This window comes from Neobacillus drentensis, assembly GCF_036965245.1.
GTDB lineage: Bacteria > Bacillota > Bacilli > Bacillales > Cytobacillaceae > Neobacillus > Neobacillus drentensis_G.
This window is the reverse complement of the sequence record NZ_JBALPG010000021.1, coordinates 57,672-103,061: the sequence shown is the minus strand read 5'-3', so window position 1 is coordinate 103,061 and position 45,390 is coordinate 57,672. Positions and strand designations below refer to the sequence as shown.

Annotated in this window: 40 protein-coding genes and 1 pseudogene (1 of these 41 cut by a window edge); all 41 read right to left on the bottom strand. The window is 39.1% G+C overall.

Annotated elements, in window-relative coordinates; all coding sequences use genetic code 11:
- Positions 1-189, bottom strand: a pseudogene (locus V7150_RS06015) (GTP-sensing pleiotropic transcriptional regulator CodY); the annotation flags it as partial.
- A gap of 125 nt (positions 190-314) precedes the next feature.
- A complete protein-coding gene (gene hslU, locus V7150_RS06010; protein WP_283922632.1) occupies positions 315-1,718 on the bottom strand; it encodes an HslU--HslV peptidase ATPase subunit in 1,404 nt (467 codons plus the stop codon).
- Between the two features lie 20 nt (positions 1,719-1,738).
- Positions 1,739-2,281 (bottom strand): ATP-dependent protease subunit HslV, encoded by a 543-nt coding sequence (gene hslV, locus V7150_RS06005; protein WP_149869589.1) that lies wholly within the window; start codon positions 2,279-2,281, stop codon positions 1,739-1,741.
- A gap of 284 nt (positions 2,282-2,565) precedes the next feature.
- Positions 2,566-3,873 (bottom strand): FADH(2)-oxidizing methylenetetrahydrofolate--tRNA-(uracil(54)-C(5))-methyltransferase TrmFO, encoded by a 1,308-nt coding sequence (gene trmFO, locus V7150_RS06000; protein ID WP_335514856.1) that lies wholly within the window; start codon positions 3,871-3,873, stop codon positions 2,566-2,568.
- A 182-nt stretch (positions 3,874-4,055) separates the two neighbouring features.
- The gene (topA, locus tag V7150_RS05995) at positions 4,056-6,134 is read right to left on the bottom strand and encodes a type I DNA topoisomerase (RefSeq protein ID WP_335514853.1); all 2,079 of its coding nucleotides are present in this window, start codon (positions 6,132-6,134) and stop codon (positions 4,056-4,058) included.
- Positions 6,135-6,465: 331 nt separating this feature from the next.
- Positions 6,466-7,365 (bottom strand): DNA-processing protein DprA, encoded by a 900-nt coding sequence (gene dprA, locus V7150_RS05990; protein WP_335514850.1) that lies wholly within the window; start codon positions 7,363-7,365, stop codon positions 6,466-6,468.
- Between the two features lie 80 nt (positions 7,366-7,445).
- Positions 7,446-8,348, bottom strand: a complete 903-nt coding sequence (gene sucD, locus V7150_RS05985; RefSeq protein ID WP_335514847.1) for a succinate--CoA ligase subunit alpha — start codon at positions 8,346-8,348, stop codon at positions 7,446-7,448.
- Positions 8,349-8,372: 24 nt separating this feature from the next.
- Positions 8,373-9,533, bottom strand: a complete 1,161-nt coding sequence (gene sucC, locus V7150_RS05980; RefSeq protein WP_335514844.1) for an ADP-forming succinate--CoA ligase subunit beta — start codon at positions 9,531-9,533, stop codon at positions 8,373-8,375.
- A 314-nt stretch (positions 9,534-9,847) separates the two neighbouring features.
- Entirely contained in the window at positions 9,848-10,621 is a 774-nt protein-coding gene (locus tag V7150_RS05975; RefSeq protein WP_335514841.1) for a ribonuclease HII, read from the bottom strand.
- A 108-nt stretch (positions 10,622-10,729) separates the two neighbouring features.
- Complete coding sequence (gene sdaAA, locus V7150_RS05970; protein WP_335514838.1) at positions 10,730-11,635, bottom strand: L-serine ammonia-lyase, iron-sulfur-dependent, subunit alpha; 906 nt, start codon at positions 11,633-11,635, stop codon at positions 10,730-10,732.
- 30 nt (positions 11,636-11,665) lie between these two features.
- Positions 11,666-12,328 (bottom strand): L-serine ammonia-lyase, iron-sulfur-dependent subunit beta, encoded by a 663-nt coding sequence (gene sdaAB, locus V7150_RS05965; RefSeq protein ID WP_335514835.1) that lies wholly within the window; start codon positions 12,326-12,328, stop codon positions 11,666-11,668.
- Between the two features lie 279 nt (positions 12,329-12,607).
- Positions 12,608-13,477, bottom strand: coding sequence for a ribosome biogenesis GTPase YlqF (gene ylqF, locus V7150_RS05960; RefSeq protein WP_335514833.1), 870 nt, complete (start codon positions 13,475-13,477; stop codon positions 12,608-12,610).
- An 18-nt stretch (positions 13,478-13,495) separates the two neighbouring features.
- The gene (lepB, locus tag V7150_RS05955) at positions 13,496-14,053 is read right to left on the bottom strand and encodes a signal peptidase I (protein ID WP_335514830.1); all 558 of its coding nucleotides are present in this window, start codon (positions 14,051-14,053) and stop codon (positions 13,496-13,498) included.
- Between the two features lie 220 nt (positions 14,054-14,273).
- Positions 14,274-14,618, bottom strand: a complete 345-nt coding sequence (gene rplS, locus V7150_RS05950; RefSeq protein ID WP_335382540.1) for a 50S ribosomal protein L19 — start codon at positions 14,616-14,618, stop codon at positions 14,274-14,276.
- A 145-nt stretch (positions 14,619-14,763) separates the two neighbouring features.
- Positions 14,764-15,507 (bottom strand): tRNA (guanosine(37)-N1)-methyltransferase TrmD, encoded by a 744-nt coding sequence (gene trmD / locus V7150_RS05945; RefSeq protein ID WP_335514828.1) that lies wholly within the window; start codon positions 15,505-15,507, stop codon positions 14,764-14,766.
- Positions 15,504-16,022 carry a ribosome maturation factor RimM gene (rimM, locus tag V7150_RS05940; RefSeq protein WP_335514825.1) on the bottom strand — a complete coding sequence of 173 codons (519 nt, stop codon included), beginning with the start codon at positions 16,020-16,022 and terminating at the stop codon, positions 15,504-15,506. Before rimM ends, trmD begins: the two co-directional genes overlap by 4 nt.
- A 15-nt stretch (positions 16,023-16,037) precedes the next feature.
- Positions 16,038-16,424 carry a YlqD family protein gene (locus V7150_RS05935; RefSeq protein ID WP_335514822.1) on the bottom strand — a complete coding sequence of 129 codons (387 nt, stop codon included), beginning with the start codon at positions 16,422-16,424 and terminating at the stop codon, positions 16,038-16,040.
- 78 nt (positions 16,425-16,502) lie between these two features.
- Positions 16,503-16,733, bottom strand: coding sequence for a KH domain-containing protein (locus V7150_RS05930; protein ID WP_335514819.1), 231 nt, complete (start codon positions 16,731-16,733; stop codon positions 16,503-16,505).
- A gap of 12 nt (positions 16,734-16,745) precedes the next feature.
- Complete coding sequence (gene rpsP / locus V7150_RS05925; RefSeq protein ID WP_283922616.1) at positions 16,746-17,018, bottom strand: 30S ribosomal protein S16; 273 nt, start codon at positions 17,016-17,018, stop codon at positions 16,746-16,748.
- A 198-nt stretch (positions 17,019-17,216) separates the two neighbouring features.
- On the bottom strand, positions 17,217-18,569 hold the full coding sequence (gene ffh, locus V7150_RS05920; RefSeq protein ID WP_335514813.1) for a signal recognition particle protein: 1,353 nt from the start codon (positions 18,567-18,569) through the stop codon (positions 17,217-17,219).
- Between the two features lie 12 nt (positions 18,570-18,581).
- Positions 18,582-18,914, bottom strand: coding sequence for a putative DNA-binding protein (locus V7150_RS05915; RefSeq protein ID WP_335514956.1), 333 nt, complete (start codon positions 18,912-18,914; stop codon positions 18,582-18,584).
- Between the two features lie 118 nt (positions 18,915-19,032).
- Positions 19,033-21,834, bottom strand: coding sequence for a VWA domain-containing protein (locus V7150_RS05910; RefSeq protein ID WP_335514810.1), 2,802 nt, complete (start codon positions 21,832-21,834; stop codon positions 19,033-19,035).
- Positions 21,818-23,599, bottom strand: coding sequence for a vWA domain-containing protein (locus V7150_RS05905; RefSeq protein WP_335514807.1), 1,782 nt, complete (start codon positions 23,597-23,599; stop codon positions 21,818-21,820). Before V7150_RS05905 ends, V7150_RS05910 begins: the two co-directional genes overlap by 17 nt.
- 16 nt (positions 23,600-23,615) lie before the next feature.
- On the bottom strand, positions 23,616-24,485 hold the full coding sequence (locus tag V7150_RS05900; RefSeq protein ID WP_335514805.1) for a DUF58 domain-containing protein: 870 nt from the start codon (positions 24,483-24,485) through the stop codon (positions 23,616-23,618).
- Positions 24,482-25,489, bottom strand: coding sequence for an AAA family ATPase (locus tag V7150_RS05895; RefSeq protein WP_335514802.1), 1,008 nt, complete (start codon positions 25,487-25,489; stop codon positions 24,482-24,484). Before V7150_RS05895 ends, V7150_RS05900 begins: the two co-directional genes overlap by 4 nt.
- A gap of 5 nt (positions 25,490-25,494) precedes the next feature.
- Complete coding sequence (locus V7150_RS05890; RefSeq protein ID WP_335514800.1) at positions 25,495-27,072, bottom strand: hypothetical protein; 1,578 nt, start codon at positions 27,070-27,072, stop codon at positions 25,495-25,497.
- Between the two features lie 11 nt (positions 27,073-27,083).
- Complete coding sequence (locus V7150_RS05885; protein WP_335514797.1) at positions 27,084-27,932, bottom strand: ABC transporter permease; 849 nt, start codon at positions 27,930-27,932, stop codon at positions 27,084-27,086.
- Complete coding sequence (locus V7150_RS05880) at positions 27,929-28,864, bottom strand: ABC transporter ATP-binding protein (RefSeq protein WP_335514794.1); 936 nt, start codon at positions 28,862-28,864, stop codon at positions 27,929-27,931. The genes V7150_RS05885 and V7150_RS05880 overlap by 4 nt, the downstream gene beginning before the upstream one ends.
- Positions 28,861-31,230: a hypothetical protein gene (locus V7150_RS05875; RefSeq protein ID WP_335514791.1), complete on the bottom strand. Its 2,370-nt coding sequence runs from the start codon at positions 31,228-31,230 to the stop codon at positions 28,861-28,863. Before V7150_RS05875 ends, V7150_RS05880 begins: the two co-directional genes overlap by 4 nt.
- 210 nt (positions 31,231-31,440) lie before the next feature.
- Positions 31,441-32,427 (bottom strand): signal recognition particle-docking protein FtsY, encoded by a 987-nt coding sequence (ftsY, locus tag V7150_RS05870; protein WP_335514788.1) that lies wholly within the window; start codon positions 32,425-32,427, stop codon positions 31,441-31,443.
- Between the two features lie 19 nt (positions 32,428-32,446).
- Entirely contained in the window at positions 32,447-36,013 is a 3,567-nt protein-coding gene (smc, locus tag V7150_RS05865) for a chromosome segregation protein SMC (RefSeq protein ID WP_335514786.1), read from the bottom strand.
- 54 nt (positions 36,014-36,067) lie between these two features.
- A complete protein-coding gene (rnc, locus tag V7150_RS05860) occupies positions 36,068-36,808 on the bottom strand; it encodes a ribonuclease III (RefSeq protein ID WP_335514783.1) in 741 nt (246 codons plus the stop codon).
- Between the two features lie 164 nt (positions 36,809-36,972).
- Complete coding sequence (gene acpP / locus V7150_RS05855; RefSeq protein ID WP_098528750.1) at positions 36,973-37,206, bottom strand: acyl carrier protein; 234 nt, start codon at positions 37,204-37,206, stop codon at positions 36,973-36,975.
- 149 nt (positions 37,207-37,355) lie between these two features.
- A complete protein-coding gene (gene fabG, locus V7150_RS05850) occupies positions 37,356-38,099 on the bottom strand; it encodes a 3-oxoacyl-[acyl-carrier-protein] reductase (protein WP_335514779.1) in 744 nt (247 codons plus the stop codon).
- Positions 38,096-39,043 (bottom strand): ACP S-malonyltransferase, encoded by a 948-nt coding sequence (gene fabD, locus V7150_RS05845; RefSeq protein ID WP_335514777.1) that lies wholly within the window; start codon positions 39,041-39,043, stop codon positions 38,096-38,098. The genes fabG and fabD overlap by 4 nt, the downstream gene beginning before the upstream one ends.
- Before the next feature lie 13 nt (positions 39,044-39,056).
- Positions 39,057-40,061 (bottom strand): phosphate acyltransferase PlsX, encoded by a 1,005-nt coding sequence (gene plsX / locus V7150_RS05840; RefSeq protein ID WP_335514953.1) that lies wholly within the window; start codon positions 40,059-40,061, stop codon positions 39,057-39,059.
- A gap of 12 nt (positions 40,062-40,073) precedes the next feature.
- Entirely contained in the window at positions 40,074-40,640 is a 567-nt protein-coding gene (gene fapR, locus V7150_RS05835; protein ID WP_335514774.1) for a transcription factor FapR, read from the bottom strand.
- Positions 40,641-40,793: 153 nt separating this feature from the next.
- Positions 40,794-42,842, bottom strand: coding sequence for an ATP-dependent DNA helicase RecG (gene recG / locus V7150_RS05830; RefSeq protein WP_335514771.1), 2,049 nt, complete (start codon positions 42,840-42,842; stop codon positions 40,794-40,796).
- Complete coding sequence (sdaAA, locus tag V7150_RS05825) at positions 42,839-43,723, bottom strand: L-serine ammonia-lyase, iron-sulfur-dependent, subunit alpha (protein WP_335514768.1); 885 nt, start codon at positions 43,721-43,723, stop codon at positions 42,839-42,841. The genes recG and sdaAA (V7150_RS05825) overlap by 4 nt, the downstream gene beginning before the upstream one ends.
- Before the next feature lie 27 nt (positions 43,724-43,750).
- Positions 43,751-44,413 (bottom strand): L-serine ammonia-lyase, iron-sulfur-dependent subunit beta, encoded by a 663-nt coding sequence (gene sdaAB / locus V7150_RS05820; protein ID WP_335514765.1) that lies wholly within the window; start codon positions 44,411-44,413, stop codon positions 43,751-43,753.
- Positions 44,414-44,539: 126 nt separating this feature from the next.
- A protein-coding gene (locus V7150_RS05815) for a DAK2 domain-containing protein (protein ID WP_335514763.1) crosses the window boundary here: on the bottom strand, positions 44,540-45,390 show its 3' portion. The gene runs 832 nt beyond the window's last position; only the last 851 of its 1,683 coding nucleotides appear in the window; the start codon falls outside the window, past its right edge — the gene reads right to left on this strand; its stop codon occupies positions 44,540-44,542.

The window sequence follows — 45,390 nt, the reverse complement described above, 5'->3', positions numbered from 1 at the left end:
TTTCATTCTTTCGTTTTCAATTTGTTGATAAATTGAAAAACCTAGAAGTTTTCCGCGGCGGCTGACAATGTAAACATTTGCTTCAATTGTTTCACTTAATGTTTCTGACATTTCTTTGAAGTTTACTGGCTTTCCTGCAGCTTTTTGCAATAATACATTAATTTTTCTTGTTTTTGTAAGTAAATCCATCGTGTTTCTTCCTCCTAATTAACTACAAACATTATTAAATTTAAAAAGCTATTACAATCATTTTCGACGTATTAGGTCATTTAAGGAACGATGTTTCCAAAAAATTTAAGATTAAACAACTGTTCCTAAAGAATAAACTGGGATAAATCTTTATTTTTTGATATAGCACCAAGTTTATCATCGACATACTGCGGTGTAATCGTGATTTTCTCCATTGAAATATCCGGTGCTTCAAAAGATAAGTCCTCTAAAAGCTTTTCTAATATCGTATGGAGTCGTCTGGCACCAATATTGTCTGTATTTTGATTTACTTCGAATGCTATTTCAGCAATTCTACGAATAGCATCGTCAGAAAATTCAATTTGTATACCTTCTGTTTCCAATAATGCTTGATATTGCTTTATTAAAGCATTATCCGGCTCGATTAAGATTCTGAAAAAGTCTTCCACAGTCAATTTCGTTAGTTCCACCCGAATCGGGAATCGGCCTTGAAGTTCAGGTATTAAATCAGATGGTTTAGCCATATGAAACGCCCCAGCAGCGATAAATAAAATATGATCGGTTTTAATCGAACCATATTTCGTAACTACTGTCGAACCTTCAACAACCGGTAAAATATCCCTTTGAACACCTTCTCTCGAAACATCTGCTGAAGAGCCTCCAGAATTCTTGCTTGCAATTTTATCGATTTCATCAATAAAGATAATCCCATTTTGTTCCGCGCGATAAACGGCTTCTGATGTAACTTCATCCATGTCAATCAGTTTTGCAGCTTCTTCATTTGTTAACACTTTCCTTGCTTCATGAACGGTTAATTTTCTTTTCTTCCGCTTTTTCGGCATAAAGCTGCTCAGAGCATCCTGCATGTTCATACCCATTTGTTCAATACCAGAACCTTGGAGCATATCAAACATAGAAGGCGTTTGCTCCTCAACCTCTACGGTAACAATTTCATCCTCTAACTGACCAAGAGCAAGTTTCTCTTTAATAATCTTTCGTTTTTCTTGAATAGAGTAATCTTCCTGCTGCGTCTCAGGTTCAGCATTAGAATTTCCTCCTCCAAACAACATTTCGAGTGGGTTTTTATAGTTCGTCGATTTTTTTGCAGATGGAACAAGTAAATCTACAAGCCTTCCATTTGCATTTTCCTCGGCCCGCTCCTTTACACTTTGCATCCGGTCCTCTTTCACTAATCGAACAGAGGTTTCGGCTAAATCTCTAACCATTGATTCAACATCACGGCCAACATAGCCTACTTCTGTAAATTTAGTCGCCTCAACCTTAATAAACGGTGCACCAACAAGCTTTGCAATCCTTCTGGCAATTTCCGTTTTACCAACCCCGGTCGGTCCTATCATCAAAATATTTTTAGGAATAATTTCTTCCCGGAGTTTGTCATTCAATAAACCCCTTCTGTAACGGTTCCTTAAGGCAACAGCGACCGCTTTCTTTGCATCCTTTTGTCCAATAATATATTGATCAAGTCTTTCGACAATTTGGCGGGGGGTTAAATTGGTTGTTCTACCCATATTTTTCAGTCTCCTTCCCGTTATAGCTCTTCAACGATAATGTTGTGGTTCGTGTATACACATATTTCCGCAGCTATTTCTAAAGAAGCTTTCGCGATTTCTTTCGCAGATAGGTGTTCCCCGGAATATTTCTTCAGTGAACGACCTGCTGCCAATGCGTAATTCCCACCAGAGCCAATCGCGAGAATCCCATCATCGGGTTCAATGACTTCCCCAGTACCGGAAACAAGAAGCAAACTTTCACGATTCATTACAATTAACATCGCTTCCAACTTGCGGAGCATTTTATCGTTTCTCCATTCTTTTGCAAGCTCAACAGCTGCTCTTTGGAGATTCCCATTATACTCCTCTAATTTCCCTTCAAACAGTTCAAAAAGAGTAAATGCATCAGCAACAGAACCGGCAAAACCAGCCAATACTTTACCATTAAATATCTTTCTTACCTTTTTTGCAGTGTGCTTCATCACTACTGCATTACCAAATGTTACTTGGCCATCACCAGACATAGAACACTCGCCATTATGATGAATTGCAAATATTGTTGTTGCATGAAATTGATTCACACAAATCTTCCTCCTTCTGGAGTAATTTCCGTTTATAAACACAAATGGTATGTAAATAATTGGATCAAGTAGAATCTGGTTCTTCATCAATTACTTGTTATAGATTTGGATAAAACGAAATCAATGAAATCAAGTTGACAATGTTCAATTGTATATTTTGCGTAATTCCTCTTAATTTGTAAACAGAAGATACATAAATTTAATAAAACATTCACATTTATCATACTATTCATTGACAAGGGCTACTAAATCGTAACATACTTCCATTGTCCTTGCAATAAATTTTACAAAACTTTCACAAAGTTCTGAATTGTTTCTAACGCTCGATTTGCATGCTGTAAATTCCTTTCCTGCTTTCCTTTAATTTTAACTGGCAGCTCAGGAAACAATCCAAAATTAGCATTCATCGGCTGAAAGTTATCCGGATTTGCTGTAGTAATATAACGTGCCATACTGCCAATAGCTGTTTCCGACGGAAACTCTACTGTATCCATTCCTTTAACTAATCGTGCTGCATTGATTCCAGCCATTAAACCACTTGCAGCTGATTCTACATATCCCTCAACACCAGTCATTTGACCGGCAAAAAATAAATCTTCACGATTTTGGAATTGATATGTGGCCTTAAGTACCTTCGGTGAATTAATAAAGGTATTACGGTGCATCACACCATATCGAATGATTTCTGCATTTTCAAGACCAGGAATCAACTGAATAACTTCCTTTTGAGCTCCCCACTTTAAATGTGTCTGAAAACCGACAATATTAAACAGGGTCCCAGCTGCATCATCTTGACGAAGCTGCACAACTGCAAATGGTCTTTTTCCTGTTTTCGGATCCTCTAAACCAACCGGTTTTAACGGTCCAAAAAGCATCGTTTTCTTTCCTCTTGCCGCCATTACTTCAATTGGCATACAGCCTTCAAAAAAGACCTCTTTTTCAAATTCCTTCAATGGTACCGTCTCAGCGGAAATGAGTGCTTCATAAAAACGATTAAACTCTTCCTCTGACATCGGACAATTTAAATAGGCAGCTTCTCCTTTATCATAGCGGGACTTCAAATAAACTTTTTCCATGTTGATGCTTTCTTTTTCTAGAATTGGTGCCGCTGCATCATAAAAATATAGATAATCTTCCCCGGTTAAGTTTTTAAGCTGTGCTGAGAGATCTGGGCTGGTTAGCGGTCCTGTAGCAATAACGGTTGGCCCATCAGGAATTTTGGTGACCTCTTCATTTACAACCGTAACATTTTTATGATTTTTGACCATCTCAGTTACTTTGGCGGCAAATTCATGCCGATCAACCGCCAAAGCTCCACCTGCTGGAACGGAACAGGCATCAGCCGCCGCGATAATCACAGAATCAAGCTTTCTCATTTCTTCTTTTAATACCCCAACAGCATTTGTTAACGTATTTGCCCGCAATGAATTACTGCATACCAATTCTGCAAATTTATCTGTATGGTGTGCTGGAGTTTGCTTTACTGGGCGCATCTCATAAAGACGTACTTTTATGCCACGTTTAGCAATCTGCCATGCTGCTTCACTTCCTGCTAAACCAGCACCAACTACATTTATTGTTATGTCTTTCATTTTGGAACCTCCTGAAATTCTTCCTGGAACTTGGGTTCAATACCATTTTGGTTAAAAAAGCATTATAAATATAGCTTTCCCACAATTAAGTCCATCTTGCATTGTACTATACGTATGAAAAAGAAAAAAGTTTTAATTACTTATTTATTTACAAAAATAAAAAGAGTGGAACTTTCCCACTCTTAACTTTGCGGTTCTTCCTTGTAATCACAAGTAACACATTGAACTTGAATGCCTTTTTTTAATTTCTTTTCGACTAGCAAGCCTTCACATTTAGGGCAGGCTCTCGGTAACGGTTTATCCCAAGAAATGAATTCACACTCTGGATATCGAGTACAGCCGTAAAACAATCTTTTTTTCTTACTCTTTCGCTCAATAATCTGTCCTTCCTTACATGAAGGACAAGTTACACCGATTTCTTTTACAATCGGCTTGGTATTCCGACAATCCGGGAAATTACTACAAGCCATGAATTTTCCGTATCTGCCCATTTTAAAAACCATTGGGTTTCCACAGTTTTCACAATCCTCACCAGCTGGCTCATCTTTAATTTCTACTGACTGCATTTCTTTTTCAGCCTTTTCTACATGCGTTTCAAAATCTTGGTAAAATTCATCAATAATTTGAACCCATGGTACTTTTCCGTCTTCGATATTATCCAACCCTTGTTCCATTTTTACTGTGAACTCCACGTCAATAATGTCAGGGAAAAATTCAAGAATCAACTCATGGACAATTTCACCCAGCTCGGTGGGTACAAATCGTTTATTATCAAGCGCAACATAGCCCCGTTTTTGAATTGTATCCAAGGTAGGTGCATATGTAGAAGGGCGACCAATTCCAAGCTCCTCCAGTGTTTTGACAAGTCTTGCTTCTGTGTATCGTGGTGGAGGCTGTGTGAAGTGCTGCTTTTGATCAATATCCTTTTTAAACACTTCATCTCCTTCTTTGAGATCTGGAAGCATTTTTTCAGGTCCATCTACTTGGTCATCTGACCCTTCAACATATAGCTTCATAAAGCCTGGAAACTTTATTTTAGAGCCGGTAGCACGGAACAGTACATTTCCATTCTGCAAATCCACACTCATCGTATCCATAATTGCCTGTGCCATTTGACTTGCTAAAAAACGCTCCCAAATTAATTTGTATAGACGGAGCTGATCACGTGAAAGAAATTCTTTTAAGCTGCTAGGATCTCTTAATGGACTTGTAGGACGAATTCCTTCATGGGCATCCTGTGCATTCGTTTGCTTTTTTTCTTTTCTTTGTTCATTCTTTAAAAAGTTTTCACCATATTCCGCTTTTATATAGTTAGCGGCCTCTGCCTGCGCAACTTCTGAAATTCGAGTGGAATCAGTTCTCATATACGTAATGAGACCAATTGTTCCTTCTTTTCCAAGTTCAATTCCTTCGTATAACTGCTGTGCAAGCATCATCGTTTTTTTAGCCCGGAAGTTCAGCTTTCTGGCTGCTTCCTGCTGTAAGGAGGATGTGATAAAAGGCAGCGCAGGGTTTCTACGACGCTCTTTTTTCGTCACAGAAATCACTTTGAACTTATCTTCTGTCAATTGCCCTAAAATAGCCTGAACGTCTTGTTCTGACTTAAGCTCTTTTTTATCATGGCCAACCAAAGAATAGAAATTGCCACTGAATTGATCTTTTCCCTTTAAAAATTCGCCTTCAATCGTCCAATATTCTTCAGGTGTAAACGCTTTTATCTCTTTTTCCCTATCAATAATCAAACGAGCTGCAACGGATTGAACACGTCCTGCGCTTAAGCCTTTTTTCACCTTCTTCCAAAGAATCGGGCTGATATTATAGCCTACAAGCCGGTCTAAAATCCTGCGTGCCTGCTGAGCATCAACAAGATCCATATTAATTGGACGAGGATGCTTGAATGATTCTTTTATTGCATCCTTTGTGATTTCATTAAATACAACACGGCAATCTGAGTTAATGTCAACATCTAAACTGTGCGCTAAATGCCAGGCAATTGCTTCCCCTTCACGATCCGGGTCGGCCGCGAGATAAACTTTTTTTGCCTTTTTGGCCGCTGTTTTTAATTCCTTTAAAACAGGGCCTTTCCCGCGGATTGTAATATATTTTGGTTCAAAGTTATTTTCTTTATATACACCCATCTGACTCCGTGGCAAATCACGAACATGCCCCATCGAAGCTTTTACTTTATATTTATTTCCTAAGTATCGTTCAATTGTTTTCGCTTTTGCTGGCGATTCAACGATTACAAGAAATTCTGCCATTCAAATATCCTCCTTAAGAGGGAAAGTGTGAAAGCGCCTCGAATGCGGCAAAAGCCTATTTCTAAGATGCTTACCATTTGAGAAGTTTTCCTAAATTCCAGTTTTAACAATTTTAACTGGAGAAAATACTTTACAAAACTGCCTTATCCCAAAAATTTTAATTATATGTTTATTACAATAGTATTTATTCATTTTTGATATATTCTTTTTTTCGAACATCTGTTGGAAAATGTATAACATAATAGAAATTTTTGCAACCTTTTTTAGCTAATTTCTCCATTTAATCGAAAAAACCTGCAAAAATAACAATTTTTATTCTAGGTTTTTAATTTTACATAGAGTTTAATCTTATTTCTTCCAAAATATCCTCAGCCCTTGTAACAAGCTTTGCCCCTTGCTGAATTAAATCATTTGCTCCGATGGAAAATGGATTAAAAATACTTCCAGGTAACGAAAATACATCACGTCCTTCATTGACGGCATAATTGGCCGTGATGAGCGAACCGCTTTTTCGCTTTGCTTCTATAATAAACGTTCCGGCCGCTAAACCGCTAATGATTCGATTTCGTGCGGGAAAATGCCATCTAAGCGGCTTGGTATCTGGGGGATATTCGGATACGACAAGCTGTGTTTTCATTAATTCAAGTGCAAGATTCATATTTTCTTTTGGGTAGATATGATATAAACCGCCTGCAATAACAGCGATTGTTTTACCGCCATTTTTTATCGCATTTTCATGTGCCAGGGTATCTATTCCCTTTGCTAAACCGCTCACAATGAGAACACCATTATCTATTAACTCAGGAAAAATTAACCTAATCGCATTTCTTCCGTATTGAGTAGCTTGACGAGAGCCAACAACTGCAAGTTTCGGCTCTTTTTCAAGAAGCGATAAATCACCCTTCACAAATAAAGCCCATGGCGGCTGGTAGATTTCTTTTAAGTACTTTGGATATTCATTATCGAAAATAGTAATCACAGTAATATCATTGGTTTCGTATTGACGGATTTGTTCGTGAATAAGGTCAGGATGTAGAGGAATGATAGAAGATTTATCCAAAGCATCATCGTGGTTTACTTGTGGAAATAAGGAAATCTGATGAGGTGATTGGGGTTGGGTCCGGTACAAGGACTGAAGTGTTGGATCCTTTTTTAGGATTTGATACACAGTATTCCATGTGATATTTGGGTAATGAAGCAAATGAATCAGTTTTTCTTTAAAGTCATCCATTATTCATTCTCCTTTTTTTATAGTACGAGAAATAGCCCCTCAACTATGAGGGACTATCTGTAACCATCATGATGTGTATATTAGTGAGTCTTACACTTTTCATATAGACCTTGCTCTTTCAAAACTTCAATTAGTGTTTCACCCATTACAGATGGGGTATCCGCTACTTTAATGCCGCATTCATTCATGATACGGATTTTTTCGTCTGCAGTACCCTTTCCGCCAGAGATAATGGCACCAGCGTGGCCCATACGTTTTCCTGGAGGTGCTGTACGTCCGCCGATAAAACCAACAACAGGTTTTGTCATGTTTGCTTTAACCCATTCAGCTGCTTCTTCTTCAGCAGTACCGCCAATTTCCCCAATCATAATCACTGCGTATGTTTCAGGATCTTCATTAAAAGCCTTTAGAACATCAATGAAGTTAGTACCATTAACTGGGTCACCGCCAATACCAACTGCAGTTGTTTGACCAAGTCCTGCTTGTGTTAGTTGGTGTACAGCTTCATATGTTAATGTTCCAGAGCGGGAAACTACCCCAACATGTCCTTTTGTATGGATGTAGCCTGGCATAATACCAATTTTACATTCATCAGCAGTAATAACACCAGGACAGTTTGGACCTACAAGGCGGGTCTTTTTGCCTTCCATGTAACGTTTTACTTTCACCATATCTAATACAGGAATATGCTCTGTAATACAAATAACAAGATCTAATTCCGCATCAACAGCTTCGATAATAGAATCTGCTGCAAATGGTGCCGGGACATAAATAACAGATGCATTTGCACCAGTTGCTTCAACGGCTTCCTTTACCGTATTGAAAACTGGTACACCTTCAACTTCCTGACCTTTTTTCCCAGGAGAGGTACCACCAACAATTTTGGTGCCATATTCAAGCATTTGTTTTGTATGAAAACGGGCTGTTCCGCCTGTTATCCCTTGAACAATAACCTTTGTATCTTTATTAATAAAAACGCTCACGTTAATTCCCCTTTCTTGTCAATCCTATTTCACTAATGAAACGATTTTTTGTGCGCCGTCAGCCATGGATTCTGCAGCAATAATTTCAACGCTTGACTCTGCTAGGATTTTCTTACCTAAGTCAACGTTTGTTCCCTCTAAGCGAACAACAAGTGGAACACTTAGTCCAACCTGCTTAGCTGCTTCGACAACACCCTCAGCAATGACATCACACTTCATGATTCCGCCAAAGATATTGACAAAAATACCTTTTACGTTTGGATCAGAAAGGATAATTTTAAAAGCTTCTGTAACCTTTTCAGCTGTCGCACTGCCCCCGACATCTAAAAAGTTTGCAGGATCGCCGCCGTAATGTTTAATGATATCCATCGTTGACATGGCAAGGCCGGCACCATTAACCATACAGCCAATATTGCCATCTAAAGCTACATAGCTTAAATCATATTTAGACGCTTCAATTTCCTTTACATCTTCTTCTTCAAGATCACGGTACACTAATACATCTTTTTGACGATACAATGCATTTGAGTCGAAGTTTAATTTTGCATCAAGCGCCATTACTTTTCCGTCTCCTGTAACTACAAGCGGGTTAATTTCGGCAATTGAACAGTCCTTTTCGATATAAGCATTATATAAGCCCATCATAAACTTAACAGCTTGATTAATAAGTTCATTTGGAATATTGATATTAAAAGCAATACGGCGTGCTTGGAATGCCTGTAAGCCAATTGCCGGATCGATTTCTTCTTTAAAAATTTTCTCAGGAGTTTTTGCAGCTACTTCTTCAATTTCTGTACCGCCTTCTTCAGATGCCATTAAAACAACACGTGAAGTGGCACGGTCTAATACTAAGCCAACATAGTATTCTTTTTTGATGTCACAGCCTTCTTCGATAAGTAAACGTTTCACTTCTTTACCTTCAGGACCTGTTTGGTGTGTGACCAATGTTTTTCCTAGGATTTCATTAGCATATGTACGAACCTCTTCAAGGTTTTTAGCAACTTTAACACCGCCGGCTTTCCCCCGTCCACCAGCATGGATTTGTGCTTTTACAACACAAACCTGTGTGCCTAGTTCTTTCGCCGCCTCAACTGCTTCTTCAACAGTGAATGCCACTTTTCCGTTAGGAACCGCAACCCCGTAATTTCTGAGGATCTCTTTCCCTTGATACTCATGGATATTCATTTCCCATCCTCCTATCAAACTCTTTTAGTAAAACTTAGCGTTAGCCAAGTCTTTTTTTGGCGAATGCCGTAGTTTTTCTTATGCACAGAAAGAAAGTATAAAATTTTGAAAAGTTTATACTTTCTTATCAGCCAAAAAATTGACTCCGTTTTCATTTTATATAATGACACATACCTTGTCTACCATTAAGCAAAAAAATTATATCCATCTTTAAAAAATTCAGAATAATATATTACTAAAATTCGTTTTACAAAGGGTTTTGATAACTGATTTTATTTTTTACAATAATAAAAAACAGGCTCAAAACCTGTTTTTTATTGGAAAATATAATCTTTGACTGGCGCGAAGCTTTTTCGATGGTAGGAAGTAATCCCATGCTGTTTTATTGCTTCTATATGTTCCTTCGTGCCGTACCCCATATTTTGCTGAAAACCGTAGGCTGGATAGCTTAACGAAAGCTCTTTCATCAGTTGATCTCTTGCTACCTTTGCAACGATCGAAGCTGCCGCGATAGAGATGCTTATTGCATCCCCTTTAATAATAGATTCAGTTGGATAAGGGGTATCGAGCTTCATTGCGTCAATGAGCAACAAATCCGGCTTTGGATTTAGTGAGGCGATAGCCGCTTTCATTGCCTTTTTTGTCGCTTCATAAATATTAATCTCATCAATTTCATTGGCATGAATCATCGAAACGCTAAAAGCCAGCGCTTCCCTTCTAATGATTTCATCGAATTCCTGACGTTTTTTTTCTGAAAGCTTTTTCGAATCATCCAGACCTGCTAAGAAAAAATCCTCTGGTAAAATAACAGCCGCTGCTACAACAGGACCTGCAAGCGGACCTCTTCCGACTTCATCGACACCGGCAATCAATTCAAATCCTTGAGATCGCCATTTCTTTTCATAGGCGCACATATCATTGAATTTTTCCTTTAATCGTCTGTTCTCTGCCATTTTCTTACGCCATTTATGTACCAACTGTTGAACACCCTTGCGCTCATCTTGAAGGATATGTAACAAAAATGGATCATTTTCTGACATAATATTTTCTAATTGTTGTTCAATTTCTGCTATAGTTTGTACCTTCATTTATTTCACCCGTAGTAATAATACCCTGGTATCAAAGTAAATTCAATACACAAAAAATAGCACACAAAATCCATTTCGAATTTGTGTGCTGGTTCTATCGAGTTATTATTAAGAAACAATTAGGTCTTTCAGTTTAACTGTGCTGCTACTTCCAAAAATTTCTTGTTCCAGTCTTCTGCCAGTCGGAGTTGCGGCAAGGCCGCCTTCTGCGGTTTCCCTCAATGAAGATGGCATTGCTTGGCCAATTAAGAACATGGCATTAATGACTTCATCACAAGGGATTCTGCTTGAAATTCCAGCAAGTGCCATATCTGCTGCAGTAATAGCATTAGAGGCACCCATTGCATTCCGTTTTACACAAGGAACTTCAACTAATCCTGCAACAGGATCACATACTAATCCCAGCATATTCTTCAAGGTGATGGCCATCGCCTCTGATGCCTGCTGTGGTGAGCCGCCAGCCATTTCTACAATCGCAGCTGCTGCCATACCACTTGCAGAGCCTACTTCAGCCTGACATCCACCTGCAGCACCGGAAATAGAGGCATTATTGGCGACTACAAAACCAAATGCAGCTGCGGTAAACAAGAATTCAATCATTTCCTCGCGAGTTGGGTTCAATTTTTCTTTTACAGCAAATAATGTTCCTGGTACCACACCTGCAGAACCTGCAGTTGGTGTTGCACAAATAACGCCCATTGCGGCATTCACTTCATTAGTGGCCACTGCTTTACTGACAGCATCTAGTAAAATCGTACCTCCAAGAGCTTTACCGCTTTTAATATAGTTTTGGAGCAACACTGCGTCTCCACCCGTTAGTCCGGTATGTGAATGGACACCATTGAGACCTCTTTCAACCGCTTGTTCCATCACAGTTAAATTAGTGTCCATTTTCGCAATTACTTCTTCTCTAGTAAGACCTGATACTTCTATTTCCTGTCGGATCATGATCTCCGCTATTTTTACTTGATTAGTTTCTGCAAGATAAACCAGTTCTGATACATTTCGAAACATGATCACACCCCCTGATGTTTGTTAATCTATTTATTCAACCATGCGAATGATTTGTGATACATTTGAAAGATTTTTTAATTCGTCAATCACAATTTCTTCAATTTTCTGATCGACTTCAATAACCATTAAAGCCATTTCACCTTTTTCTAACCGTGATACTTCCATATGACCAATGTTTATTTCATATTTTGATAATACACTTGTAACAGCAGAAATGATGCCAAATCGATCCTGATGAACAACCAGAATTGCAGGGTGTTCTCCTGAAAGCTTTAATGGAAAGGAATTTAATTCAGTGATTTCAATGGTACCACCACCTATTGAAATCCCTACCATTTCAAGTTCGTTTTCCTCATCAAATAAATTAATCTTGACGGTATTTGGATGCTCCGTTACAGCCTCTTCAGTACGAAAAACTACATTTAAACCCGCTTCTTTTGCTATCTCTAAAGACCTTGGCATTCTTTCATCAAATGTATCCAAATTCAAAAGTCCGGCCACAATGGCGAAATCTGTTCCGTGTCCCATATACGTTTTGGCAAATGAACCGTATAATGAGATGATTGCTTTCTTCGGCAGTCTTCCGAATAAGGTCCTTGCGACCCTGCCAATACGTGCTGCACCTGCTGTATGAGAGCTTGATGGCCCGATCATAACTGGACCAATAATATCAAATGCTGATCGATATTTCATTCAAATACTCCTTTTATCTAGTGAGTTATTTTTTTTTTGCGTATAATCTTATCAATTTATTTTACGAGAATTACATCAAAGTGACCATAAATAATTGCTGGTAAATGTCCTTGTCCTTCTTTTTTTTAACAAATATGAAAACGATTACAACATCTCGACCATAAAAATATATCAAATATTTACTAGATTTAAAATAACATTTTCAAAACAGGGAATACTTTTTCAATTAATTACTGTTGTATATAAAAGAAGCTCCCCATTGTGGAGAGCTTTGGTTGGTCATTCTTCTTTTTCGATCATAATGTCAGCTGGCCGTTCAAATGTAAGGCGGCCAAATTTTTCCGACCTTATTTCCCTTACGACCAATTCAGACACCTTGTCATAATCGACGATTCCACCTGCCATTAAGCAGCCGCGAAGTACTCCTATTTGATCGAACATTTCAACAACATTTTCCGGTAGGGAATCAAGTTGATAACGTTCTTTCAAACGCTCAGGATATTCACGTTCCAAAAATCTTAGAGAGTAAACAGTTAGGTCTTGCAGGTTTAACAATGTATCTTTAATTGCCCCTGTAATCGCCAGTTTCATACCGACCTCTTGATCCTCAAATTTCGGCCATAAAATCCCCGGTGTATCCAACAATTCCATTTCTTTACCAACTTTTATCCACTGTTGTGCCTTTGTTACCCCGGGAGTATTTCCTGTTTTGGCGATATTTTTTTTAGCGAGACGGTTAATGAGTGTTGATTTTCCTGCGTTTGGGATGCCGACAATCATCGCCCTAATTGCTCTTGGTTTCACACCTTTTGCTTTTAAACGATCAAATTTCTCTTTAAGTATCTCATGTGAGGCTTGGACAATATTTTTCATTCCTTCTCCAGCTTGAGAATTAATCGCGAGTGCTTTAATACCATTTTCTGCAAAATAGGCAATCCATTCTTTTGTTGCAGCCTTGTCTGCCATATCCGCTTTATTTAATAAGACCAACCTTGGTTTATGCTGAATAATTTCGTCAATCATCGGATTCCTTGAGGAATACGGAATTCTTGCATCCACCAATTCAAAAATAATATCAACTAGTTTTAATTTTTCCGTGACCTCTCTGCGAGCCTTTGCCATATGACCAGGAAACCATTGGATCGTCAAAGCAGCCACCTCCTAATTCTATTTCACTTTAACAATATGAGCGTCTTTAATCGGCCAGTAGACCATATTTGTTTTACCAATTACTTTGCTCATTGGAATCGTTCCAATATGCCGGCTGTCTTTACTAAAGCGGCGGTTATCTCCCATAACGAACAATTCACCTTCTGGTACCGTTTTACGGCCAACAGCGGTTTCTTCCAATTTAAACGAGTAAGTTAAAGGACCTTCAGCCTGTTTTTTATATTTATCCAAATAAGGCTCTTCATACGCTTTTCCATTTACATATAGCGTATCATCCTTATACTCAATCGTGTCACCAGGAAGTCCGATCACACGCTTTATGTAATCCTTTTTCTCAGGAGCATGAAAAACGATGATATCAAATCGCTTTGGCTCACCAATATCATAACTTAATTTATTAACTATCATACGATCCTGATCTTTTAATGTTGGCATCATCGATAAGCCATCCACTACTATTGGAGCAAATAGAAAATATCGGATGACTGCTGCTAGCGCCACAGCAATCAATAGGGCTTTGGTCCATTCCCACAGTTCATTCTTCTTTTTTGTCATACAATCCCCACCAATCACTAATAAAAAATGTTTTATAAAGCCTATTTTACATAACTTAAACATATTTAACACGATGGGCTAAAATTTTTTAATCAAACTTTAATATTTTGTTTAAAAATCAGCAACAATTGAATCAGTCCAATAAATATAATTTACAATTAATTGATTAGATATGTAATAAAAAAGAGCCTGCTCCCAGGCAAGCTCTTTTCTTTTCATATTAGCGGATCTCTTTAATTCTTGCTTTTTTACCGCGAAGGTTACGCAAGTAGTAAAGCTTAGCACGGCGAACTTTACCGCGGCGAAGTACTTCAAGCTTCGCAATTTTTGGTGTGTGTACTGGGAAAGTACGCTCTACGCCTACTCCGTAAGAAATTTTACGAACTGTAAAAGTTTCGCTAATTCCACCACCACGACGCTTAATCACAACACCTTCAAATAACTGAATACGCTCACGAGTACCCTCGACAACTTTAACGTGTACACGTACAGTGTCACCAGGACGGAAAGCAGGAAGATCAGTACGAAGTTGTTCTTTTGTGATATCTTCAATCAATTTTTGCATCGTTTTCAACTCCTTCCAACAGACGCTCATGCACATCATTCTCATAAATACATTGCAGCGGAACATCGTTATAAGACCACAATCTGATTGGTATCAGCTCAAGTCACAAGAAGTATCATACCATATTTATTGAGGGCTCGCAATATTACTCGTAATCTTTTTTTACTTCTTTTAACCATTTTTCCTGTTCAGGAGTGAGTTCGATTTTATCAAATAAATCCGGCCTTCTAAGAAGGGTACGTCTTAATGCTTCTTTATTGCGCCATTCTTCGATTAATTTATGATTTCCAGACAATAAAATATCAGGCACTTTCATTCCACGGAAATCGGCAGGTCTTGTGTAGTGCGGATGTTCTAAGAGCCCTGTACTGAATGAGTCCTTCATATGCGATTCTTGATTGCCGAGCACCTCTGGCAGGAGACGTACAACACTATCAACTACGACCATTGCCCCAAGTTCGCCTCCGGTTAGGACATAATCACCAATCGAGATTTCATCCGTTACCACATGCTCCCGGATTCGTTCATCATAGCCTTCATAATGACCGCAGATGAAGATTAAGTGCTCTTCTTTCGCTAATTCTTCTGCCTTTTTTTGTTCATAACGTTCACCCTGTGGGCAAAGAAGAATCACCCTTGGGTGTTTACTTTGAGCGGTTTCCTTAAGAGCGGCAACGGCATCAAAGATTGGCTGCGGCTTTAATACCATTCCTGCCCCGCCGCCATAAGGGTAATCATCAACAGTGGAGTGTTTGTTATCGGCAAAATCACGAAAATTAACTACGTTATAGGTAACCGCTGATTTCTCGGCGGCTTTTTGCAAAATGGAATGCCCCAGTACCCCAGAAAACATTTCCGGAAATAATGTAAGAATATCAATCTGCATCATGAAAGTAACCCTTCCATTGGTTTAATTAAGATGACTTTCTCTTTTACATCTACTTTTTTGACGACATCATGAATATAAGGGATTAAAAGTTCTTTACCGCCTTTACCTTTTACAACCCAAACGTCATTAGCACCAGGTGATAGAATTTCGATTACCTTCCCGAGTTCCTCACCTTTAGTCGTGGCAACTAGGCATCCAATAATTTCATGGTAATAAAATTCATCCTCTTCTAATGTGTCTAGTTGTGATTCGGGGACTTTTAGAATTCCATCCCTAAACTTCTCAACTTCATTGATATTAGTAAACCCTTCAAATGTCAGTAATTCAAAATTTTTATGTGTGCGATGACTCTTGATTGTTAGTTCAATTGGCTTACTTGAATTTGGCATAAATAAAAATAAAACATTCCCCGTCTTGTAACGTTTTTCAGGGAAATCCGTTTTTGAAATAACTCTCACTTCACCTTTTATGCCTTGAGTATTAACAATCTTTCCGACATTAAACCATTTTTCCATATTGTTTTTCACCTACTATCTAATTTCCTCAATGATACCATCTTTAATAATAATTGTAGGCTGTCCCAACCTCTCGTTCCATATGTCGCCTACCTTTACCTCAACTAGGGCCTGAACTTCCTTTTCGTTTAATTCACTACCTAACGGTAGGATATGTAATTGTTCAATTTGAAACTCAACTAACTTTATTTTTTCTTTGCGCATTTCAATATCTTTTTCAAAATGTTTTTTTAGTGCACTTGGTGAAAAGGATTTTGTTTTCTCTAACCGCTTCAGCTCGAATTGCAGCTGATCACATTCTTTTTGAAGCTGAAGCTTTTTAGAATGGTATGTATGGAAAAGCTGCTGTTTGCTGTTTTCCGTTAATATTTGCTTAACGACAACTGTTTGAATGATTTGCATTAAAGAGCCTCCTTTTGCATTACATATAGCAAAAAAGGGAGGAAAATTAATCCCTCCCTTTTATCTAGATGCAAAAAGCTATTCACCAATTTCTAGAAAAATTTTCTTCTGTTGTGATGATCCTGCTGCATAAACAACAGTTCTAATGGCCTTTGCAACACGCCCTTGCTTGCCAATTACTTTTCCCATATCTGTCTTGTTAACAGAAAGCTGATATGTTACCCGATTGTCATCTTCTACGACATCGATACGAACATCTTCTGGGAAATCAACAAGAGGCCTAACAATCGTTTCGATTAATTGTTTCATATCCGATAACGATTACTTGTTTAATTTTGCATTATGGAATTTTTCCATGATGCCTTGGTTTGAGAAAAGGTTACGAACTGTATCAGATGGTTTCGCACCATCTTTTAACCATTTAAGAACTAATTCTTCGTTGATTTCAACTTTAGCTGGTTGGGTAACAGGGTTGTACGTTCCAACGATCTCAATGTAACGTCCGTCACGTGGTGAACGAGAATCTGCTACTACAATACGATAGAAAGGAGTTTTCTTTGCTCCCATACGTTTTAAACGAATTTTTACTGCCATTTTAAATAAGCACCTCCGAATAGTTTCACACAAGATAGTATAATATCAATTCTTTTATTGTTTGTAAAGTGTTTTTTCTTTACAAGCCTACTACATTGAAAAGTCATCTATGCAGGCTTGCGACGAGCTGAACAATACTCCCCAATTTCGTTATGGCGCAGGAGCATATATTACTATTTTTCCCACAATTACCAGTATTTAAAACGGCTTAAACGGAAACTTAAAACCGCCTTTTTTCTTTCCTTTTTGCTGCATTCCTGTCATTTGCTTCATCATTTTTTTCATGTCTTCAAACTGCTTTAATAAGCGGTTGATTTCAGTGACTGGACGCCCGCTGCCTTTTGCAATTCTTCGCTTACGGTTCGCATTTAGGATTTCGGGATTATTTTTTTCTGCCTTTGTCATGGATTGAATAATGGCTTCAACATGGGCAATTTGTTTTTCCTCAATTTGAAGATTATTCAAACCTTTGATTTTGTTTGCGCCAGGCATCATTTTTAATAATTCATCAAGTGGACCTAGATTTCGAACCTGGCCAAGTTGATCCAAAAAGTCCTCTAGCGTAAACGTTGCTGTCCGCATTTTCTGTTCTAGCTCTTTCGCCTTTTGTTCGTCGACATTTGCCTGTGCTTTTTCAATCAATGTCAACACATCACCCATGCCTAAAATCCGTGAGGCCATTCGTTCTGGGTGAAACGGCTCCAAAGCATCCATTTTCTCGCCTAGACCAACAAATTTAATAGGTGTTTGCGTGACAGCACGAATAGAGAGTGCGGCCCCGCCCCTTGTGTCACCATCAAGCTTCGTTAAAACAACCCCGGTTAAACCAAGCTGTTCATTAAAGCTTTGGGCAACATTGACAGCATCCTGACCGGTCATGGCATCAACAACAAGGAAAATTTCATCGGGTTTCGTAAGCTCTTTAATTTCCTTTAACTCGTCCATTAATGCTTCATCGACGTGAAGTCGTCCGGCTGTATCAATTAGGACATAGTCTTGATGGTCTTCTTTTGCTTTCTCTATTGCTTGCTTAGCAATTTCAACCGGACTCACTTGATCACCAAGTGAGAAAACTGGCATGTCTAATTGTTTGCCAAGAGTTTGAAGCTGTTTAATTGCGGCTGGACGGTAAATGTCAGCGGCAACAAGCAACGGTTTGCGGTTATACTTCTTGCGAAGTAAAAGCGAAAGCTTACCTGTTGTCGTAGTTTTTCCGGCACCCTGTAACCCAACCATCATAATAACGGTAGGCGGACGATTCGAAGCAGCAATCTTGCTTTGCTCACCACCCATTAACGCAGTCAATTCCTCGTTAACGATTTTAATGATCTGCTGACCCGGAGTTAAGCTTTTCAGTACTTCTTGCCCTACGGCGCGTTCACTGACTTTTTTTACAAAATCTTTGACGACTTTAAAGTTAACGTCTGCTTCAAGTAATGCAAGACGCACTTCACGCATCATTTCTTTTACGTCCGCTTCTGAGACCTTCCCTTTTCCACGGATTTTTTGGATTGTATTCTGCAGTCGGTCGGCTAATCCTTCAAACGCCATGCATGCCGCCTCCTAATCTAATTTCTCAAGCTCAGTAACCATTTCTAACAATGCCTGCTTTGAAGGGGTCTCCTCTTTAAGCAATTCTTTCACGTGCCTTATTAGTCTAGAGCGCTCTTGAAATTTCTGAAATAATAACAGCTTTTCCTCATACTCCTCGAGCATTGCTTCCGTCCGCTTTATATTATCATAAACGGCTTGACGGCTTACATCATACTCTTCGGCAATTTCACCCAATGAGTAATCATCTAAATAATAGAGAGACATATAGCTTTGCTGCTTTGGCGTTAACAACGAATAGTAAAAGTCGTAAAGATAGTTCATTCGTGTCGTCTTTTCAAGCATCATGCTTAGATTCCCTCCAATACTAATGTTAAGTGAAAAGCCTTTACGAAAGTAAGTTTACACAGTCTTATTAATTCTGTCAAGAAAATACCTTTACATCAAGGATTTATAAATGTGATTACTTCTTTCTTTTCTTTGCTTCAAGCAGCCGCTTCATTCGTTCTTCCTTTTCCGCCAATGAGACAACTGGGATGTTCTTCTTCCTATTATCTACCGTTTGCTGTTCTTGTTTTGGCAATTTTTCTTTTGCAGTTTCATTCTTAGATTCCTCTTTTATTACTTCCCTTTTGTTTTCAGCACTTGCCTTTGCTTTTGCTTTCGCCTTAGCCAGCTGCTGAAGGGATTCTGTCCGATCTTCCTCTCCTTTTTTTGGAGTTTTCTTCAGAAAACGCAACAAGAAATAAAACGGCTGGAAACCTAGTCTCCTAATCATAATCTCAAACACGAGAAGCAGAAAGGCGGCTAATAATAGTTGCTGACTAATCGGCTCTTTCGTTTTTGACTTTTGTTTTAAAGGTCTGAACGCTTCTTTTGCAGACTTTAGTTCCTTGCCGCCTGTAATTGCTGCAAGCTCTTTTAATAACTCCTTATTTGTTCCTTTTAACAAATACTCTTCAGAATAAGGAACAGAAAACCCTGTTTGAAACAATTTATCCTGCCCATCCTCAGTGGTTTGCTTCACCCGTAAAAAATACATTCCTGGATTATTAGGAAAACTCACTTCAAATTCGCCTGGGGCTGTTGGTTTAGAATTGGTTTCCATCACCGAACCATCTTGCGAAACAACTGATACGTCAAGCGGCAAAAATTGATCTTCAGTTGCTTTCAAATGAACAACAGTATTGTCATTTTCTTTTTCAATCGTAAAACGGAATGGTTCGCTATCAAATTGCGGCAGTGATTTAGCGATAACCTGATTCAAAAATTGCGGCCAGTTCGCCCATTTAGCCCAGTCACCCGACCATTTTCCTGTCATATCGGAGGTAAAGGCAAAGGTAGTCCCTAAACCATAATGCCATTCAGCGAGAATAGGATCCTTTTTTTCACTGATAATCGGCACTTGTGCTCTGTTTTTCGCTGTTACTGCAATATAGGCATTCATTTTCGGAATTCCGTTTTGAAAAAAGGGTGTCCACTCCGGATAAGGCTGCACAACAGGATAAAACGGATTATCTTCAATATAGGTTCTTGTAGTCATAACAGTTTCTCTTGAAAGAATACTTGGAATAACAGATGCATCGGTTACATCATAAAATCGCCCGCTCCCCTGTCCGGCAAGGTCTTCCAAAAGGTTTCGGTCGGCGTCACTTCCTAGGGCAACCGTGGACATTGTAACATTATTTTTTTTACCATCTTCTATCAGCGATTGATAATCCCCACCGGCAGCTGATTGCCCATCCGTTAGCAAAATAATGTGCTTTCGCTGCAGTTTTAAATCTTTTAACTCTTGATAAGCCTTTTCCAGTGCAGGATAAATATTCGTTCCTCCCCCGACAGATACTGAGCGAATTTTTTCAATCACCTTTTTCTTGTTATCGAGTGGAGCGGTTTCAACAATCACCCAAGGGCGGTCATCAAAAGCAATAAAACCAAGCGTATCCTTTTCCCGTAATAAATCTACAGAACGTGCCGCAGCTTCCTTTGCTAATGTCAGCTTATTACCGTTCATACTTCCGGAACGGTCAATGACAATGACCAATCCTAGTGATGGCATCTCTTTTTTTCCCTTAATGTCCATGTCAACAGGTAAAAGGTTTTCAATTGGGGTTTTAAAATAGCCCCCGAGACCAAAGCTTTCCTCACCACCGAACATGACAAAGCCTGTTCCAAATTCCTTGACTGCTTTTTCAATCAAATTCATTTGCTGCCCGCTGACCTTCGTTCCCGGGACATTATTAAAAATTATTGACTGATATTGTAAAAATCCAGCTAAGGTTGTCGGCAGCTTCTCTGGAATCAGCTTGTCTACGATTAGCCCGGAGGATTGTAAAATTTGTGCCAATGGATCTTCCTGATTGCCCTGGACTACAAGGACTCTTGGAGTTCCCTTGACATTTGTTGCAGCATAAAGGGCATTGTTTTCAATAAAAGTATCCTTTTCTGCCCCTAGCTCTGCCTTATAAATGGCCATTCCCGGCTCTGATGGACTATGTGAAAATGAAAATTCATTATGCCCTTCTTTTACTTTTATCTTCTCATGGAGAAAATCCTTGTTATTTAAGGAAATCCTCAGATCTGCTGATTTTTCAACATTACTTATTATTGATACCGTTATATTTACTGTTTCTCCCTCGTATAGGGTTGGTGGCACATCCAGCTTTGTAATCGCCATATCCTCGCGAAATTTTTGCTTGAATTGAACATAATCTAACTCAATCTTCTGATTTTTTAATAGCTTTGCAGCATCTTTACTCATGCCTGCAGTCTCATTACCATCACTCAATAGGATAATCCTGCCGCTTCCCTCCTTTTTCATCATGGAAGCCGCAAACCCGATTCCTTCTTCCAGATTTGTTTCACCAGATTTCAACTTTCCGTTAAATGCTTCAACGACTGTTTTTTTATTAGAGAAAGATTGTTCAACCATCGTTTCATTTGCGAATGAGGCGATTGCGAAGGTTTGATTTCCTTTTTTCGATTGCAGGCTTTCGTCTAGCCACTCCAGTACTGCATCCTCCGCATCTTCAAAGCTTGCCGACCGGTCGACGAGGAAAATTATCGATTCCTCTTTGATTGGCAGCAATAATTGCGGCATTGTGAGTGCAAAAACAATCAATAGAAAAAAAATAGTTCTAAAACAGCCAATCACTACCTTTTCCGAAGTGCGCGAATTTCTTATTTGTTTAAAATAAAGAAAGATTAAGAAAAAGACAGGAATTAATAGAACGAGAAGGAAGGGATACTTAAGCTCTAAACCCACGTCGATACACCTCCCATTCCACCATAAGCAAGAGCAGTACAACACAAGTCAGCCAAAACCACATGGAATCATTTGGCTTCAGGGCGAGGTCCTTTTTGTTTTCCTTTGAGCCATTCAAAATAAACGAGGCTTCTGACTGCGGTCTTTTTTCACGATCATCGAGAAGAACAGAAAAATAATATACTTGACCTTCAGATACAGCTTGATAGATCCCCGGTTTATATGGAGCTTTAAAATTCTCCTTATTTAACTTGAGTGTTGATAGGCTTTTCCCAGAAGCATTAAAAATCTCCATACTAGTGTTATGGTCTTCAAGCTGAAGCCATTTTTCTTCTCCAGGTTGAAAATAGCCAAGAAAACCCGTCTGGTTCGATAACCACTGATAGCTGTTATAAAGAAAGATTGGGAATCCCGGTTGTAGCGGCCAATCCGTATTCTCAAGTGAGAAATTCAAGATAATAACCGGCTGTCCATTCATTGATCCTGTTTGAATCAACGGGTGATTGCCACTATCTACAATATTTTCCCAGTTTCCCGTTATTGGGGTAGAAGCGTACTTTATGTATGTTTTGTCGATATCAACATATTCCATTAGGCTTGAGTCAGTTCCTTTGATCGGTTCCTTCAGTTCAATAAGTTCAGCCGAATTTTGCTTCTTATTAATATAAATAGCTGGCATATTCGGCAAAACATCCACCGGAATCCCTTCCGCAAGAATAATGCCACTTTCTTTTAACCCTAAAATACTGTTTTGATCCATCTGTACTGTTTTGATGCCCAAAGTTTCAAGTCCTTTAATGAAAAAAGGATTAACCTCCCCAAGTGCATAAACATTAGGTTTCAAGACTGAGTATACGGCTGTTAGCTCATCATCGGCGGAATACTTGTCTCCAGATTTTATCAACGCTTGATAGAAGCGGCGCTGTGGCAAGTCAGGGACATTTACGACCATTCGTTTACCAGCCGGAATTGTTACTTTTTGTTGAAAAACCGTCTGATTTTCACTTGTGATCACAAACGGGACTGTTCTCGATTTTTCCCCTTGGTTCTCTATAACAACGAGACCAGAAATTCGATTTTCTTTTCCCGCTACCCCAAACGAAAGAAGAGCAACATTATCTTGAATTCCATGAGCATTATGAATTTCATAAGATGCATTTTCAATTCGATCTGAAAGGTCATCTTTTTTTACGGAATCTGAAAATATATGGATGTGGGTTGCACGGTTCGAAACAAGCGATTCCGCGAGCTTTACACTTTTTTCAATGTTTTCATGTTCATATGTTACTGTTATCCCATCAATCGTCTTTTGAATCAGATTTATGTCGGATTCCCGGTTCAATAGTATTTTGGGCTTCGTTCCTGCGACAATTACGGTCACTTCCTGATCATTTAAGCGATCTGTCAGTTGCTTCATCTGTTGTTTTGACTGTTCAATGAGCGGCTTATCATCGTTCAGTGCTGACATGGTTGCAGATGTATCAACAATCCAAATAAGCTGCCCTCCCTTTACCCCTTCCGAGAGCCAAATCGGTTTTACCAAAGCCATCATTAATAATATAAGAGCGATAATTTGCAGCCAAAACAAGAGATTGTGCTGTAATTTTTGTATCCAAGGAGATGCCTTCCACTCATTCATTGCCTGGTACCAAAGGAGATTAGATGAATTAATGACTGCTTTGTATTGTTTTCTGAAAAAGTATAATAACACAACAAAGGCAATCAAAATGACGAGAATAAAAAACATTGGGTTTGCAAAGTACATCTTAAATCACCTCTGGTTAATAAAGCATTCTTTTGGCGGTACACTCATGAAATAAAAAAGACTGCAAGTCAGCATCATCTGTCGTTACTAAATAACTGAAGCCAAACCGGCGGCATAAAGATTCAAGCTTACGATTATGCTCCTTAACTTGCTTTTGATAGTTTCCGAGAATAGAATCATTTATCGATACATTCACAGTTTCTCTTGATTCACTATCAATTAGTTTTACATCTCCCGAATAATTCGGTTCTATTTCTTCTTTGCCCAACAGTTGGACAAATTTAACTTCTTGTTTTGCAGCAGCAATTATGCGGAATAAAGATTCAATGGAATCAAGCGGCTCAAGTCCATCTGTAATGAGAATGGACAGCTGATTATTTTTCAACAAGTTTTTATGGAGGTTTTCGGTAAATGTCCCCGCTGCCTCATGTTTAGGTAACTGAAGAATATCAAAAAAAACCTTTTTGCCATAAACTTGCCCTTTTCTGCTAACCTTACCATAGGGCCGCGATGAAACTGGGATGAACGACAAGCGGTCTTCACCAGATAGGGCAATATAGCTAAAAATGGCCGCGAGTTCTTTTGCTCGATTCCACTTTGTATCAATCGTCTGCATTGAAGCGGAGGCGTCCAGAAAGACGGTAACAGCTATTTCCTGTTCATCTAAAAACCTTTTAATATAATGTTTTTGTGTCCGGCCATAGATATTCCAGTCAATTTGACGGACATCATCTCCAGGCTGATAAAGGCGAAAATCCGAAAATTCAAGCGAAGTACCAAACTTATTCGCCGTACGTCCCCCTTTATGAGCGCCCCGCCTTCGTGTTTTCGTCATCAATCTCAGTTTTGTAAGCCTGTAAAGCAGGGAATGCAAATGGGATGTCATCGCTGACTAACATCCTTTCCAGCTAGCTGCAATACATCACTTATCAAGTCATCCGCTGTAATATCGTTTGCCTCTCCTTCAAAATTTAATAATAGACGGTGTCTCAAGACAGGAATGGCTGTCGTTTTTAAATCGCCCATTGAAATATGGTATCTTCCAGCAAATAATGCTCTTGTTTTTGCCATTTGGATTAGACTTTGTAATCCTCTCGGTCCACTGCCGAATTGGACATATTGTTTGACCCTTTCTGGAGCATCCGCTGAAGCCGGATGGGTTGCATCGATAATAGAAACAGCGGTATTTAATAAGTCATCTGAAACTAATATTTCCTTTGACAGCTGCTGTATGGCTAAAACGTCAGAAGTCCCTATAATACTATTTAGTTTAGGCACCTCAAGACCTGTCGTTCGTAAGGCAATCTCTTTTAGCTCTGCTTTTGTCGGATAACCTACATGAATTTTACATATAAAACGATCCATTTGTGCTTCAGGGAGTGGATATGTGCCTTCCATATCAATCGGGTTCTGTGTAGCCAGTACAAAGAAGGGCTTTGAAAGCTGTTTTGTATTGCCCATCACCGTTACCGTTTGCTCTGCCATTGCCTCTAAAAGGGAACTTTGAGTCTTTGGTGTTGCCCGGTTTATTTCATCAGCCAATATGATATTTCCAAACAATGGCCCCTTATGAAAAACAAACTCTTGCCTGCCATCTGTTCCAGGCTGCAAAATCATCGTACCGGTAATATCAGACGGCATTAAATCAGGTGTGAATTGAATTCGATTAAATGACAGGTCTAAACAGTCTGAAATCGACCGAACAAGCATCGTTTTCCCGAGCCCCGGCAACCCCTCTAATAACGCATGACCACCTGAAAAAATGCTCCAAAGTACCTGATCAATCACTTCTTCTTGACCAACAATAAAATTCATTAACTCTTGTTTAACCAATTTAAGCTGTTGTGCCGCCGTGATAAATTGATTTTCTTTCTCTTTTAGTTGAGTCAAACTTGTCACTCCTTATTTGGGTCTAGCAATAAATAATAGTTTTTTACGATTTCTTCTAAATCAGAAGGAAGTTTTACCCGATCAGTACTTTTTCGATATGCATCTGTATAATTCCCATATACTTCTTGGTAGGAACGAAGCTGACCTTTTAAAATCAGCCCGTTTCCTGAAAACTGTTCCGCTGGGCTGCCTTTTCCAATGTTCCCTGTATCAGTTTCAAGATTATTTTTACCGCCTATTTTTTCTGGAATCGTAAGAAGCTGTCGCGAACCCGTACCTAGCCCCGCACCACTTCCTGAACCGGTTCCACCGCCTGAATCGGTTCCTGTTCCACTGCCAGATCCTTGGCCGGTACCTGAACCATTTCCACTGCCTGAACCATTTCCATTACCTTTGGAACCATTACCTTGTGAGCCATTTCCAGCTGACTGGTTCCCTTGATTACTGCCTTGTGATCCTGTTGAAGGATTTCCATTTTTACTATTTTGGCTGTTTTTCTTACCTCCAGCAGACTGGTTAGAATGATTAAGGGCTATTTGCTTGGATTGCAGTCCGTTTGCGAGCAGTTCATTTTGCAAATTCTCTTCAATTTCTCCTAGTGCCGCTTGTGCATTAGCAAGCACATTCATTTTGTTATCGGCATTTAGTGCTTCAGAAATCTGCTTTGTTAGTTCAGCAATATCTTTTTCCGAAAGCTTTTGATCTGAACCAGTCAACTTGCTAAGTGCCTTCCTCTCGCTTTCCGTTAAAGAATCATATTTTTTGGTTAACTGTTCAAGCTCCTTTTTGATTTTATCTATATCCTTCTTTTCCAGAGCGGCTGCTAATTTACTCAATTCAGCGTTTTTCAATTCCTGCTGCCATGCTTTAAAGTTTTCTAGATTTTCCTGTTGCTTCAGTGCTTTTAATTCTAGTTCCTTTTTTTGCTTAGCAAGTGCTAATAATGTTTCTTTAGGATCTGAATTCTTTGCCATTATTTCCTGTGCTTTTTCAAGAGCTTTTTTCGTTTCAGCGTTATTTTCCTTTTTTGCCTTTTCTTCCAGCTTCTTCTCGACCTTTTTTAATACTTTCATTTCGGTTTCTTTTTTTACAGCCAATTGGAGGTTTTGATTTGGATAATAATTGAGAATTGCTGAAATACAGATCAGAACAACAGCAATAAACAGCCATTTAGGCATTATATAACTTTTTTTTCTTGCCAAAACATGATGCTGCTCTTTTTTCATATAAGGAAGTGCTTCGGCAAGCTGCAATTTTTGCAGCTTGCCTTCATCATCTAAAAACGAAAATGCTGTAATGACACGATCATCAGGAATGTAGGTATTAAATAGTTTCGCAGCTTCCCTATGGCCCGGCTGATTTCGCCAGGTACGAAATACAAATATAAGGAGAATCATGAAACAACCATACCAAATGATTTCGTGAAAAAAAGGGATGGCGAATATTCTAGCCGCAGTTAGAATCATGACTGAGAAGGCTGAGGCAGCTAGAATCCAGTAATGAAACTCTATGAAGATTCTTTTTAGAAGAAGCTGTCGGCGTAATGGCTGCAGCAACTTAATAAAAAGCTTTTTATCTTCCATTTACCTCATCCTTATCCTTTAGACTTTACTTTCATATTGGGACGGAGTTTTCGAATGCTAATAACAATCATAATTAGAAAAATGATGGTATAAGAAATTAAATTTGCTGCCCATAATGGAAAATCAATTCCCATTCCTGTTTGACTAGACAATTCCCTGAATGCATCCGGTTCGAGAAAACCGAATAGAATCATGATGGGATTAAGCATGACAAAGAAATACGGAATTGGGTTATTGGACGTAATTCCCATCTGATTGACAGACATTGTTACCGCAAACAAAAAAGCAGTCCCGGCTGTCAGGAATAAGGTCACCCCGTACGTACTAACCATCGCAATAATAGTTCTTCGAACAAGTGTGGAGAAAAAGATGCCGATGCTGCCAAAAACAAGGATTGTAAAAATGTAATACCCAAGAATTGTCCCTACTTGCCCTGGAGAAATCCCCCCAAACAAGAAAACAATACTATAAATTGGCATACTAGCTATAATCATCAGCAATAAAAACGACACAGACGAAATCAGTTTTCCAAGAATAATGCTTGTGGAGCTCTGATTCGTGGTTAATAAAATATTTAATGTTTGCTTCTCCCTTTCCCCGCTGATGATCCCTGCGGTTAATCCAGGTGTAATAAATAGGATTAACCCCATTTGAATAAAAGACAACAGCATAAACATGCTCTTACTTTGTTCAGGACGAAACAACCCCATAGGTGAGTTTTGGGTTTGTATATAAATAAATCCAATAATTATGATGGATAGTGCCAATAAATAAAAAGATAAACCAAGAAAACTTTTAAATGAGCGGAACCTTAGCTTAAATTCCTTATTCAAAACTGGATTAAGAAAAAGATTTCTCATGACAGTTCCACTCCCTTCGTTATTTCCATAAAGACATCTTCGAGGTTCGTTTCGATTTCTGAAAAACTGACAATCGGAATATCGTGTGAAAGGGCAGCTTTTAACAGTTGGACCTGTTCTTCAATAGTCCCATTGAACATGAATTGAAGCGATTCTCCATCATCTTTTCTCACTAATTGGCTCACAAGCGGCTGGTCCTCGAAGAAATTAACCGCTTTGTCCAATTCCCGATATAGCTTGGCAATGATAAGCTTTTCACCTTGAAGGCGTTTTTGGATTTCGGCAACGGAGCCTTCCGCAACTAATTTCCCTTGGTCTATAATGCCGATTACATCACACATTTCAGCAAGCTCTGGAAGGATATGAGAAGAAATTAAAATTGTTTTCCCCATATTCTTTAATTCTTTTAAGATTTCTCTCATTTCAACCCGTGCCCTTGGATCCAAACCAGAGGCAGGTTCATCGAGAATGAGCACTTCCGGGTCATGAATTAATGACCTTGCAAGACAGAGCCTTTGTTTCATTCCTCTTGAAAGCACGTCCACATAAGAATCTTGTTTATGTGTTAAATTAACTAATTCAAGGAGCTGAGGGATTAATTTCTTTCTTTCACTCTGACTAATCCCATAACTTGCACCGTAAAAGTTCAAATATTCATCTGCCTTTAACTGGTCATAAACCCCAAAGAAATCGGGCATATAACCAATTTGACTTCGAACTGCTTTCGGCTCCTTAGAAATATTATAGCCATTAATATAAGCAGTACCGGAGCTAGGGGAAAGCAATGTCGCTAAAATCGAAAAAGTAGTAGATTTTCCAGCGCCATTTTGACCGACAAAACCAAAAACAGAGCCTTTTTCGATTTTAAGATTTAAAGAATCAAGTGCGGTAAATTTACCATATCGTTTTGTTAAGTCAATAATTTCAATCATGAGCTGATCTCCCCTTTTATTGCGAGCGAAGGCATTCTGACTCGAGGGTCACCTTGTCCGGTTTTTATCAATTTGATGATAATAGTCCCTTCCTTCGAAATATATTGATCAAAATGTTCCTTTATCGATGTATGAGTATCAGGTAACGGCAAAAAGGTGCCTGTCGTATGATTCATGAGTGAATACGTAACATTCCCGCCATACCAAGTTATATCTAATTCTTGGAAGCTGGGATTTCCAATCATCAATTGATTTGGAAGCTCTAAAACATAGTCATATTCGCCTTCATCAAGCTCCATTTCGTTATGGGTTCCGGGCGTTTCATTGAAGATCTCACCGCGGATAGTATTTATATGGTTTCGAAACATATCATCTTTAATAGTGAATGAACCAGTAAGGTTTGTTTCAATATCTAATGGTTGATAGATTAGAGTTAACCCCTTTTTGGCTTCGTTCTTTCCTTTAATATCAGCATTAATAACGGAATCTTTTGTATAACCATACAGAATGGGCTGATTTTCTGAGTATGAATTGTTGTGCAAAAATTCGATAGCTCCATACTCCATCCTTTCCCTTTTCATTTCATCCACATCCTGTGGTGAACTTGGAATCTGATATGAATTCGCTTGACTGTACGGACCTGCCAAATAATCCTGCTCCATAGTTTCGTTTACTGTTAAACTTTCCCCGCTTTTCAATGATCCAAGCTTAATCTTTTTGCTGCCTGACCAAATCGTTAATTCTTCAAAATCATATGGGAAATGATTTACGATTTTTCCCATTAGCTTTTTATTTTCATTTGACAACATAATTTCAAATTTACCGGCATTTTGCTTAGAAGCCTGGCCAAAATAGGTTCTCATTGACCAATATTCTACATTTGGAAACGTCACTTTGCTGGTTTTCCTGCCATTTTCCAGAACGGCATAGCGTTTTCCGTCTTGTACAGCCATTGTTGATGATCCCGGCACACCATAGAATTTCCCCTTCGAAAAAGAAAGTTCGTAATCACCGCCAGTATTAGAGAGAAAGGTAACAGCTTCAAGACCATTTAACTGACCATTATCTGCCCTGTATATGCTTGTTTGGTTCATCTGTGGTTTCGCAAGCCTGTCCTTAGCACCTGTGGCAAATATACCTGCGGAGGAGATGAAGGCAATACCGATAATAATCCACCAGGCATGCTCGCGTTTATCCAGTCTTTTTAACAAGAAATACAGAAATGGCGCAAGCAGCAGCAGATAAATCAATAGGAACATGCTAATCTGCCCTACAGAAAATTGGGATGCGGCAAAGTATTCGTTCATCTCGGCAAATTCATTAAAAACAAAATCATATGGATTTTGTCCGCCTTTTTGAAATTGAATAGTTGACATACCATTTAACATGTTGCTTTTGACAAACCATTGTCCATATTCGTTCCAAGAAGATAGTGGTTCATCCCCAAGTGAAAAAGCTGTTTGCCAAATTTCACCTGTACCGTAGCCTTTATGGACAACCATCGGTAAATCACCGCTTTTTATGGTAACCTCCGCTCCCTTGTCAAGCTCGCCAATAAAAACTGGAATGTTTGGAAATGGGGGCAATGAAGGTGAAACTTGGAAAAATTCCGTACCTGCCAGCACCTCTTTATCAGGTTTCATCGGTAATTCTTGATAAAGGATTCCATAAGAACCAGCTGCATTTGGTGCAGCACCTGCAATCAATCTCCCTCCTTTTTGAACCCAATTTAGTATCGCCTGCTGCTGTGTTTTCTTCAGCTGGGAAATGCTATACTCATCAATTAGTATGTAATCGAACAACTCAAGGCCAAGTTCATCTTCTGGAATCATCTCTTCTGTAAGCACAATTGATTGAAGATTATTGCTTGTTGACATCACTTTTAATTCTTTTAAATGGTCGGAATCCTCGCTTAATATACCTAATGTTCTTCCTTCAGGATTTAAATATTTAGGTTTAATAATCTTGTCTCCAATAAAGGCTTGCTCATTATTGTCTTTCCAGCTCCCTTTATATAAAAAGATCGACTGTTTTATTTGCTGATTATTGAAATATTCCTCAGAAAAACCCGGTAATGACAGCGAATAGGTTTTTTTACTTCCTTTCGGCACATCGACCGATAGCACCTTTGCTCCGCTGGAATTATAGTTAGACGCAAAATTGAAGAGAATATCGCCTGTAAAATCTGCACCACTGTTTTCAACGGTTACTGAAACAGGAAAGCCACGGCCGTTTTTTACCTTTCCATCAAACCCTGCCTTAACTGATATTTTGATGAAACTGCCCTCAGCCTTAGCTGGATGGGCTGCTTGTCCGACAATAAACAGACAAATAAAAAGAATAAAAACTAGCTTTTTCTTTAACAAAATAATTCCCCCTATAAAACCTCGCTAATTAATAGACGAATAATTTTGTCTATTACACTACAATTTTTTAAAAATATTTATTATTCCATTATCCCCCTTAAAATGTACTTTAGTGTATTTTTACACCTTTGGCAAAAAAATGCAATATAATCTTATTCTGTAAAAAAAAACAGCAGCAAGAATGCTACTGTTTCAATTATTTACAGTGTATTATTCGGTTTTTTCTACCTGGTCAGCAAATAATCCGTAAACATATTTTTCGGCATCAAATTCTTGAAGATCATCCATTTTTTCACCGAGCCCAACGAATTTAACCGGTATTTTCAATTCGTTTCGAATAGCAAGAACAATGCCGCCTTTGGCTGTTCCGTCTAATTTTGATAGGACAATCCCACTTACGTTAGTTGCTTCTTTAAAGGTTTTTGCTTGGATTAGAGCATTTTGACCTGTAGTTGCGTCAAGTACAAGAATTACTTCATGGGGAGCACCCGGTATTTCCCTTTCAATGACTCGCTTTACTTTTTCAAGCTCTTTCATCAAATTCACTTTGTTTTGCAATCGGCCAGCTGTGTCACATAGCAAAATATCGGCTTTGCGGGATTTAGCTGCCTGAATGGCATCATACATGACCGCTGCAGGGTCTGAGCCTTCTGTCTGCTTAATCACATCGACACCAACTCGGTCGCCCCAGACCTCAAGCTGTTCGATGGCTCCAGCCCGGAATGTATCGCCTGCGGCCATCACGACTTTCTTACCCTCACTTTTGAACTTATGTCCAAGTTTACCAATCGTCGTTGTTTTTCCAACACCATTAACCCCAACAAACAGGATAACTGTCAGCCCATCCTCCTGGATATTTAATTTTGACGATTGTTCTTCACCAGCATTATAAATATCAACTAGCTTCTCAGAAATAACACTTTGAACCTCTTGTGGGTCCTGAATGTTTTGGCGTTTCACTTCCATCTTGAGCTCATCAATCAGCTGCATTACTGCATCGAATCCGACATCCGCCTGAATTAATATTTCTTCTAATTCTTCAAAAAAATCTTCATCAACCTTACGATACCTGGCAACAAGATCATTTACTTTTCCTGAAAAACTGTCTCGTGTTTTTGTAAGTCCTTCCTTAAATTTTTCTGTTACAGTATCAGTCTGTTTCGTGATTTTTTCTTTCAATTTTTTAAAAAAACTCATTATTTCACTTCCTCATAAATTATAATTCAACAAGTTCCTTTGTTTCCTCTAAACGGACAGAAACAAGTTTTGAAACACCAGATTCTTGCATGGTGACACCGTAAAGAACATCTGCTTCCTCCATCGTCCCTTTGCGATGGGTTATGACGATGAATTGAGTTTCGGTACTATAGTGCTTTAAATATTGGCTGAAGCGGTAGACATTAGCCTCATCCAAGGCAGCTTCCACCTCATCAAGAATACAGAACGGAACAGGACGTACCTTTAGAATAGAAAATAACAGGGCAATGGCTGTTAACGCACGTTCTCCTCCTGATAATAAACCTAAATTTTGCAGCTTTTTACCAGGTGGCTGGGCAACGATCTCAACACCAGTATTCAATAGATCATCTGGAACAGTTAGAACTAAATCTGCTCTTCCGCCGCCGAAAAGGGTTCGGAATGTTGGTTCGAAATGCTCTCGAATCCCCTCAAAGGTTTGTTCGAAGCGTTTTTTCATTTCTGTATCCATTTCCTCAATGACCTGGAAGAGGGTGTCTTTTGCTTCCTGGAGGTCTGTCTTTTGTTCATTTAAGAACACATAGCGTTCTGAGACACGGTCATATTCCTCAATGGCCCCAAGGTTGACATTTCCGATTTCTTCGATGGCAAGCTTAATTAGTTTGACTTTTTTCCTTGCTTCATCTACCGGAACCGTTAATGGAAACTGTTCCTTAGCAGCTTCAAACGATAAAAGGTATTCTTCCCTTAAGTGATCGAGACGATTTTCAAGCTCTACATCTAAGCGGTTTATTTTTACTTCCTCATCCTTTAAGACTGTAATCATTCCTTTATGGAGTCTCTTTAGCTCTTTTGCCGAAAGCTCCGTGTCTTCCAAGGAATCTTGCAAAGATAACCGTTCTTGTCTTCTTGCTGTAATTAACTGTAAGGTGGCTTCCTTGTCCTGCTGTTTTCTCTTTGCCGCTGCTTCTATTTGTTCTTCTCCTGAAGAGCTGTTCGTCATTTCTGATGTTAATAAGTCAAGATCTTCTGTATATATTGTCAGCTTTTGTTCACTTTCTTCTAGATCTTTGCTAATAAGAGCAAATCGATCCTGCGCATTTGTATATTGCTCGTTTTTGGAAGCAAACTCAACCTTCAAATCATTTATTTCGTTGGTGAGAGTCTCTTTTGATGACAGATCAATTGTTTTTTGTTCCGTTAATTTCGTTATTTGCGTATCAAGTTCAGCAATCGAAACCCTATAGGTCCCAATTGCTTCTGATAATTCCATTTTTCGCTTTATTAACGTTTCTTTTTCATCAGAAAACTGCCCTTTTTCAAGATCATATATCGCTAAACGATCATTGATATTCCTTTCACCGAGCTCAGCTTCCCTCAAGTCACCCTTCACTGATTGCTCACGAAGTCTTAAATCCTCGCCGGCCTGACGAATTTCATCAAGCTGCTGCTCTGACTTTTGCACGTCTTCTTTTAATGTCTTGACAACATTTTCTAAGTTAGTTGTTTTTTCTTCCATCACAACAAGCTTTTCTATTAAATTTTCAAGCTCACCTTTTCTTGTTAACAGGGAAGATGATTTTTGTTTTGTCGCACCACCTGTCATTGATCCTCCAGGATTAACGATATCACCATCAAGTGTCACCAGCCTGCAACGGTACTGAAGAATTTTTGCTAATTCATTAGCCCCCTTAAGATCTTTCGTAATGACAACATTACCAAGAAGGTTATTCATAACCTCAGCATACTTTTGGTCAAATTTAACAAGACTAACGGCTGGTCCGATTAAGGATGGATGGTTTTGAATAGATGACAATTGTGCCGAAGATAATGATCGTCCTTTCATGACACTTAACGGTAAAAAGGTCGCACGTCCAAATGAATTCTGTTTTAAATATTGAATAGCTGTTCGTGCATTTAACTCGTTATCGACAACAATATGTTGAAGAGCACCGCCAAACGCTGTTTCGAGTGCGGTTTCATACTCTTTTGGAACGGTTACTAGCTCAGCAACGGCCCCTTCGATTCCCGTTAATTTATTCCCGCGCGCCTTAAGGACTTCTTTGACACCTTGGAAAAAGCCAGTGTAATCATCTTCCATCTCCTCAAGCAATTCTTTTCTCGACTTTGCTTGCTGAAGAAGTTGATATGCTTGATATAACGTCTTTTCTTGTTTTTGATAATTGTTTTTTACTGATTCAAGCTTACGTTGCTGCTCACGGAAAGTAACAACCTGGTCAGCTAATTTGGCTTGAATTTCTTCTAATGCAGCCTGAATTTCTGCCTTTTTGCTTTGGGCAATTTGACGTTCTTGAAGATATTTTTCATTTTCTGCATCAAGACGTGAACTTTTTCTTTCCTGTTGCTCTAATTGCTGGTCAATGTATTTTATTTCATTTTTGGCACCAGCCTGATCATTCAACATCTCGATATATTCACTTTTTAAACTTTCAATTTTTTCCTCAATATTTTCCGTAAATAATTGTAGTTTTTGCTGTTTTTCTTTTAGCTCAAACTGTAATTTTTTTACTTGTTCTCCTAAATCTTTAAAAGATTCAGCCTGTAAATCGCGGTTTTTCTTAAGCTGGCTGATTCGCTCAGTAAGTTCCGAAATATTCTCTTTTAACTGCTCTTTGTTCTGAGCAGCATTTTTTTTCCGTTCCTTTAGAACTTCTTTACGGCCTTCAAGCTTTTCAAGTTCCTCGCTTGCATGCAGAAGAACATTTTGCAAGTCGGTTATCGATTCATCTAATGCCGAAATCCTGTCTCTTATTTCAACTATTTTTGCTTCTTTTACTTGAAGATCGGAAGATAGCTTCAGTTCTTCCTGCTGATGCTCCTCAAGCTGCTTTGAAAGGTTTTCCCATTTCTGGTGAAGGTCTTCGATTTCAAAAACTGTTACAGCAACCTCTATTTTTTCAAGTTCCTCTTTTTTCTCTAAATAGTCTTTTGCCATTGACGCTTGAATTTTCAGTGGTTCCACTTGACTTTCAAGCTCATGTAAAATATCATTTACACGGTTTAAATTGTCCTGTGTTTCAAACAGTTTAACCTCCGCTTTTTTCTTGCGGTTTTTATATTTTAAAACTCCTGCCGCCTCTTCGAAGATGGTCCGACGGTCTTCCGCTTTGCTATTTAATATTTCTTCGACTTTTCCTTGGCTTATAATCGAAAATGCTTCTTTGCCAAGACCTGAATCCATAAATAAATCAATGATATCCTTTAGCCGGCACGGCTGTTTATTGATGAAAAATTCACTCTCACCTGAACGGGAGACCCTTCTTGTCACGCTCACTTCATTAAAGTCAATTCCTAATCCTTGGTCAGCATTGTCTAATGTAAGCGTTACCTCAGCATAATTAAGAGCTTTTCTTGAATCGCTTCCGGCAAAAATGATATCTTCCATCTTACTGCCTCTTAGAGACTTTGCAGACTGTTCACCCAAAACCCAGCGAATAGCATCAGTAATATTACTCTTGCCACTGCCATTTGGACCCACTACAGCCGTTACTCCAGGAACAAAATCAACTTCAATTCGTTCAGCGAAAGATTTAAAGCCAATAATGTCCAATCGTTTTAAAAACATTTCTTTATCCTCCCTATGCTGCACGGGGATTTCTCCTGCAAACATTTGTCATTTCTAGGTTGACCTTGCTTTTAATACGCTAAGTGCCATTTGAGCGGCATGCTGTTCCGCTTCTTTCTTAGATTTTCCAGTCCCAATTCCCAGTTCTTCACCATTTAAGGATACTCTTGAAACAAACTCCTTATTATGGGCAGGACCTTTTTCCTGGAGGACACGATATTCAATCATGCCAGTACCATCCCGTTGAATAAGTTCCTGTAATTGGCTTTTAAAATCCATCACATGAGAAAAAGCACCTGCATTTATTTTAGGAAAAACAATTTTTTCAAGAAATTCTATAACCTTTTCAATTCCTCGATCTAAATAAAGAGCCCCAATAAATGCTTCAAAAACGTCTGCAAGTAAGGCAGGGCGCTCACGTCCACCCGTCATTTCCTCTCCTTTGCCGAGCAAAATAAGTTTTCCAAATTCGAGCTCATTAGCAAAAGCGACAAGTGAGGGTTCACAAACAATTGCAGCACGTAGCTTCGTCAATTCTCCTTCCGTCATCGTAGGATATTTTTTGAAAAGGAACTGTGAAACCGTAAGCTCGAGGACTGCATCTCCTAAAAATTCAAGTCTTTCATTATCTTCGAAAGGCTTTCTGCGATGCTCATTCACATAGGATGAATGAGTAAAAGCTTGTTTTAATAATTTCTCATTTTCAATTTTAATTCCGATTGTAACCTGAAAATCCTTAAATTGATTTTCTTTTGCGCGATTGTTAAACTCTTTTTCCTTACTGTACTTGCGCATAAAGTCTCCACCTTGCATCTAATTTACAAACTACCCAATTATTAGTTTAAAAAACTTCCTGCGAAAACGCAAAGAAACTTGGCAGATAGTTTGCTCCACCAAGTTCTATCATACAAAATAAAGCCCCGTTTGAAAACGGGGCTTTATGAATAAATCTAACGTGATTACTTACTGCTATTTATGTAATTAACAGCATCACCAACAGTGCTGATTTTTTCAGCATCATCGTCAGAAATTTCCATATCGAACTCATCTTCTAATTCCATTACTAGTTCAACTACGTCAAGGGAATCAGCGCCAAGATCATCTTTAAATGAAGCTTCAAGCTTAACTTGAGATTCATCAACACCTAAGCGGTCAACGATGATTTTTGTAACACGTTCTAATACCTCTGCCATACTTGTTCACCTCCCCTCAAGCTATTATAGAGTATTTCATTAAAATAATACACCATGTTTTAATAAAATTTGCATTGAACTTTGAGAACTGTCTAGCTTCAGCGCCTAGGGGTCATAAGCCCCTGTTCTAGGCGCATTCGCTTTTCTATTTACATTACCATCCCACCATCAATATGGAAGGTTTGACCTGTTATATAGGATGAGTCATCTGAAGCTAAAAATGCAGTCATTTTAGCGATATCTTTAGGCTCTCCTAATCTTCCTAACGGAATCTGTTTTAACATTTCTGCTTTTACTTCTTCAGGTAATTTATCGGTCATATCAGTTGTAATGAAGCCAGGAGCAATCGCATTTACGGTAATATTTCTCGATGCTAACTCTTTTGCTGTTGTTTTTGTTAACCCGATGACTCCTGCTTTTGCAGCGACATAATTTGCTTGTCCTGGATTTCCACTTACACCAACAATGGAAGCAATATTAATAATGCGGCCCACGCGCTGCTTCATCATCTGCCTGGTTACTGCTTTTGTACAAAGGAAAACACCTTTTAGGTTAATGTTGATCACATCATCCCATTCTTCTTCCTTCATTCTCATTAATAAATTATCCTTCGTAATTCCTGCGTTATTAACGAGAATATCAAGCTTACCAAATCGGTCAATTGCTGCCTTTACCATTTCTCCGACTTCTTCGGCATTTGCTACATTACATTTTACGGAAAATGCATCCCTGCCAAGTGTCTTTATTTCGTCAACCACTTCATTTGCCTTTGCTTCACTGCCAGAGAAATTCACCGCTACATTGGCGCCTTGTCTAGCAAGTTCCAAGGCGATTTCTCTGCCGATTCCACGAGATGCACCTGTTACCAAAACTGCTTTACCTGTTAAATTCATATGTTATCCTCCTTTAAGGCTTCAAAAACTGCCTGAGCGCTTTCCTCATCAGAAACCGCATATGTTTTAACTGTCTTATTAATTTTTTTAATTAAGCCTGAAAGAACCTTTCCTGGGCCAATTTCAATAAATGTATCCACACCAAGGTCAATCATTTTCACGACTGAATCTTCCCATAACACTGGAGAGTAAAGTTGTTCAATTAATTTATCTTTAATTTCAGAAGCAACACTTACTGGTTCAGCAGTTACGTTCACAACTACAGGAATGGACGCATCTTTCATTTCAATACCGTCTAGGACAGCAAGTAATTCATTTGCAGCAGGTTTCATTAATGTCGAATGAAATGGACCGCTGACCTCTAATGGCAGCACTCTCTTTGCCCCAGCTTCTTTTGCCTTTACACCTGCACGTTCTACGCCTTCTCGAGAACCAGAGATTACAATTTGCCCTGGACAGTTTAAATTGGCTAATGAAACAGGAAAACCAGATTCGCTGACTTCTTTTGCAACTGCTGCAAGGGGTTCACGGTCTAGACCTAATACCGCAGCCATTGAGCCTTCTCCATTTGGAACGGCATTTTCCATAAACTCTCCGCGCTTTCTAACGGAATACACACCATCTTCAAAGGATAATACACCCGCTGCAACGAGAGCAGAATATTCTCCAAGGCTATGACCTGCAACAAAATCAGCTTTCACTCCAGATTTGCTGAAGTAATCTAAAATAGCGATACTTGTTGTTAACAGCGCTGGCTGGGTATTATAGGTGATCGTCAATTCTTCTTTTGGCCCTGCAAATATTAAATTGCTTAATGGCACATTTAACCTTTTGTCAGCTTTTGAAAAATATTCCATTACCTCGGAGTGTTTTTTCGCCAGATCCTTTCCCATTCCAACCGTTTGTGACCCTTGTCCTGGAAAAACAAATGCTATTTTCCCCATGTCTGCACCCCTTTTAATGTTCTATTTTAAAAGTATTAGTTTCTTCGACTGCTTGTTTAATTAACTTACCAACATCGTTACTTACCATTTCCTTTGTTTGTCTGATGGCACTAAATACTGCTTGTGCATCCGACGATCCATGGGCCTTGATAACCGGAGCCTTTAAGCCGAACAGGGCTGCACCGCCATATTCTGAGTAATCTAAAGTATTTTTCAATGTCTTTAGATTTGGCTTCAGCACTGCAGCAGCTAATTTACTGGTAAAACTGCTCATTAATGCGGTTTTCAACATTTTAAACATTGAAAGGGCAGTACCTTCAATTGTTTTTAAAACCATATTGCCGGTAAAACCATCGGTAACAACTACATCCGCAACACCTTCAAGTAAGTCTCTTGCTTCAACATTACCAACAAAATTTAAATCGGCACTTTTTAAAAGATCAAAGGCATGCCTTGTCAATTCGTTACCTTTCTTTTCTTCAGTGCCAATGTTTAAAAGTCCAACCCTTGGCTTAGCAATACCTCTAACCTTCTTGCTATAAATGGAACCCATAATGGCATTTTGCAGTAGATGTTCTGGCTTTGCATCTGCATTTGCACCAACATCCAATAGCAGGAATCCCTCACCGCCAATAGTTGGCAGTGTCGGTGCTAATGCGGGCCGGTCTATGCCTTCAATTCGTCCAACTACAAACAGACCTGCTGCCATCAATGCCCCTGTATTTCCTGCAGAAATACATGCATCTGCTGCCCCATCTGCTACTTGCTGTGCAGCTAAAACCATCGATGCATTTTTTTTCCGCCGAACTGCCCTAACTGGTTCATCCGTCCCAAGAATAACCTCCGTTGTATGTAAAACAGAAATCCTCTCATGACTTGTTAGCGTTTCTTTTATTTTGTTTTCGTCCCCGACAAGCGTTATATGTATATCAGAAAAAGCCTGAACGGCTTTCATCGCACCTAAAACTATTTCTTTTGGGGCATTGTCTCCGCCCATTGCATCAATTGCTAATTTCATTTGTCTCATCCTTTAACGATTTTTCGAACGGAACATTTCCAATTCTCCGGTAAAAACAAGTTCATTATTCACAAAACTTTTCACTTCGACAAACGTTCTGCCAACATTTTCATCGATTTTCGTTACTCGTGCTTTGGCAATAACGCGTTCATTTAATTTTACCGACCGTATAAATTGAATATTTGCTTTTGCTGTTAATGCCAATTCATCATTAATAACTGCTACCGCAAGAGAATTCGCCTGGGCAAATACATGATGGCCCCGGGCAATGTTATTACGCTTAAAGACATGTTCTTCTTTTACATCAAAAATTGAAATTGCGCTTTGATCTAACTCTATATCAATAATTTCCCCAATGACTTCTTCGAGCGGTAATGAGCGGACTTCATCTTCGAAACGTCTCTCTGCGACAGTTTTAATCCGTTCGCGGAGTTCCGGTATCGATAATTCTAAGCGATCAAGACGAATCGTTTGTACGCTTACTTGAAATTTTTCCGCCAGCTCTTCATCAGTAATAAAAGGATTATCATTAATAGTAATGGTTAATAAGTGTTGACGTTCCTTTTTGCTTCTTCTCATAATTTTTCACACCGTCCGAGATCTTATGACTAGGTACTAAGAGTAGTATAAAATTTAAAAAAGCAGATTGCAAGCATAAAATTACTATACCCGCTATCTGCTTTTCCCTCTTTGTACTCTTTATTTGGATGTTTTAAGAAGAAAAAAGTTGGATTAATCCAGTTTTTCCCCTTCTAAAACACCTGATTCTTCAAGCTTATATCTTAAATATTGATATTCAGGGGCAGTCCAAAAACTTTTCGACTGAATCAGCATGGAAGCATCACTTCTTGCAGTTTCAAGTGCACGATAATCATGAACCATATCAGCCACCTTAAATTCTGGAATCCCGCTTTGTTTTTTTCCAAAAAAGTCGCCTGGCCCCCTAAGTTCTAAATCCTTTTCACTAAGTACAAATCCATCATTTGTTTCGGTCATAATCCTCATCCGCTCTTGGCCTACTTCTGATTTTGGGCTTGCAAGTAAAATACAGTATGATTGATCGCTTCCACGCCCTACACGCCCACGAAGCTGGTGGAGCTGAGAAAGTCCGAACCGTTCGGCATCATAAATAACCATCATGGTTGCATTCGGTACATTCACCCCTACTTCTACAACAGTAGTGGAAACAAGCACTTGAACTTCATTCGTACTAAATGCCTTCATGACGGAATCCTTTTCCTCGGATGTTAAGCGGCCGTGCATAAGGCCAACTTGATAACGTTTTTGGAAATAGGTGCTTAACGTTGTATGCACATCAATCGCATTTTGCACATCGAGCTTCTCAGACTCCTCTATTAATGGGCAGATAACATATGCCTGATGCCCCTTTATTAATTCTTTCTCAACAAAAGCAAGAACGCGCTCAAGCATTTCCGGTTTTGCCCAGTAAGTCTCAATCGATTTCCTGCCTGCTGGCATCTCATCGATGATCGAGACATCCATTTCGCCAAAGACTGTAATCGCAAGTGTCCTCGGAATCGGTGTTGCAGTCATGAATAGGACATCAGGATTTTCTCCCTTTTCCCGCAGCACTCTCCGCTGCTCCACACCGAACCGATGCTGCTCATCGGTAATAACAAAACCGAGTTTTTTAAACGTCACCTCTTCCTGAATAAGGGCATGCGTACCAATTAGAATATCTAGTTTTCCATCTGCCAGCTCTTGAAGGATTTCCCTTCTCCGTTTCCCTTTTATGGAACTCGTTAAAAGCTCGCATTTCACTTTAAACTGTTCTAATAAAATTTTTAATGAATCTGCATGCTGCTCAGCCAAAATTTCGGTAGGTACCATTAGAGCCCCTTGGTAGCCTGCTGTCACACTAGCGTATAAACCAATTGCAGCTACAACCGTTTTCCCGGAACCTACATCCCCTTGCAATAGACGATTCATACGGTATGGCGATTTTAGTTCCGCTAACACCTCATTAACAACCCTTTTTTGGGCATTCGTTAATGGAAAGGGAAGACTATTTATAAATTCCTTCAATTTCTTCAAGTTATAGGTTTGCTTAATTCCAGGGGAATGCTCCCGTTCAAATTTCCGTAATGCCTGCATTTTTAATTGAAACAAAAGAAATTCCTCATAGACAAAACGCCGTCTTGCCTGTTTCACTTCATCTGGGTTGTTGGGAAAATGCATGGTTTTGATGGCATCGTGTCTGTTTAATAGCCGATATTTCTGTAAAAGAATTGCCGGAAGAGTCTCTTCGATGGTATGACCATATTGTTGAAAAGCAAGATGAATAAATTTCCGCATTCCTTTGGTCTTTATTTTTCCTCTTAACGAGTAAACTGGTTCAAAATCTTTTGTTTTCATGTTATGACCAGTCTGCATTTCATTCGCTGTGATTGTTTGACGGTGGGCATCCCATTTACCTGTTACCGTGATGGTTTCATTGATGCTGATTTTATTTTTTAAATACGGCTGGTTAAAGAAGATTACTTTAATTAAATTTGCTCCTACGAAAAGCCGGAAAGTCAGCTTTGATTTCTTCCTTCCATAATAGACAAGAGAAGGCTCGCTGTGAACCTTCCCCTCCACTGTCAATTTCTCATCATGCTGTACTTCTGTCAAATCCTTTAGCGTATAGTCTTCATAACGGTAAGGGAAATATTCCAATAAATCCTGAATCGTATATATATTCATTTCCGCAAGGGCATCAGCCGTTTCTTCCCCAACTCCCCTTAGTGCCGTTACTGATTGATTTAGATTTGAATTCACTTTTCTTTCGGCGGTTTACCGAAGATCTTCGCTTCAAGTTTTCGTCCTGTCGGTGTAGCCGCCAACCCCCCCTGCGCTGTTTCTTTTAGTGCTGTCGGCATGGATTGCCCAATTTTATACATAGCATCAATCACTTCATCACAAGGGATCCTGCTAGTAATTCCTGCTAAAGCCATATCGGCTGCAACCATGGCATTGGCCGCCCCCATTGCGTTTCGTTTCACGCAAGGGACTTCAACAAGGCCGGCAACAGGGTCACAAACTAAACCAAGCATGTTCTTTAAAGTAATTGCCATAGCTTCTGCACATTGTTCAGGAGTTCCGCCAGCCATTTCCACAATTGCGGCCGCTGCCATCCCTGCTGCAGAACCGACCTCAGCCTGACAACCGCCCGCTGCACCGGATATAGAAGCATTGTTAGCCATAACAAAACCGAACGCACCAGCAGTAAAAAGGAAGGAAATCATTTGCTCCCTAGTGGGGTTCAGCTTTTTCTTTACCGCAAATAATGTTCCTGGAACAACTCCCGCAGAACCTGCTGTTGGCGTCGCACAAATTGTCCCCATAGCCGCATTTACTTCATTTGTTGCAACTGCTTTACTTACCGCATCAAGTATCGTTTCACCAGTTAAAAAGTTTCCTTTTTCAATATATTTTTGTAGCAGCACCGCATCACCGCCCGTTAATCCTGAGTGTGAAGTTACCCCTTTGATTCCACGCTCAACGGCATCCTCCATAACGGTCAGGTTCCTGTCCATAAGAGTTAAAATTTCTTCTCTTGAACGGCCGGTTACAGATACTTCTTGTTCAATCATGATTTCAGAGATTTTTTTATTCTGACTAACAGCGAGTTCAACTAATTCAGCTACATTGCGAAACACAAATACGCCCCCTCTCCTGCTGTATTTTTAATCTACAATCTTAGTAACTTTTAATATGTTTGGAAGCTGTTCAAGTTCTTCGAGAATTTTATAATCAATGTTTTGGTCAACTTCAATTGTCATTAGCGCCATCTTCCCTTTTTCTTTACGAGCAACCTCCATATGGCCTATATTCAATTCGTATTTCGCGAGTGTATTGGCGACACTTGCAATCGCACCAAAACGGTCATTATGAACAACCAGGATAGCGGGATGGTTTCCAGATAATTTTAATTCAAAGCCATTTAACTCAATAATCTCAATTTTCCCGCCACCGATCGAGATTCCTACCAATTCAAGTTCACCATCATGATCACCAACAATAATTCTTGCGGTATTAGGGTGATCCATAATGGCATCTTCTTCGATAAACATTAACTTCATGCCTTTTTCCTTGGCAATATCAATTGCTTTGATGATTCTAACGTCGTCGGTATCAAAATCCAATAACCCTCCAACTATGGCTACATCTGTCCCATGCCCCTTGTATGTTTTAGCAAATGAACCATACAAGGAAATATTGGCCCATTTTGGCTCCCTGCCAAATAATCTTCTTGCGACTCTTCCTATTCTTGCTGCTCCAGCTGTATGCGAACTTGATGGGCCAATCATCACTGGACCAATGATATCGAACACACTTCTATATTTCACAACATTCTCTCCCTTTGCGAAATAATCTATAAAATATTATTTTTTTAAATTAAGTCATTTATTATATAAGTATATACAAAAAAAGAAGGGTGTGACCCTTAGGCCCCCTTCTATTTTAGCTGTTCCTTATTCAATTGAAAAGATAAATGAATATAATGGCTGACCACCATTATGAATTTCAACTTCCACATCAGCAAAGGTTTCTTTCACAAATTGTGCCAACTGGGTTACTTCATCTTCGGTCACGTCTTCACCATAAATGATGGTTAAGATTTCGGAATCCTCATCAAGCATCTTGGTTAAAAGGTCTTCTGCCACTTTCCCTTTATCTTTGTTTTTTACCACAATTTTACCTTCAGAAATTCCCATGAAATCATCTTTTTCAATTTCTAAGCCATCGATTGAGGTATCGCGGACTGCAAAGGTGATTTGACCAGTTTTAACATTCTGTAATGCTTCCTTCATCGCTGCTTCATTCGTATCTACATCTGCTGAAGGGTTGAATGCAAGCAATGCCGAAAGTCCTTGCGGAACAGTTTTAGATGGAATCACATAAATATCTTCATCTGAGACATCCTTAGCTTGTTCTGCGGCCATTATGATGTTTTTATTATTTGGTAAAATAAAAATCCTTTTCGCATGAACTTCCTTTACAGCTTTTACAATATCTTCCGTACTTGGATTCATTGTTTGGCCGCCTTCAATGACAGCATGCGCCCCAATACTTTTAAATAACTCTGCAATCCCTGATCCCATAGAAACCGTAACAATGCCATATTCCTGTAGTTCTTTTGAAGCCTTGGGACGATCTGAGACGAGTGCAGTTTGTGTTTCACCAACAATGTTGGAATGCTGCTGACGCATGTTTTCAATCTTCATATTAATTAAGTTGCCATAACGCTGACCATAAGATAATACTTCTCCCGGCTGTTCGGAGTGAATATGAACTTTAACTACATCCTCATCGGCAATTACCA

Excerpts from the sequence above, each read along its gene's own strand:
- hslU (WP_283922632.1), bottom strand. The coding sequence starts at position 1,718 with ATGGGTAGAACAACCAATTTAACCCCCCGCCAAATTGTCGAAAGACTT.
- trmFO (WP_335514856.1), bottom strand. The coding sequence starts at position 3,873 with ATGAAAGACATAACAATAAATGTAGTTGGTGCTGGTTTAGCAGGAAGT.
- topA (WP_335514853.1), bottom strand. The coding sequence starts at position 6,134 with ATGGCAGAATTTCTTGTAATCGTTGAATCGCCAGCAAAAGCGAAAACA.
- dprA (WP_335514850.1), bottom strand. The coding sequence starts at position 7,365 with ATGGATGACTTTAAAGAAAAACTGATTCATTTGCTTCATTACCCAAAT.
- sucC (WP_335514844.1), bottom strand. The coding sequence starts at position 9,533 with ATGAATATCCATGAGTATCAAGGGAAAGAGATCCTCAGAAATTACGGG.
- V7150_RS05975 (WP_335514841.1), bottom strand. The coding sequence starts at position 10,621 with ATGAAGGTACAAACTATAGCAGAAATTGAACAACAATTAGAAAATATT.
- sdaAA (WP_335514838.1), bottom strand. The coding sequence starts at position 11,635 with ATGTTTCGAAATGTATCAGAACTGGTTTATCTTGCAGAAACTAATCAA.
- sdaAB (WP_335514835.1), bottom strand. The coding sequence starts at position 12,328 with ATGAAATATCGATCAGCATTTGATATTATTGGTCCAGTTATGATCGGG.
- lepB (WP_335514830.1), bottom strand. The coding sequence starts at position 14,053 with ATGACAAAAAAGAAGAATGAACTGTGGGAATGGACCAAAGCCCTATTG.
- rplS (WP_335382540.1), bottom strand. The coding sequence starts at position 14,618 with ATGCAAAAATTGATTGAAGATATCACAAAAGAACAACTTCGTACTGAT.
- trmD (WP_335514828.1), bottom strand. The coding sequence starts at position 15,507 with ATGATGCAGATTGATATTCTTACATTATTTCCGGAAATGTTTTCTGGG.
- rimM (WP_335514825.1), bottom strand. The coding sequence starts at position 16,022 with ATGGAAAAATGGTTTAATGTCGGAAAGATTGTTAATACTCAAGGCATA.
- V7150_RS05935 (WP_335514822.1), bottom strand. The coding sequence starts at position 16,424 with ATGCAAATCATTCAAACAGTTGTCGTTAAGCAAATATTAACGGAAAAC.
- V7150_RS05930 (WP_335514819.1), bottom strand. The coding sequence starts at position 16,733 with ATGAAACAATTAATCGAAACGATTGTTAGGCCTCTTGTTGATTTCCCA.
- rpsP (WP_283922616.1), bottom strand. The coding sequence starts at position 17,018 with ATGGCAGTAAAAATTCGTTTAAAACGTATGGGAGCAAAGAAAACTCCT.
- ffh (WP_335514813.1), bottom strand. The coding sequence starts at position 18,569 with ATGGCGTTTGAAGGATTAGCCGACCGACTGCAGAATACAATCCAAAAA.
- V7150_RS05915 (WP_335514956.1), bottom strand. The coding sequence starts at position 18,914 with ATGCTTGAAAAGACGACACGAATGAACTATCTTTACGACTTTTACTAT.
- V7150_RS05905 (WP_335514807.1), bottom strand. The coding sequence starts at position 23,599 with ATGTACTTTGCAAACCCAATGTTTTTTATTCTCGTCATTTTGATTGCC.
- V7150_RS05900 (WP_335514805.1), bottom strand. The coding sequence starts at position 24,485 with ATGACATCCCATTTGCATTCCCTGCTTTACAGGCTTACAAAACTGAGA.
- V7150_RS05890 (WP_335514800.1), bottom strand. The coding sequence starts at position 27,072 with ATGGAAGATAAAAAGCTTTTTATTAAGTTGCTGCAGCCATTACGCCGA.
- V7150_RS05885 (WP_335514797.1), bottom strand. The coding sequence starts at position 27,932 with ATGAGAAATCTTTTTCTTAATCCAGTTTTGAATAAGGAATTTAAGCTA.
- V7150_RS05880 (WP_335514794.1), bottom strand. The coding sequence starts at position 28,864 with ATGATTGAAATTATTGACTTAACAAAACGATATGGTAAATTTACCGCA.
- ftsY (WP_335514788.1), bottom strand. The coding sequence starts at position 32,427 with ATGAGTTTTTTTAAAAAATTGAAAGAAAAAATCACGAAACAGACTGAT.
- smc (WP_335514786.1), bottom strand. The coding sequence starts at position 36,013 with ATGTTTTTAAAACGATTGGACATTATTGGCTTTAAATCTTTCGCTGAA.
- rnc (WP_335514783.1), bottom strand. The coding sequence starts at position 36,808 with ATGCGCAAGTACAGTAAGGAAAAAGAGTTTAACAATCGCGCAAAAGAA.
- acpP (WP_098528750.1), bottom strand. The coding sequence starts at position 37,206 with ATGGCAGAGGTATTAGAACGTGTTACAAAAATCATCGTTGACCGCTTA.
- fabG (WP_335514779.1), bottom strand. The coding sequence starts at position 38,099 with ATGAATTTAACAGGTAAAGCAGTTTTGGTAACAGGTGCATCTCGTGGA.
- fabD (WP_335514777.1), bottom strand. The coding sequence starts at position 39,043 with ATGGGGAAAATAGCATTTGTTTTTCCAGGACAAGGGTCACAAACGGTT.
- plsX (WP_335514953.1), bottom strand. The coding sequence starts at position 40,061 with ATGAAATTAGCAATTGATGCAATGGGCGGAGACAATGCCCCAAAAGAA.
- fapR (WP_335514774.1), bottom strand. The coding sequence starts at position 40,640 with ATGAGAAGAAGCAAAAAGGAACGTCAACACTTATTAACCATTACTATT.